Source organism: Bradyrhizobium ingae (assembly GCF_055791185.1).
The window spans coordinates 1-57671 of record NZ_JBVUBB010000014.1 but is presented as its reverse complement, the minus strand read 5'-3'; the positions used below and the strand labels follow the sequence as shown (position 1 = coordinate 57671).

Sequence of the window (57671 nt, the reverse complement as noted above, 5' to 3'; positions counted from 1 at the left end):
GCCAACGGTCGGCATGCGCCGGGTCAACTGCAGACCGAAGTTCCGACCAATCGCATCGATCACGCGATCGATCGGCTCTCCCTCCTGTGTGCCGCTGGTAAAGTAGACGCCACGCAGCATCGGCTCTACTTCGAAGCGGCGTGATCGGAAGACCTCACCAACGAAGCCAGCGATTGCGGTCCGGATACCCCAGAACTCCTTCGGAAACGAATACATGAGTCCCCGCCGGATGAGATCGCGTTCATCGTGCATGCGAAGAGCCAGTCTCGCCTCAAGCCGCTCCGCAAGTTCCTGCATCTCCAGACTCACGGCGTCGCCGATACGATCGCACGGCCCGAGAGGAAAGGTCTTGCCCCAGACTTGGGCACGGCCCTGCTGGTCGAGATCGCCGAAATATTCGGTAAAGCCACGCACCATATCGCATTTGTTCACCAGCAGATAAACCGGAATGCGCATCCGAAACGTCTTCAGCAGCTCCTGTATCCGCGAACGAATGGCCTCGGTGTGCCGCCGCCTCACCGGCTCGTCCGGCGACAAGACATCGGCCAAGCTGACTGCAACCAGGATACCGTTGATGGGCCGCCGCCGCCGATTTGTCAGGAGAAGATCGAGAAAGCCGCGCCAGGCCGCACGGTCCACCTCGGTATCTTTGTCCTGCGTCGTGTAACGGCTTGCCGTGTCGATCAAGACTGCATCTTCTGCGAACCACCAATCGCAGTTTCGTGTGTCGCCGATGCCGGCGACCGGCTCGACGCCCAGCTGCCGGGAGAGCGGAAACTCGAGCCCGGAGTTGCGCAAAATCGTCGTTTTGCCCGCGCCCGGTGGGCCAATGATGATGTACCAGGGCAATTCGAACAGATAATTTGGTCCACGTTTGCCGGCGAAGACCGTATCACGCTGGACCTGCAGTGCGTCCTCGAAACGCCTGCGAATGAGTTCGACTTCCTCCCGGCTGTTGTCGGCATGCCTGATCAGGCCCTCGCTCTCCATCAGTGACTTGATGATGCGTCGGTTGGTGCGACGCGCCAGCACGTAACGGACAACGGTGACGAGCACGACCACGAAGAAAAGGCTTACGATCGCGGCGGCCCGAGCGGTCATCGGGTCGAGCGGACGTTGCTCGAACACGACGAGATAAGGACCGCCGAACCAGATGAGTAGGCTGATCGCGAGCAAGCAGACCAACGTGACGATGCCTCGAACCGAGAACAGGACCGCCAATTGTGCGCCGAACACGTAGCTCCTCCCCCTAAAGCGGTCCCGAGCGGCCGATCGACTCGATCAACTGCTCGACAGCCGCCAATTGGCTTCCGAGGCCCCAACGGAAAAAGGTGTAGCCGATGAGCATTACAGAGGCGGCGACGGCGAAGACAATCCACAAGGGCCCGTAATGCCGCACACCTGTGCGCGCTCTGATGCCACGCCATTCGCCCGACAGTTGAGCAGGCGGCGCGGTCGTGTGTTCTCCCAAAAGGCGACGGACCTCCGCGCGCAGGTCTTCAAGCTGCTCGCGGCCGCCTTGCATGACGCGATATTTACCTTCAAAGCCCATCAGCAAGCAGAGATTGACGAGCCTTAGCAGTGCGAGGTATTTGACCGGCTCGGCCTGGATACGCTCGACGATTTGGAAGACCTTTTCGCCGCCCCACGTCTCGTTGTGGAACTGGTTGAGCAGACTATTGTCGCTCCAGGCGCTTTGACTGCCCCATGGCGTGGTCATCACAGCTTCGTCGACCAGCGCGCATATGAGGTAACGCGCGGCGCTCACATCGCCGCGGCGCGCCTGATTTTTGACGGCACGCTCTTCGAAGCGACGAATTTGCTCGACAGTTCCACGGCGCATCGCCCCTACATCGGCGTTCTCGACCATGCGAAGCTGCGCGACGATCAATAGGATCGGTGTTGCGGCCGCAACCAAAGTGTCTTCCAGTGCGGCTGGATCAAACAGCCCCTGCGCGACAATTTCGGCATGATTGGCGATCCCAACTTCGCCGGGTTCAGCTGCTGGTGATGGCGCAACGGGAAACCTCACTGCGGCGCCCCCGGACGGAACGCGAAGGGAAGATTGGCCGCGTTGAATATTAGGGATCGGAGCGAGCGGTCTGCGTCCAATGACTGTCGGCTCATCCATGTGTTTCAGCCTGGTTAGCTAAACGTTCTCCGCGGATGGCCCAGAATTCGAGATGCAGATCCGGGTAGTCACCGCTGACGTGGAAAGCGAAGGCCGCCGAACGCGGCAGGGTGCGCCATAGCTCCACCGACTGATCGAGCTCGAAATAGACGGCGCTCTGGATGTAGGGTATCTGACGCGGTGCCACGGGCAGCGCGCGAATAGGAACACCGGGGAGCTGAAGATTGACGAGATCTCGGATCTGCTCGACCGAGCCTACCTTCATTTGCGCCGGAAGCTGGATGCGCAGCGTCTCGGTCGCCACACTCGCCACCGCTACAAGAACGAAGCGAGCATCCTGAAACAAGGCGCGGTCGGCAATGAGAGCGATCAGGATGCCATAACCGCGATCCTGCAGCGGCAGCGATATCGCGGCGCCCTGGATCACGACGGACAAGAGCTCGCGCAGGATGCGTACCAGAGCTGTGAAGCCGGTTTCGAGATCCTCATGACAATAGGCAGGCATATCTGCGGGTGTGCGGCGGTCGCCGACGAAACTCGACAGCTGTCCTGCAAGGCCAAGCAGTGCGCGGAAAAGCGTTTCGGGGTGATGACCGCGCGTCGCTGCGAAATGGTCGAAAACGGCTTCGGCGCCGTTCACGATGGATAACGTGACGAGATCGATCAGTCCCGCGCCATCTGCCCTCGAGCGTGACGGGTCGGCGCGCGCGGCAAGAGCCTCAGCGCGGGTCCGAAGCAACGACCTGACCTCGTTCAATAGCGCAATCAGCGGTTGGACCGCGTGGATATCGAGGGCCGGCGGGAGGTAGGTGTCGATCAGCGTAATGGCGCCGGCCGAGTCGATCTCGTGGATCCGACCGATAGGCATCGTGATCAGCTCGTCCTGCTCCTCACTGTCGAACACAAGATGCGTTGTCAGCGCTGCAACATTGATATCGACGGGAGGCTTTTCAGGCGCAGTCGCATTTCGGACCTGCAGGACCTCCTGACGATGGCGGCTCAAAGGTGAATCCCCGGGAGAGAGATCGTTGCCGGCTTTCCGGCGCCGCGCCACAGCGATCTTCACCGACAGGTTCTTCGCCGCAGCTGGAGGTGTTCGTCCAGGTGGAAGCTGACCGTACTCAGGTAATCGAAGCGCCGTGCCGTCAGGCATAATGGCTTCGAGCTCGGTAAGGACGACCTGCCCGAGCGCGAGGCAGCTGCGATCAAAGGCAATCTTCCGAACGCCCCAACCGTGGGCGATCAGACAGCCGACGCGATTCTCGAGCAGTTGCTCGACCCAGCGGTCGTATTGCTGCAGGTGCTGCGGCCGCACCAACATCCCTTCCGACCAGATCGGTCTACTCGTCACAGACATCGCCAAGTCGCTTTGCCAAGTCGCTTTGTGAACTCTAAAAAGCGGGATCTGCTCAGGACCTCGCCATGACGGCGACAGAGGCAATCAGAAGATCTTCCACCAGTTTTGGCTGGCTTCAACGCTGATCGCATGCGCCGTCAATTTCACCAAAATCGTGTTGTCTCGGTCGGGTTTGATTTCGGCCGTCGATCGCCATTGCGCATCGTTACCCAGTCGGAAACCGGCGATCACGCCGATATAGCGAGTGTCAATGGGCGTGTTGCGTTCGAAATCGTATTTCTCGCCAGGCTTGAGTTCAGTCTCGCGCTTAGCCACCAGGTCGGGCCCGAGGCGTTTGGCGTCGTTGTCGAACAGCTCGAAGAACTGCGCCCGGTCGAAATTGGTCGTCGACTTCAGCTCGTAAATGCGTACGACAACAGGCGACGGCTCACCGCGCGCGTTCTGATTGACGAGCGGATCGGTCTGGATCACGAATTTGATCGGCGTTGTCTTCAGGCTCTTATCGATCGAACAGCTGGCTCCTACGGCGGCTATCAGCAATGCTCCGCTCACGAGAGATAACCTCTGAAGCTTGTACGGCGACACCATCATGGAGCTTTCCGCTCGCTTGGGCCAAGTGCCGAGAGCCGCGAGTCGTAGACTCTCGCAAACTCTTCTGCGGTATAGGTGCGCACAGCCCGATCAACGTCATTGACCATCGATGCATGCAGCTCGACAAACCGGTCCCACAGCTTGGCCTTGTTGATGCGGGTACCAAAGAGCCCTTTCCGGGCGCCATCACTCTCGATCCGTTGCGGGCTCATATGTGTCAGGACATTGGTAACTCCCGCGCGCATGGCCGCTATGGCGGCGACCTCATGCGCCTTGATGTCGTAGAACCCTTCACGGACTGATTGGGAAAGCGGGAGAAAAGCGTGATGCTTCGCAAGCGCCTCGCGCAGCGCGCTATGACCGCTTTTCATGAACTTGAATGCATTGTTGTCGCCAGCGCGTGCCCGTGCTGGCTCAATCTGGAGTTCGCCTTTGACTATGGTCCAAGCAGCCAGAATCGATTGCAGGCCGTTGGCCATTTCCACGATCGCGCGCCCGACTTCAGCGAGGACCTCCCGGCGCTGCGCCGACGGCAGACACCCCGGATCGACCCCCAGTGCGTTCCAGAATTCCTGGAGTTCACCTGATTCTGCCGACACCCCTGCGGGGGAAAGCGAGGCTGCAATGGGCATCGCGTCGTGAACCTGCAAAGCGTCGATCGGCCTCCGCGCAGCCCGCTCATTCTTGACCGCCGCCCCGTCAAGCCTGCGCTCTCCGCGACGAACGTCCGATGCACCGGGAGCGCTCAATGGCCCGCAATCGGCGGAAGCGCGACTGATCGGATTGGGCGCCACCTGAAACGGGGCGCTTGGTGCGTCGAGGCGCCAATTCGTCGCTCGTGACGATGCGGGTGGCGCCACTCCGAACGAGCTAACCCCCGGCAACAGATCGCCAATTTCAAGGCCCTCTGGAACGATCGGTGCAGGACGGCCGGTCGATTGTGCGGCCGAGCTTTCCTTGAATAGTGTAGGCGGCCCACGCAATGGCTCGTCAAATGAGGTCTCAGCCTGCGGCAACGGAAGAGGAGGTTCGCGCAGTCGCACATGCGAGGGCGGCATCTTCGTGTCAACCGCGCTTGAGCATCGGGCCATCTGAGACAAGTCCGCCAGCAGATCCAGCTCGGCTGATCCCTCGTCCTTGCCGGGAACCTCGTCTTCAAGAAGACACAAGAGATCACGCACCTGTGGTGAAACGACCGCCTGTCGCGTCTCTTGCGCAGCTGAAGGGTAGGACGACTGGCACCCGTCGATCGCGGTTAACGGATCGAGTGGAAGATCTGCATGCCTGCCCAACAGCCCGGCAGCCGTAGGGGGCACATCAGGCAACTCCTCACCGAGCGAAGGCGACGGCACGGCCGGCGTTGCGCCACTGATGCGCACGGCGTTCGAGCTCGTTAAGCCGAGCTGCTTGCGTTTCTCGTCAGGATCGTACTCGATCATGACCGCGATGATGTAGCTGGCCATGTATAGTGTATCGCCATCGGCCAAAGGCGCCGTATTGCCACGCCCCAACGGCGCGTCGATCGTGTTGATGTAGACGCCGTTGGTGCTGGTGTCGGTGACGGAGAATCCGATACCGTTGAATGCGATCTGCGCATGGCGTGCCGATAGAGTATTGGTTGGATCCGGAAGCTGCCAGTTGCAGCCAAGTCCACGCCCGATAACGCCACCTTCCGGTCCGAACGTCTGTATTGCGTTTCGGCCCAGGGCTTGCGCGTTCTCTCCGATGATTCCGAGTATGAGATGCATCCCAGCCTTGTTCGACTTTGCTTTTCAGCGCGCCTTTCGTATGCGCCCACCAGACCGGACTTGTGCGAGGTGCCAACCGTAGCTACCTCCCTTGCACCTGTTCCTTGCACCACGTTGAGAGATCGATCGACCGATTCGCGCGCCCTGTCGCTTTTCGTGGACTCTCAGGCCGGTGAAGGAAGCAGTGATTTTTCCCTCTCAGGAGCGCGGCACATCGGTGCGAGAGAAGAAGAGCATCGCTCGTCCTGCGTGTCCGCCTGCATTCAAACCCCTCTCTCTTAGCGGCATCCTGCTAGCAACCGCCGTGCCAACGCTTCTCACTCTTCAAGCTACTGATTGGCATTTGAAAAATGGGGCGCTGCAAACAACGGCCGGTGTTCTGGACGTGACAGGGCGCTACGACTGTCAGATACTGGACAAGCGTCAACGTGGGGCTGAGCTCCGACACGACCCCTTCACTTGAACTTGCCGGTGTAGCCGATCCGTGCAGGCTCGGCAGAGGGCACTTGGGCAGTCGCTGGATGCCTGCGCATCTACCATCTGGCTTCGTCCTTTCAATCCATCAAAGACGAGGGCCTGAGAGAGGCGTGCGCGTCGGACCTCAATACGTCGAACCTGACGAATCAAGCGAAGACGATCACAAGAGAACTAAGCTCTCGGTCGCCGCGAAAGGGTCGACCAACGTCGTCCAGCCCAATTCTCCTCTACCCAGAACCCATTCCGGCATCTCTCCGGGCGCCAGTTCTAGCTTGAGGTCCCAGGCCAGCGGCTCGCGCAAGATGGCACTCATAAGACGGCAAAGGATGGCGTGGGTCTCGCGAGCCGGCAGCAGCGACAAAAACTGCTGCTTGCTGAGCGGACCGAGGCAAAGCCGAAATTTGCCCATTAGGTCCGGCATTGTTTCGCCAGCAAGAGTATCAAAGCCGAGCTGAACACCAGGGCTACCCAGACGCCACTGCGCTTCTGGCGGAATCTCGATTTCGCGCCAAATGAATTCTTCAACCCGGGCCGGAATGTCCAGATGGTTGGAAATGACGCCGGCTACGAGCGGTGCCGATCGGCTGGACAAGGCAAGCTGACCTGCATGAGGCAGCAACCGGGCCCGCCATTCCCGTTCATCGACTGTGTTTTCCGCGGGCATGAGCCCAAAAAGCGCACCGACCAACACCGATATCGCATCGGTTGCTCCCTCCTCGAACCGCAAATGGTGGCGATAGTACTTCCAAATTCGCAGCAGCAGGCTAATCAGACGGTGATTGAAAAAGTCAAAAAATTGGCCGAGCGCTCCAGTGCCGTCCCCGTGAATCACCCGTTCGGTGAACAAGGGGGGCAGCGGCGACGATGGGCCGTGCAGCCCCAGGAAATTGACAAACACTTCCAGCCGCTCGCCGACGGCCTTGACTTGCCTGATCTCCTCGATCTCATCGGCGGGAAAGCCGAGCATCGGCGCCGCGCGGAAGCGCACCGCCTCACGCGCAGGATCGTCGGTTGATCCGATTGGAGGAGCATCGCTGAAGCGCCGTTCAAGAAGAGCTGCGAGCGAGAAAAATCCGTAAGCCGCAAGCTCCTTGACATCGTCAGACGCAATCAGAACGGCGTGATCGTCCCGCTTCTCGCTGGCCATGTGTAGTGCGCGTTGCTCTCCGTGCCGCGGACCGAAAACCGGTGCAGAATGTTGATACCGGCGAAGGTCGCGAGGAAGGCGTCGAGTACCGAGCCGAACAGGAACAATTCGCCTTCACTGCCGATCTTGCTGTCAGCCACGGAGAGTTCGATGTTGCGCATCCGGATCGGGGCGCCGCGCACCACATGATCCGTATCGGTGGTCACGAACCGGTCGAGCCCCTCGAGCAGCAGCTCCAGGCGACGGCGCGCCTGAAGATCGTACACCGCACGGAAATCGTAACTGGAAATAACGGTCCGCAGCGTATCGATATTGACCATGGAGCCGTAATTGCGCGCCAAATTGGCCGTCAAGCGCCGCAACAGGCCGTCATTGATCGGTGGCGGCACCTCTGCAACGACCCCGGTAATGTTGGAGAAGGTGACGGAGCGAGGCGTGTCGGAAGAAGGCTGATCCACCGCACCAACCGGCAGCCGCTCGGCGATGGGGCCGTTGGAACAGGTCAATCGAAGCGAGGCGACATCGATCGGAGGATGTTGGGTGATGTCGAGTCGATCAACGAAACTCACGTAGTGATCGATGCCCCGGCCGATCACTGCGGGGCGAATGCGCTGGCGAAAGTAAGCTCGGTTGCGATCGGCCCCGGGCAGATCGTGGCGCAGCAGACCGAATGGCTCGAACTCGATACGTTCGGGATGTCCTTGCATATGGCCGGTCACGCGATCGACAGAACGGATGCTGAAGTTCGGTCCCCCCGACGAAAGCACACGGTATTCGGTTTTCTTCTGCTCCAGGCGGATCGGCGAAGCCTCGTGAGCGAAGACATTAATGGCTGGTGTGCAATTCAAGCGAATCTGATCCTTACTTAAGCGCAATTGCGCGGGGAACGGACGATGAAACTCGATGCTGAGCTTGCACTCGCTCTCCGTCTTGGTTCCGACCGGATCGAGACCGGACAATTCGACATAGAGGAACTTCGAGGGATAAGTCAGATATTCTTGAATGATCCGAAATCCTGAGAACCCGTTCGATGGCCAAGGCAAAACCGTCTCGTCATCGCCAAAACCGACTGGCGCGATTTGTGTTGGCCCAATTGCGGCAACGACCTGTTGATCCCCCACGGTGACCGTCGCTGCCGTGACGTGACGGCACAGCCAGGTCAATAGATAGCGACCTACCTGCGGCTCGCGCTCAGTCGAAAAGAAGAACCGGAGCCGGCCTTTCCGAAGACATGACAGGTTTTGCCGACCGGTTGCCTTGATAGCCAGGGTAAGGCGAGCCGAACTCGTCCGGTTCTCGAGCTCGATGTCATTGATCTCCAGCGGCAGAACGTCAATGGGATAGCAGGTGACAAACGCGCAACTGGTTCCCTCAATCGGACGCGAGCGGATGCTTGTGCCAGCAGGAACGTTCACGCTCACGGCGCTCGCCGACGGCTTCACGGCAAACGCCAGCGTCGTGATGGGCGGCAGGGGTTGGAGATATTGTGGCCACACCATCCGCAACAGGTCATGGACGATTTCTGGGAACTCGTCGTCGAGCTTCTGGCGTAGCCGCGCCACGAGGAAAGCGAAGCCTTCCAAGAGCCGCTCTACGTCCGGATCGGTCGCATCACGTCCGAGAAAGGGAGCGAGCTCGGGACTAGCCTGGGCGAAGTCGCGGCCAAGCTCGCGCAAGTAGGACAGTTCATCTTCGAAATACGGGTTGATGGCCACCGCTTCAGCCTCTCACGAGGACGCGCCTGTCGTCGCTCACGATCGTGTCGAACGAAACGAGCTCGACCTGGTCGTTATCGTGCACCATTGCCGTTACGTGGAACGTCAGCTGTAACGGCTTGTCAGGATCAGCATGAAAGCGGATCGAAACATTTTTCAATCGAGGTTCAAACGCCTCGATCTCCTGCTTGAGCATGCGAGCGACCGCGCGAACCGCGTCAACTCCCTGGCCGATCGCGTCGTTTAGATCTGGCAAGCCGTAGTCGGGTCGCGTCTCGCAGCAGCCCTGGCGCGAGTTAAAGATCCGACGCAGATTTTCCAGAATACTCGCTCGGAGACGGTCGAACGAAAAATGATGCTGCGACGACCGAACCATGGTCACGGTTGCTTCTTCCAAGCGCTCAATAAGGCTGCGGTCGAGCATCGACTGGCCACCCCTTTATTGCTTGTCGAGCCTGCCCTTTAGCGTCAAAGCAAAATCCGCGCCCATGTACTTCAGGTGCGGGACGACGGATATGCCGACGCGATACCAGCCCGGCTCACCTTCGACATCTTCGACGTCGATCTCAGCCTTACGCAAGGGACGGCGCGAGCGGACATCTGCCGACGGATTCTGCTGATCGGAAACATACTGGCGGATCCAGTTGTTGAGCTCGCTCTGCAGCTCTTCCCTGCTCTTCCACGAGCCGATGTTTTCACGCTGCAGCACCTTGATATAGTGTGCGAACCGGTTGATTATGAACATATAGGGCAGCTGGGTACCAAGCTTGTAGTTGAGCTCGGCTGCCTTCCCTTCCTGAGTATTGCCGAAATACTTCGGCTTCTGCACGGAATTGGCCGAGAAGAAAGCTGCGTTGTCCGAGCCCTTGCGCATGGTCAGGGCAATGAAGCCCTGTTCGGCAAGCTCGAACTCGCGCCGGTCCGAGATGAGCACCTCCGTAGGTACTTTACTTTGCAACTGCCCCATCGATTCAAATGTGTGCAGATTGAGGTCCTCCACCGCCCCACCTGACTGTGGGCCGATAATGTTTGGACACCAGCGGTACTTGGCGAAGCTTTCGGTCAGGCGGGTTGCGAAAGCAAAGGCGCCGTTGCCCCACAGATAGTTGTTTGTCTCGCCATCCGAAGCTTCCTGATAGTTGAAACTCTTTACTGGAACCGTCTCCGGTCCATAGGGCAAGCGCAGAAGGAACCGCGGTAGCGTCAAGCCGAAATAGCGAGCGTCCTCGCTTTCGCGGAACGAATTCCACTTGGCATATTTCGGCCCCTCGAATATCGATTGCAGGTCCTTGAGATTGGCGATCTCCTCATGTCTTTCGACGCCGAACATCTCAGGCTCGGCTGAGGCGACGACAGGCGAATGCGACATGGCCCCTACCGCGCTCATGTACCGCATGAGCTTAACGTCTTGGCTCGAACTGCCAAACTCGTAGGCCGATATCATGGCTGCGACGGGCTGGCCGCCAAACTGGCCAAACTCGGCTGTGTAGACGAGCTTATACAGACCGGACTTGACGATCTCCGGGCTGTCTTCGAAATCGGTCAGGAGATCGTCCTTGCTGACGCTAAGAAGTTCTATCCTAATGTTCTGACGGAAATCGGTTCGGTCGACCAAGAACTTGAGCCCGCGCCAGGCCGCCTCGAGCTTTTGGAACTCATCGGCATGCAGCACAGCGTCGAGCTGAGCCGACATCTTGCGATCGATCTCCGCGATCATCTGATCGATGAGCGCATTGTTGACCTTCCCATCGGCCCGCCCCGGTTTGATGAGCTCGGCAAGGAAAGCCGCGACACCCCGGCGGGCGAGGTCGTACCCCTCGTCGCGTGGTGTGATTTTGGTCTCGACGAGAACCTGATCAAGTAGCGAAAGCTCAGTCGTCATAGTGGTGACTTCGGCGGTTTGCTGCGCGTTTGAATCAGCCATGGTAGCGTCGCTCATGCTGCTTACTCCGGTTTGCTGGTGAGCTCGCCAAGTAGCCGCGGCCTAGCGCCGTCATCTTCGAGCAAGTTCTGGATGGCTTTACGGAAGTTCGGTACATTGCCGAGTGGGCTTTTTAGAGCGATCAGGGCCGCGCGCAATTCGGTCAACGCTCGAACTTCGGAGATTTGTTGCGCGACACGCTCGGGCTCAAAATCCTTCAGGCTCTCAAACTTCAGCGTTACTGACAGCTTGGCGGCCTCAGGCGATTCGTCGAGCTTGTTCTCAGCCAAAATGTCAAGGCTCAGTTCCTTACCTTTGACGACCTCGTTAAAGTTGTCCTTGTTGATATCGACGAGTTCTCTGTCCTCAATGGGACAATCATCGACCCGTCCGGTGAAGTCGCCCAAAACCATCAGCTTGAGCGGCAACTCGACATCCTCCTTGAGGTTGCCGGTTGCCGGCTTGAAGCGGATATTGACGCGCTCCTTCGGAGCGACCGAGCTTTCCTGTGACATACGAGCTCCCATTAATCCCTTGGGTTTGACGAACTCAGCCGCGACCGAGGCGGCTCGCCCGCGCGATGTCGATCCGTGCTGCTCGGGTACGGATCTGCTCCAGCGCGAGGCGACGGCGAGGCTCGTCGATCATCTGTTGCGACTCAGAATGGGTCATTGCGCGGAAGCGCAGTTCAGCAGCCTCAAGCGCAAGCGCGGGCTCCCAACTTTCCAGTTCGCGCTTAGCGACAACCCCTTCAATGTGTTCTAGCAGCGGGACGGCGGTCGTGACGAATCCTGTCTCGATGCAGAAACGTGCTTGCGCAAGCTGGCCGACGAAACGCGCTCGCTCGCAGATCGCGCCATCCAGCGCACGCGACAGCCTCTCCAGCGCCGCCTGCGGCTGCCCGCCGCCGATGAGCTTGTATGCATCGGCGACCGCTTCCTCAACGGGATCAGGGCCCGCCGTCGCGTCTATCACTGCTGCGGCCCAGGCACGCGTTTCGTCATCTGCAAACGGCCTGCCGTTGTTGAAATGACACTCCAAGATCCGCGGATAGCGTGTAACCAGCATGGTCACCGCTCCGCGTACCACCGTGGCCGCCGTCTCAAATGACAGCCCCATTTGCTCCAGCGCCTCGGCTGCATGCCGGTGAGCGTCGAGCCAGAACGGTCCCGTCCAGGCGATCTCTTCGGCCAAATTCACGACATCGGCGTGCTGACCGGCCACCACCTTTGCCTCTAACGCGACGATGCTATCGGCGGGCGGAAATATCTCGGTGCGCCCCCCCGAATCGGGCGGGAGCACGTCAAAACGCATCCACGAGCCGACGCGATTGAGCAGATAGGCCTTCGAGTTTGCCGGCGAGGCGAGGCGCATGGCGGCGGCTGCCTGCCGGAGCATATCCGGCAAACGCTCCGCAAAGTTGGCCCAGTCGCCATCGACGCCGCCCAGGACCGCCAGAGGTGGTAGCGCAGGTTGAGGCCCATCAGCCGGGGGCCCAGTTTTCGCCGGCGCGGCCGAGGTCTCCTCGGCAGCACCCACCGCGTCGGCCATGCGATCCGCGGCCTCGGCGGCCGTGCGTTTGGCTTCCTCGTAATGCGGCTTCAGCGCCCGGAAAAGCTCGCCCAAGGCAACGTGCTGGTTGGCCAATTTCTCGCCGAACTGGCGATCGAGATCTTCAAGCGCTTCATAGGCGGCAAGCACCGCCGGATAATCGGCTTCAGTCGCCGCAGTTTCGGCCACAGCCGGCCCAAGGCGACCAACGAGCCAATCGACCGCTCCAACCCGAGCACGTTCCCGCTTGATCGGGGGATAGAGTCCCTCCCAATGTACGTCCACCATGCCGCGCAAGATTTCTAATCCCACGGCAAGACCCTGATATCCCTCGATGCGAAAGAGACTATAGACAGCCCAACAGGCAATCAGAATGTCTTTTGACTTGTTCGCCAGAATATGAAGCGACAGCTTACAGACTTTCCGCCAATCGACCGCGGCTGGTCCGTCAGCATCCATACGCCGCACCTCGGCTTCGAGCTGCTCAAAGTCGGCCGCATCACGGACGTCAGCGCCAGCAGGCACGGCGCCCGGCACAGGCGCGGCGCCGTAGAGCGCGCGCGCATCGGAGGCGGCACGAACCGCTATGTCCGTGAGTTCGGTCACGGTGAAAAACTCGTGCGCGGACGCGCATCGAGGCGCATAGCGACTTTGGAGCGGTCGAATTCATACCCGCGGCGTCCGGTGAACTGAGAAGCGCTAATCTTGTAAGTCATCACTCCGACTCGGTATGGAGGCGATACTGGATGACATCCGTCCTTCAAGGCTCGTGCCAATTGCTGAGTGCTTGATTTGTAAGAATATCTGCTCAAGCTGACGTGTCGGGCCCGATAGCCTGTCGCAACTTCGACAGCCCGCAACAGAAACGCGTGATCTCTCCGGTCCTTGCCCAGAGGGGCTATTGAGCTCACTCGAGAATCCCTGCCTTCTGGTTTGCTACTGAAGCACTGATTCACGGCACCCATTGTGCAACTTAACGCGCATCGTGATCCAGGTCGACGGCGACAGCCATCGCGTTAACTTGACCAGCCGATCGGCTCGAGCAACCCGAAGGGTCCTACAATGCGAGGAACCTAAGGGCTTAGCGCCCGGGCCGACGCTCCAACGACTCGAGGGCTACCACGATCGGACATTAGAACAGCGACGACAGACCCGGCGGACAAATTGACAACCGATCGATACGTTTCTTTCGAATTCTGCCACTAACGATCCAGGCTTCATGATTGTCAGGACCATTCGCGACGACCTGCATCAACTCGACCGCGACATAACATTTTTGCGCCTCAGTCAACTACCAACGCTAGCAATTGATCTACATGACAGAAGCGTGTCACCTGTCGTTTGATGAACGTCGGTAGGTCCAACGTGACCTGCAAGGATTTCGACATGCAACATCAACCACAATATGTATTCGATAATGGACCTCGCCGATCGGCTGCTTCGTCGTCCGTAGAATTGCTGCGCGCTCTGGTCTGCTCCAATAGCGAGCTCTCGTTCCTCATGGAAGCGCATGACGGACTCTCCGGCGCGATCGCCAAGCGCGCAGGATTCAAAGGTCTCTGGGCGTCGGGCCTGTCGATTGCCACCTCTCTCGGCTACCGCGATGCCAACGAAGCTTCATGGAGCCAGTTCGTCGACGTAGTCGAGCGGATCGTGGACTCGACCGAGCTTCCTGTGCTCGTTGACGGCGACGGCGGCTTTGGGAACTTCAATAACGCCCGCCTCTTGGCGCGCAAGCTCCGTCAGCGTGGCGCAGCCGGCGTCGCGCTCGAAGACAGCTGTTTTCCGAAGATGAACTCATTTGTCGGCGAGCGGCATCCCCTCGCCGATGTCAATGAATTCTCCGGCCGTCTTCGGGCAGTGAAGGATACAGTTGGGAAAGACCTTGTCCTCGTGGCTCGAGTCGAGGCGTTGATCGCTGGCTTTGGAATGGACGAAGCGCTTTTGAGAGCTCACGCTTACGCCGCTGCTGGAGCAGACGCGATCCTCATTCACTCGCGAAAGAGCACCGCCGACGAAGTCCTCTCATTTGTAAGTGCCTGGCAGGACCGGCTGCCCGTCGTGATCGTTCCGACGAAATACTATCGAACACCGGTCTCTGCATATCGTGATGCTGGCATCTCAACCGTGATATGGGCCAATCACTCCATGCGAGCTGCGATAACGGCAATGCGGCATGTCTGCGGTCGCGTTAGCGCGGAGGAATGTACTGAAGCCATTGAGCCACACATCGCGACGCTCGACGAGGTGTTCGATTTGTTGAAGTACGACGAGCTCGCCCGCGCCGAAGCGCGATATCTTCGCCTCCCCTGACGCAAGGTTGTGCCGGATAAGTTCGCTCTTTGGAAGGAAGCTCGCGGGGCTGCCCGCCAAATCGGCAGGTGTTGTCATTGTTTCGACCGTAAAGTTCTAGATCTCAACCCGACGAAGCTCCAGAAACCGCCCCAATTAGCATTGGCCGTCCAGTGCGTCGACATACAGTAGGAAGCCTCGTCACTCGTGGCAGCGACCTTTTTTAATAATAGCATCTCCTCCAACGAGCGCCTGGCAGACTGAGAGAGAGAAATCGATGTTGGTCGCTGTTATCGGAGCCGGGATTATGGGCGCATCGCTCGTGCTTCATTTCGTCGAAAACGAAACGACGGTACTGTTATTTGATGGGGCCGTCCCCGGCACTGGAGCGACCAGATCAAGTTTTGCGTGCCTAAACTTCTTAGTCGGGGCGACATCAGAATACATGCAGTTCAGCTCAGAAGCCGTTGACTACCACGTGGAACTTGCACGCCACATTGGTCTGTCAGACGCCATTAGGGCAACTGGCACATTGCGTTGGTCAACCAAATCCGCACAAAACAAGAAGCTACTTCGTGCAGCCAGTATAGCCGAGGGACTAGAGGCTGTTAGGGACTGATTAACCATAGGTGTTGAGGTTTGCGGAATGTCGATTCCCCGCGAGCCTTATCCTTCTGACGTTTCCGATGACGAGTGGGCGCTTGTTGCGCCGTATCTGACACTTTTGCCCGAGGACGCCTCGCAGCGGACGCACGCGCTTCGCGAGGTGTTCAACGGCCTGCGCTATATCGTGAAGACCGGCGCGCCGTGGCGCTGGATGCCGAACGATTTGCCGCCGTGGGAGATCGTTTATCAACAGGCGCAGCGGTGGTTGCGCGCGGGTTGCTTTGAAGCCCTGGCCGAGGATCTGCGCGTCATCCTGCGCCTTGCGGCTGGACGACCCGCGCAGCCGACCGCCGCCATCATCGACAGTCGAACTCTGCGCTCGACGCCCGAGAGTGGAGCCCGCGGCGCCTACGACGGAGCCAAGCGCAAGAAAGGTTCGAAGCTGCATCTGGCGGTCGATACGCTCGGCCATCTTCTGGCGCTGCATGTCACGCCCGCCAACACCGACGATCGCGCCGAGATTGGCCGGATCGCCAAGACGATTCAGGCAGAGACTGGTCAGAGCGTTGAAGTCGCCTTCGTTCACCAGGGCTACACAGGCAACAAGCCTGCAACGGCGGCTGCAGAACACGGCATTGCCCTCGAGGTCATAAAGCTGTCGGAGGCCAAACGAGGCTTCGTGCTGCTCCCCAGGCGATGGGTCGTCGAACGATCCTTCGCGTGGGCCACACGCTTCCGAAGACTTGTCAAAGACTACGAGCGATGCGCTCAGACCCTCGCCGACCTCCACCTCATCGCCTTCGCATGCATCATGCTCAAAAAACGTCGCTAAACTCGCTGCTGGTTCCTAACAACCTCTAGGAAGGAGCATAGAGTACCTATCACGAAATGATGCATTGAGCCTTGAACCTAATCTGAACATCGTGGGGCCTCCCGAAGTTATTGTCCGGGTTCCTGAAGAGGGATGGCTCGATTCTGTTCGTTTCACAAAGCGCATGATAGACGCTGCCGTCGCTACCGGGCTCGCCCACTCGATCTTCGAAAGATGCACAAAGATAGAGCCCCTCAACCAAGGCGTCGTGGTCTGGACCAATCGTACTTGCTATCTTGTCGACGCAGTCGTGCTGGCCAGCGGCATCGGAATCAACTCCCTGCTTGAAGATCTCGAGTGCGCGCCATTGGTTCATGAGTCCCCCGAGTCGCTTACGCAGATACAGTATTTCGGCCCCCCGATCCAGCACGTCGTCTTTGCCAATCATGTTCACTTCCGGACAAATGGGCCTTCTTCTCTCATCATCGGCAATGCCGACGATCCCACAGGTGCCCGCGACTCCGGTGCAGAGGTCAAGGCTGCCGGACAAAATATCTCCTTAGTAGCGGGCGAGCTCAAAGAGCCCTCCTTTGGGAAATCCATTACCGCGCGGAGAGGAACCCGTCCCGTTCCCAAAGATGGCTACCCCATCGTCGGGCGCCTATCTGGTCAGGAGCAGATATTCATTGCGGTTAAGCACGCAGGCGTCACCATCGCTCCATATGTCGCACTACTGCTCACCAGGGAAATTGTAAGGGAAGCGTCATGTGAGCCGCTTGGCGCCTTTCGACCCGAGCGCTTCAATCCGCCCCCAGATCAAAACAGAATGTCAAGTATCCACTAGTTCCTGCCCATAGTCATTAAATCTATGTAAATGGGACTCTTGGGCGTATTCTGGCGCGGCGCGCGCCGCGCGCTAAGTCTTGCCACCTCATAGAAGCCTGATTGAAGAAACTGGTGTAGTTGTGGGCGCTAACGGGCGAGACGATATTCCTTCTCCGGCAGCGCATTGGCGGATAAACTCACGCCGCTGGCCAGAATGCCCCATTACCCATTCTCCAGGTTGACCATATCCGATGTCACCGCATGGCGCTCCAATTGCTGGTGAGTCGGCGGCGGCGCTGTCGACAACGGGTTGCGGCATGCCCTGCGCACCGACATACATACAAATAACAAGTCGAGACGTCCGTCGACCGCGAGCATCGTAAAAGCCGCACCCCCCACCCTCAATCCTGTAACGACTTACAAACCGTCTGGCTCGGGTCAACTACCAACGTTAGTAATTGATCTAATGACGGAAGCACGTCAAGCATATGACGGATGAGTATCGGGCTGGGCACCGACGTCAGCTGCAAGGAGGTCAGCATGCTACCTCACTCACAACTTCTTACCGACGGTCGTGATCGATGCGCGGGCTGCTCCTCGGTTCCAAGATATTGCATTCTCAGGCCTGCTCGAACCGCGTCCTCTCCTTACGCATGCAAGCGCATGAGTGGCTCCTCAGCGCGACGCAGATGAAGAGGTCGCCGATCTCGATGCATAGCTTAAGTGCTATCTAGCTACGACGCGCTAATCGAACGAAAGAGTGACATCCGCAGAAGCAGGTCGTGCACCGCCGCCGAAGCGATTGGGATCGCCCTAACAAACTCAACAATTGGCTCAGGAGAAGCGCACATGTTGGCGCAACGGATGTCCTTGCTTTCAGGTTCGGGCACGGCAGCCGCCCGTGAGGCAACTATGATAGCTGCCGCAACCGGCCGTAAAATCATCGATCTGGCGGCCGGCGAAGTCATTATCGAACCACCATCATCCGTACGCGTAGGAGCGATTGCCGCGATCAATGCCGGAACGAACCGCTACACCGATTCCATCGGTCTGACGCCACTTCGCAGGGCTGTCGCCAAAAAGCTATCGGCGGAGACAGGCATCGACTGGAGTACGGATAACATCGTTATCACTGCCGGTGCAAAACAAGGACTACTCGATGCGGCCTTAGCCATCCTCGATCCGGGTGACGAGGTCATCGTCATTCGTCCCTTCTGGCCGACATTCCCGTCTCAAGTTCTTCTCGCCGGCGCAAAGCCCGTGTTCGTTGATGCGCGCCCCCCGACATATATTCCAGATATCGTTGCAATTCGCGCCGCTGTCACACCGCTCACGAAAGCCATTATCATCAACTCGCCGAACAATCCGACCGGCGCAGTCTATGATCGAACGACTCTACAAGCTATTGGTGATCTTGCAATCAACTATCAGCTCTGGATCGTTTCCGACGAATCTTACTCCCGTTTCGTATTCACGGGTGAGCGCCATGAGTCGATTGTTATGGCGCACCCGCGCGTGCATTCACGGACGATCCTGGTCAACGCCTTCTCCAAGGAGCTGGCGGTCACCGGTTGGCGTCTGGGTTATTTCGCAGCCCCCTCGGAGATCGTTTCCGCAGCCAAGAAGCTGCAGAGCCATACGACCTCGAATGCCAGTGTAATCGCCCAACACGCGATCCTGCACCATCTTCAAGTCGGTGACGGCAGCTTTGAACGAAGGATGCACCATCGCCTATCCTCCGCTCGTAACGCGGGCCTTCTCATTCTGACTGGGCTGCATAACGTGGCCACGCCGGAGGCGAAAGGCTCATTCTTCTTTTATCTTGATCTGAGTAGGCTGATCTCCGCTCTGCCGGCTAGCGGCTCCCTTCGATCGACCGACGACGTTGCACGATTGCTCCTGGAGGAAAACGGCGTGGGATCCGTTGCCGGGAGAACCTTTGGCGACGTGAACGGGCTGCGGCTCTCGTTTGGCGCTCCCCCAGATCTATTGGAAGCGGGACTGAAACGCCTGGTCCAGTCCCTCAACAACTTGAAGGCCGGGCATGCGGCCTGAACCTCACCGGAGATTCTTAAATGCTCAATGGTACACGGGCCGTGATCCTTGCCGCAGGAATGGGCTCAAGGCTGCGCCCCCACACGGAATTCGTTCCGAAACCGCTTGTGGAGGTTAACGGCATCCCCATGCTGCACAACGCGCTTCATCAGTTGTCCGAGCTCGGAGTTCGCGAAGCAACGATCGTTGTGGGTTATCGCGAGGAAGCTATAGAACAGTCCTGCGGCCTTCGATTTGAAAATGTCGACATCGAGTATGTGCACAATCCCATCTTTGATCGGACCGGCAGCGCCTATTCCCTATGGCTAGCACGAGATACAATGCTTGCTGGCGACACTGTCTTCCTCGAAGGCGACGTATTTTTCGAGCGAGAAGTCCTCGAAAGAACACTTCGAACGGTCTCATCTACCAAGCAGAGCGTGGCGGCTGTAGCGGCATTCAAGGCAGCCATGAGTGGTTCCGCCGTCGAGCTTGCTGACGACGGTTCCGTCGTCACGTTCATCATGAACCAAGCGCCCGATGAGGCTCAGGCCAGGGGGCTCTTCAAGACCGTTAACCTGATGCGCGTTTCTGCAGAGACCTCGCGCGAACAGCTGGTGCCTGCGCTGCACCGGGCTGTGGAAAGCGGTCATCCTACAGCCTATGTTGAGCAGATCCTCGCGCTTCTTGTCGAGAAGCGCAAGCTACAGCTTTCAGCGGCGGATTGCAGCGATACCCGCTGGTTCGAGATCGATAGCGAAGATGATCTGCGCCTGGCGGAGCAGATCTTCGCACTGCCAATCGGCCGTTCACTTCCCCCGGCAAGTTCCATCTCGCTGACGGGAGCAAGCCGGTGATCGGGTATCTGCGTGACTATGCAAATTCCATCACCGCTCTCGCCTATCTGTTTGCTGTCATCGGGCTGTTCTTGGCCTTAAACCGCAAGATAGAGCTCGGCGTTGCGGCAATGCTCTGGACGTGGTCTCTGGATCATTGGGACGGGCACGTTGCGCGCAAAACGGGCCACCGTCGCCCTCGAGGCGTGCCCGAGTTCGGAAAGAGCTTCGATGGTTTCGCCGACTTCCTTCACGGTGTCATTTTCCCGGCTGCGGTGATTATGCTGATCAGTGACGGAACTGCCTTGTCGCTGATCGCGAGCTTGATTCTCATTTTAGCAGGCGCCATCAGGCTCAGCTATTTCGAAAATGTGGGGCTTACGCCGGACGCGCGATTTTACGGCATTCCGGTTTCGTACGACACACCACTTCTAGCTATTCTACTGCTTGCGCGCCCGCCACTACCAGCCGATCTCTTTCCAACGATTGTTGCGGCAGCCTTCATCATACTCGCACTGTTGCACGTAACCACAGCCATCCGCGTCCCTGCCATTCGTGGAAGAGCGGTGCCGATCGCGACTGCCATTGCAATAGCCGGTTCGTTCGCGCTTGCGCGCGCCGCGGGAATATCCGGCTAAGCAATCGTTGTAGATGGAGCGGACAATGCACGATCTCCCGAACGTTACAGAAGTTTCCCAGGACACAGCACCACTCATCGACTTCAGCCGGAATTTTCCCCCTCCGATTCCGGTTGTCCAAAATGCAATACAGGAGTCCTTTTCATACCTTACGAACACAAATGTTGCAGACGCCATTCGATTTCCCCGCTTTACCGGCACGGCTGAAGATCGAAAGGCCGCTGCCAACTGGCTTGCACGGCGAGTTAGGGGAACGCCGGATCCCGACCGAATAGTGCTCGCTAACGGCACGCAGAGCATCCTCGCTATGTTGGTAGCGTATTTTGTTAAACCGGGCGGCGTCCTCCTTACGGAGGCACTTACCTATCCAGCGATCAAACCGCTCTCGCGCCTGTTTGGAGTGACGTTGTTTGGCGTCTCGATTGACGCGGAGGGGATGGAGCCTGAAAGTCTTGATGAAGCGTGCACGGAGTTCAAAGGGAACGCACGTGCGCTATACTGCATGCCTACCCTTCACAATCCAACGTCGGCGATCATGAGCGAGGCGAGGCGGGACAAAATAGCAAAGATAGCGCGCCGTCATGATCTTTCGATTTTCGAAGACGACATTTATGGCGTTCTGCCGCAAAACGCCCCTCCCCCCCTCTCCACATTCGCACCTGAACGCAGTTGGTACATCTCGGGTCTCAGTAAATCCTTGGCCTGTCAGCTTCGGGCTGCCTACGTTGCGGGTCCAAGTCCATCGACGATACAGAAGGTGTTTTGGCCCGGGGTTAGAACGACGAATTGGATGATCGCACCTCTGGTAGCGGAAATTGCTACCCATTGGCTGTCGACCGGCTTAGCTGCTGAGATTCTAAATTCGGTGCGCGCCGAAACCCAAACCCGACGCAGTATCGCCGAGCAGGCGCTCCGCAGCGCATTCGAAATCGATCCAGCAAGTTACCACATTTGGATCAAACTGCCCGCCGGCCTCAAGCTCGCTGATTTCGTCCAAGCTTTGAAGCAACAAGGTGTTGTCGTCGGAGCCGGCGATTCCTTCGCTGTTGACTCCTCTCTGGGTGATACAAGATTTCGAATAGGTCTCGGGGTAGCCGCCAATGAGGACGAACTCCGTAAGGGTCTCACGATCGTAAGCGACGTTATCAACGCATAGCTTACGGAGATTCGGGAGCATTTCGATGAAAACCACCTTTCCGAATTTTGAAACCGCTTGGTCCGAATTCGCTGGCAAGGGCACAAACTACGACCGTTATAAGCCCAGCCATTCCACTGATGTCGCAAGCGTCATCATTGATCACGTCACCAGCAAGTCCCTCGACGGCGAGCCCAATATTGGTGATCTGAACACCGACATGACCGACGTTGCTTTCAAGTCGGCACACCTCGCGCCTGCAAATCACCCTCCGTATTGCGCCTGCTGAGCAGTTGCCAATGCCGGAAAGGTCTGCGTCTGCCATCGCGACCGCTGAGCGGCCCATCGGTATGATAGGCCCGCGCCTTACAACAAGGTTGCGCGCACGTCGCTTTCAGGCGGACTCTCGGTGCTCATTCACAATCGACACCGCTACTGGGACAGTCCCGCACTTTCCGAATGTCATGAGTAAGTCGAACAGTGCATTCCAGCGTGCCACCGGGGCCGATGCACTTTCACCACCTGAGCTAGAAACGTATCCAACGATCGATCTTGACAACGAACTCCGTGCCGACCCCAGGTTCGAAAACGTGAACATTCGGCATCGGATTTTGGATTTTGATATGAACGTTTCCGACTTCGTGGCGCCGTGCTTCTCTTCCCAGCCTCGCTCAACGATCCGCATCGACGATTGGCAAGCAAGCCGTTACCGAAAGGCTGACTGCACTAGTTGGGCGATATTCGTAGGACGGCCTACTGCGTCAGCCTCACGTGACCAAAGTGACATTTGCGACAAAACAATAATCGGAGTTCTCCAAAGATGAACACCGCGGTCTTAACGACAGATCTCGTCACGGATGGCTATCACTCCGGGCTTATCCGCGTTCCCATCTCAACAAACCGAAGTGCTTTCGGCTGGACTGCAATACCCGTGATCTCGATCAAGAATGGAAAGGGTCCTTGCGCATTATTGCTTGGCGGCTGCCATGGCGACGAGTACGAGGGCCAGATCGCACTTCGAGTGCTATCGCAGGAGCTAAAGAGCCGAGCGGTAAGTGGTCAAGTCATCGTTGTCCCCGGCTTGAACGGTCCCGCAGTCCGTGCGGGATCGCGCGTTTCCCCATTTGATGATGGGAATCTAAATATCGCTTTCCCTGGGTCACCAACCGGAAAGCCTACACAAATCCTCGCCCATTTTATCGAAACCGCCTTGCTACCCAGAGCTTCACTCGTTGTCGATACACACTCAGGAGGACACAACACCGAATATGCGTGCTGCGCGATGCTTCCACGCGTGCGCGAGACAACGCAGCGGGAAACGTTCGTTAAACTCGCCCGGATATTTGGAATGCCAATTACCTTCGTTCAAGACGAACAAGATCACAAGGCGGGAAGTCTCTTTGCCGCATGTGAACGTGCCGGAATTTCAGTCATAGCCGCAGAGCTTGGCGGAGGCTCGACCATCAACATTGATGCGCTGCGCATTCTAACGGACGGGATCTTACGAGTACTCGCCTATCTAGATATTCTACGAGAGCCGCCTCCGGAATGCGACAGGGAAACGATCTTTGTTCGACGTCTGCCGATCTCTGAAACTGTTTGTGCGCCGGAGTCCGGATTCTTCCAACCCGCGGTCAAACCAGGAGACGAGGTCTTGGCCGATCAACTTGCAGGGTGGATTCACAATATCGAGGCACCCTGGCGCTCACCAACCGAGATCCGGTTTTCTCGATCGGGCAAAATATTGTGCAGGCGTCTTCCTGTGCCGACGATGCAAGGTGATGGCCTGTTTAAGCTCGGAGTCGACTGGGCATAGACAGAGAAACTGGGTGAACCCGTCTGCTGTGTGGACCTTTGCCCGCTTGGAGCGGAAAGATCATCATCGGAGATCAAAGGATGTCAGTTGGAGCTATTAAGCAAACGGATTTCTCACCGTGCGCACGTCACTATAGCGCTCGGGTACCGTACTCTGGCCGGGTTGTCGAGAGCATCCGGCATATGACCGCGAAAGACAAAGAGCACCCTGTGGTTGTCGAACTTGCTGCCGGGACAGGGATACTTACCAAAGCGCTCGCTGACGCGGGCTCGTCGGGCTACGCAATCGAGCCGAACGCAGCAATGCGCGATGAAGCAATCCGGCTGGGGAACGGCACCGGGAGTTTCGATTTTCTGCTCAAACGAGCGGAAGCCACGGGCTTGCCGCAAGACTCGGTCGATTGGATCGTTATCGGAAATGGCTATCATCTTGTCGACACGGAGCAGACACTAAAGGAAGCCCTGCGATTGCTTCGTCGGCAGGGCCATTTTTCTGCGATCTGCCTGATGAACGACGTAACGACTGAAGGCATTCAAAGATCAACGCTTGAACTGTTTAGACGCTCGGTCCCGACACTACCAAATCTCGATGAAGTGGTCGAAGGCTTGATGATCGATCTCATCAACGATCCGCGCTTTGATAACAACTCTTATATGGAAAGTATCGACGCGATTGAAATGACGGCTCTTCGATACATTGAATTCTGGCGGTCCTCAAATTACGTCTCTGCTTTAGCCGGTAGTGATTTATGGGATAGATTGCTTTCTGAGCTAGTTGAGCTCGTTGGCCCCTGTTCCGTGACTACACGCTGGAGAACTCGAGCCTGGACGGTTCGGCTACGTGGGTAGTTCAAGACTTACGACATGGAACGTCTTTGCTCGTGTGCCATTACTGATGGGTCGACGAGTTCAGATATCGCTTTCTTTAAGCGCGAGGACGCTTGAACGAGTCGAAAGATGGACTGCGCGGTCTGCCGAGCACCGCTTTCGCCGACAAAGAAGAAATGATTTCCCGGAACATGTTCTGTCAGGGTATTGCCGACGCCAAGTACAATTTCGCAGAGTCTCTGCCAGTTCTCCGGATGCAACGCGCTAAAGTCGAATGACGGAGTCAGCCAATCAGCAAGAATTTTCTGCGTATTAAAGAACGTCCACCGCGCCTTATCGGCTAAGACATGCACGGCATCTCGAGGAGAATTTGGAACGATTGCGCCTACAATAGGCCACTCAGGGAAATTGAATGTGCCCATATCAGATGCCGCGTCAACCAAGGACTTATATAAGCGACCATCGGCGAACCTGTCACTTTCTCCGCGGATGGACACAGGTGTTTCCGTCAAAAACTCCTCTCTATACACTGACGCGGGAATAATTACCCTGCCTTCTTGAGCGTCTTGGAATCTCAAATCTTCTTCCCACAAATCCGCGTAGGTTCTAGCTCCGCTCTTCACAGGAGCGCCAAAATCTAAGTAGCCCGAACATCGAACATTGACAGTTGCGGGATCGAGAGGAGCCAAGCCAGGGATCGGCGGCGTTGCGGCAAGCGAAATAAAGGCCTCGAGTTGAAGCGATTTGGCGGAAAGCGCCATATTTAGAGATCTGGCAATTCGTCCACCCATGCTCCAGGCGCAGGCTATAACGTTTCGTCTCAACGCATAAGTCTCGATTACACGGTTTGCAGCGATCGCGGTTAGTTCGCCCCACTCCCTGATGGTCAAGTCGCCGGAGTCGCCCTGGCGATTTCCTTCATCTCTTGGATAGGAAACCGCGAGCATCCCATATCCCAAGGCTTCCAACCAATGCGCCAAAAAATCTGATGGCGTGGCTTGCGGGTAACCATGGGAAATTCGACCCAGATGCCCCGCACCGGGAACGAATATCACAAGCGGCTGGTGAGAAACTCGAGGGGCACGAAAATAGGTCAGAAGCCTGTGACGGCCAATTGCGATGAGTTCTTCACCTGGATAGAGACGAAATCTCGTTCCTTTTGCTCCCGAATAACTCACATCTTCCTCCAACGAATGTAAGCGAATAGCCCGCGCCGAAAGATGCTCGATCTGCGAGTGGCAGCTCGAGGTCGGCAAGATAAGAGATATCGATGCGGGAAGACTGATTTACGCGCAGCTAAGCCTCTTAGGTTGAGGCTCATATTCAAACGACGCCTCAATTCCATGCCGCTGAGCAAGCGTCTTTATCCCGGACTTAAGTTGATCTCGGATGCGCAACAAATCATCGTCGGATGGTTGTATGCTCTCCACAATTTTGCGATCAATGCTCCAGATGGCATCTTCAGGCAATGGGTCCGTGCCGTATCGCGGTATGATATTCCAATGTACGTGCGGAAAGTTATTCCCGAAGAACGCAACGTTCATTTTTCTCGCATTGAACGAAGTTTGTACCGCCTCCGTTACAATGGACATTTCGACCAGATGGCGCGCGGCAAAATGATGGGGTAGTTCGTGTAGTTCTTTCGCTAGATACTTGCTTGAAAAGAAAGAGTACCCACGAAAGTACTGGCGATCCTTGGCGAGACTTACGTATCCAGTACCGAGTTCTGCAACGAAACAACGCTCGTCAGCTCCATCGATATGCTTCATCGCCTCTTTGGCTGAGATCAGTGTCCCGGGCATTGCTATTTCCCTTTTTAGGTTGCAACTCTTGATCTGGCGTTCAGTTACTTCTTCGGTAGGAGATTCGTTACGTCGCGCACCATGTCAGGCATCACCATTTCAGGTGAGCGCTTAAGCGTGACGATGCTCTGAAGGTTATCTCTTATGATCGTCGCAATCCTCGGCCCATTTTCGCCCGGATAAACGTTGACGCTCTTTATTCTTGGCAGCTGCTCGATCGCAACTAAGTAATTTGGTCTCGCTTTATAGAATTCGCCGAGAAACTCATGCGAGCTTATGGCTTTCGTATTTACCGGAGTCAAACCAGTATTGGTCGCCATTATAGTTTGCGCCTCCGGTCCAACGGCGAATTTCATGTATTCCCACGCTGCTTTTTGCTTTACCGCATCTTTGGTAGTCATCACGAGGCCACCGCCCCCCGACTGAAGTTTTCCATCGAGCGCCGATTGAGGAAACGGACCGGTACGGACGTCAAACTTATCCTGTGCGATGGCAGTGAGACGGTTCAATAGTGAATTCGAAGCCACGTAGATTGCGATATTGCCAGAGGCAAATGCCTGGCGCGCTTGCTCGGTGCTGATGTCAACCATTCCGGCCTTGCCGATGCGTTGCAAAACGTTGAGAGCACGCATACCGGCAGGGCTATCAAATGCGATATTGCCTTTTTCGTCGAAGACATCGCCGCCGAAGCTGTAGACTAGGCCGTTAAAAGACCAGTTGTAGTTGTCAGGGTAATATTCGAAGAATATCGGCATTGAATGTTTGTATTTTTCGCTGACGTCGTGCGCCAGAGCTAAAATGTCGTCCCAGCTCTCAGGCAGATCTTTGAGATCTGGGCGGGCTTTCCGGATGATAGACATATTGTAGTATACGATTTGGGTTGATATGCTCTCTGGAAGGGCGATCGTGTTGCCGTCTGACTGCACTGTGCCTAACGTGGCAGGGGCCAAGCCCACATCGTTCCACGACTTGTCCTTAGAAATGAAATCGTTAAGGGGCGACACGATCCCCCGCCTGGCGAGGACACGCATATCCGGATAGCAAACCGACGCGACAACGTCCGGCAAGTCGTTTGTCATCGAGGAGAGCAAGGTCTGCTGCAGCAATGCCGGACAATCAACGGCGTTGGATTCCAGCTTAATCCGGACATCCGAATGGCGACGCATGAACTCATTAGCGATCTTCTCTCGGTAGACGGCATCTCGAGACGGGAAGGCGTATCCTACTCGAAGAGAAATCTGCTCCGAGCTCGCACTGTTGATAGTGCAAAGAATCGATAGAGCGCTGGCAAGCGTCATGGCGGTCGTGCGCAACTTTGACTCCTGTTCGTTGAATAAGCAGGCTTATTATTTGCTAGTGCCGCGCCCCAGTCGTCTCGGGGGTGCCAGGCAGCTCGGAAGGCGAGGAGAAGTGGCAGGACAACGAGATCTGTGGCGCTTGTAGGGAGGCGTAGTCGCCGCTGCTATCTTCTTGTTCTTCAAAGCCGCACCAGCGACGAAGTGCGGTATAAGGTTGTGTACGTCCGTTAGGAGATGTTGTTTCCGCAGAAACGAACGGAGTAGATCGAAGTGGCGATAGCCGCGATTGTCACCATGCCCTCCCGCATGGTGACCGCCTTGAAGAACTGCTGAAGCAAAGGATGCCAAAGGGTGAGACCACGAAGGAGAGGCCGATCGTCGCATAGCTATTTAAGAGGCCGGTCTGCTAGCCGAAAATGCGTGGGTGTGTAGCGGCATCATCCATGGCGAGAGCACCTGCGACTGGAACGTCATCGCCACGCGGCGCTGCTTCGGCCTCATAAGGTCCACCGGCCACCGAGCCGATCGAAGCCGCATCGTCAGCCCAGCCAACGCTGCCAGCCACATACCTCCCGAGCTTGATGGGCCTAGCAGAGTGACGAGCTTGTCATTACCTACGTTAAGTGAAACGCCCTCGAGCTCCGAGATCGAAACCGACTGATTTGCTAAGATTTTCAACGGGCGCACCACTTATCACCTCGGCAGCATTTAAATCAGGCTCTCGCGTTTCGGAAAGGCGAGATTGTGAAGTTCGCGTGTATTAAATGCATTCTTTCGAGTGACAGGATGGTGTCGCCACGATGGCAGAACGTTGACATAAACGGTACAAGCGGGAAATTGGTGCGGAAGGCTGTACCGCTAACGCGCTCTTAGAAGGAGCCGAGTGATTGCGCCTAGGGGCGCTTCACGCGCGTTAGCTTGCTTGCTCCGCTTAGGAACAGCTCATTATCGATCTGTCATCGATGAAGCCTAACCGTAACCGATGATCGCAGCGATAGGTCTAACGCGAAACGCCAAGATTGGCCGTCATCGTTGTTAGACACCACCAATCCAAATGCCAATGTTACGGAAGAGCCCTCGAAGAATTGGTCTCTGGCAAGGAGAGCTCGCCGGGATTATCGATTGTCAACACGTCGTCGAGATCGACGTCGATGTTACCGTTTCTCGGCAGGCGCGCTTTTCGGGGCTCGTTTCCCCGCGTCCGCGTCTCTGTAGGCGTTCCCACCAGGACGGTTGGTGATGCCTCAATCTACGGTTGGTGATGCCTCAATCTAATGACCCGAAGAGTGGGATAGCGGGAACGTGCCTGAGACACCAGCCGTTGGCTACCACCAGATGGCCCTTGCGCAGGCCAGTCATTGATGATGCTGGGAAGACCATGGTGGAGCCCGTAGGCCCTCCAATGGAGAGCGAATGCACCGCTCTCGGCCCACTTCCGGAATATGCTGACGTCGACAGGTTCGTGGTCATCCCCGACCGACGCTTTGCAGGTCACGACGCGATGGGTGAGGTGAATCCGATAGACATGCCGAGACGATCTTTCGCGTAGACGATCAGCGTATCTTTGCGGGCACCGCCCGACGACCAGGACCAGCTGGCCGCTGAAGCCAGGGGCTACGCTCTTCTCCTCATTGGAAAGCGCGAGCGGACAATGAAATCGGCACCGGGCCGTTCCTGCTCGAAAAGTGTCAGAGCATCGATTGCATAATCTTCGATCGTCAACGCCTCGAAAAGTTTCTCGAGCCGGCTCCGCACGCTCGATTGCGCCACAGGCAAGAGCTTGTCGGTCAGAGTCATATAGAAGCGAAAACGGTCGAACACGTAAGGATATCCCCAGCGCACCAGGTGCGTTACCTCGATATCGTCGAGACGATGGTTCAAGTGTCGCTGCAACTCCTCTTCGTTCAAGGGCGCACGGAACTGATCGAACGCCTCTACAATGGTCGAGGCAAACGCTCTATGCATGGGTAGCGGTTGTGCCGGAACGAGCGCGAAAAAGCCATTGATTAAGTCGATCTGGAGCGGACCGAGTGGACACGGCCAATATCCTGCAACAAAACTTGATAGGGCCTCCTCGACCTCGTCGATTTGTCGGCCGGCCGCGAGACGAAACGGCGCCTTGAGCGTCGCGTGGAAGCCGTAACGACGGGGCTCCGCCGTAACCGATTGTGCCTCGTCGTCGATATCCTGGACAACGCACCCATAGGCACCTCGAAACGCGTCTCGTCCCATCCAATGAACGGCCGCTCTGGTCAGGGGATGCCCTGGCGGCGGGCTGTAGTAGATCGCGTAGCGTGGCTCGTCAGACATCAGACGACAGCCTCAGGCACGGCTGGAGCCGGTACCAAAGAGCGCTTTATCTCGCTCGTTTTCCTGACCTCGAACAGCCTGTCAGCGACGGTATTTCTCATCTCCTCGTCATGGAAGATGCCGACGATCGCGGTACCGCGTGACTTGGCCTCATTGATGAGAGCGGTGACAATCTTGCGGTTGGAAGCGTCAAGGGATGCGCTGGGTTCGTCGAGAAGGAGAACCGGGTAGTCGATCATGAAGCCGCGAGCGATGTTGACTCGCTGCTGCTCGCCTCCCGAGAAAGTGGCGGGCGCGAGCAACCACAGTCGGGGGGGGATGTTGAGGCGGGCAAGCAGTGCCTTCGCCTTCGCATGTGCTTCATCTGCCGGAACGCCAAGCGTGATCGCCGGTTCCGTCACGAGATCGATGGTGGGGACGCGCGGGATGACGCGTAAGAACTGGCTGACATAGCCGATCGTGCGGCGTCGCACCTCCAGCACTTCCCAGGGTTGGGCGCTGACGAGGTCGATCGATTCGGTGCCGTGTTGGACGACAATGCGGCCGGCGCCGGGCTTGTAGTTGGCGTAGAGCGAGCGCAGCAACGTCGACTTACCGGCCCCGGAGGGGCCGTGCAGACAAACGCACTCGCCCGCGCGCACATCGAGCGAGATGTTGCCGAAGACGTCGATTTCCGCGCCGCCCTGAGTGTGAAGCCTAAACGTCTTGGAGAGGCCGGCGACGCTGACGAGGATGCTCATGACGTTGCCTTTCCCTAGACCTGGAGCACAGAGGAGACGAGCAGTTGCGTATAGGGATGGTGAGGATCGTCGAGCACCTGATCGGTGAGCCCCTCCTCAATCACCCGCCCATGTTGCATCACCATCAGCCGGTCCGCGAGCAGACGTGCCACGCCAATATCGTGGGTCACAACAACAACCGCGATGCCAAGTTCGCGAACGAGGCTGCGCAGCAGGTCAAGAAGCTTTGCCTGGACCGAGACATCGAGACCGCCGGTCGGCTCGTCCATCAGCACGAGGCGGGGATGGGTGGCCAGTCCCCGGGCGATCTGCAGCCTTTGCTGCATACCGCCGGAGAAGACCTCGGGTAGGTCGTCGATGCGTCGCGCCTCGATGTCAACCTTCTCGAGCCATTTTAGTGCTGTCGCGCGTAAGCAGCCGTAGTGGCGGCCGCCGGCGGCCATGAGAGGCTCGGCAATATTGCCGCCGGCGCTGATATCGAGTCGCAATCCGTCGCGCGGGTTCTGGTGGATGAGTGAAACTGTCGTGGGCACGAACTGCTCGCGCGAGGCTTCGTCCATCGCCCAGAGATCGACGACGTGATCATCTGAGGCGATCAGGACAGTGCCGTCATCTGGTTGGATGCGGCCAGCAAGGCAGCGGAGCAGCGTCGACTTGCCCGAGCCGCTCTCTCCGACAATGCCGAGAACCTCACCCTGACGTAGCAAGAACGAGACAGCCCTGCAGGCTGATACCGCTCCGAAGGTCTTGGAGAGACGCTTGACGCGCAGAACTTCTCTCGCTCTTGGTTTCATGCAACGGTCCTTTCGCCGCGCTGCTCGGCGCAATAGGCGGTGTCCGAGCAGACAAATTCCCGGGTGCCGCGATCGTCGAGGAGAATCTCGTCGAGATAGCTGTCCTGGGCGCCGCAAAGTGAACAGCAGGTCTCAAAACGCTGGACGGTGAAGGGATGGTCGACGAAATCGAGACTGTTAACGTCCGTGAAGGGCGGTATGGCGTGGATGCGTCGCTCGCGTCCGGCGCCGAAGATGGCAAGTGCCGGACTTCGGTGAAGCTTCGGATTGTCGAATTTCGGTATCGGGGACGGTGAAGCGAGGTAGCGCCCATTGACGAAGACCGGATAATCGGTCGACATCGCGACGTAACCGAGCCGGGAAATATCCTCGTAGAGACGCACATACATCACGCCGTAGCGACCAAAGGCATGGATCTTCCGGGCAACTGCTTCCTCCGGAATGAAACGGCGCAAAGGCTCTGGATTTGGCACCTGGAAGACGATGATCTGATCTTCCGTGAGTGCCCGCTCCGGAATGCGATGGCGGGTCTGGATGACCGTCGCTTCTCCGGTGCGCTCGGTGGTGGCGACGTCGGCGACCTTGGCAAAGAAGTTGCGAATGGAGATGGCATTGGTGGTATCATCGGCGCCTTGGTCGATCACCTTCAGAACGTCGTTCCGACCGAGAATGCTCGCTGTGACCTGGAGACCACCAGTGCCCCAGCCGGGCGGGAGGGGCATTTCGCGGCTGCCGAACGGCACCTGGTAGCCAGGCACGGCGACCGCCTTCAATATTGCTCGCCGGATCATCCGCTTCGTCATCTCGTCGAGATATGCGAAGCTGTAGCCAATGGCGTCGTCAAATGTGAGTTCAGTCTCCACAATGCGCCTCCGTTATCGCGACCGGTCCGGGTATAGTCTCGGGACCAGGCTTTGCATGCCGTTGCGCGTATTCCGCCCGCATCTGCGCCAGCAGCTGCATCTCAGCTTGGAAATCGACGTAGTGCGGGAGCTTGAGGTGCTGCACCAAACCAGAAGCCGCGACGCTATCGGAATGTGAGAGGACAAATTCATCGTTCTGGGCTGGGTAGGCGACCCTCTCGCCAAGTTCGGCCGATCGCAAGGAACGGTCGAGGATCGCCATGGAGAGCGCCTTGCGTTCGCCATGGCCGAAGACGAGCCCGTAGCCCCGCGTGTAGTGCGGCGGGAGTGCCCCATCACCGGTAGTTAAATGAACTGTTTGGCACTCGGTTAGACGGATCGTGCCGATGCCAACCGGTATGTCGAGTTCTGGGATGGTTAGGACGACGGTGGTGTCGCCGTAACGCAGTTCAGCGACGAACGGATGGTTGCGCCCGTAGCCGCGCATGGTCGAATAGCAGAGCCCCATCAGAAAGCCCTCGTCGCCGCGAGCCAAAGCTTGCAGGCGCTCGTCACGTCGCGACGGAAATGCTATCGGGTCTCGGGTGACATCTGCGATGTGCCCTTCCCCGTCCGGCTGAGCGCTTTCGACAATGTCCATCTGCGCCAGCACGCCACACTCTTTCGTAAAGGCGTACGCCGCCGTATCAACCTCAGGATCTCCGGTCCCGCCCTGGCTTGTTCCTCCGCCCATGTCATCGATATCGGAGAGGTCGTCACTCCCGGTCTCTCCCATAAGGGCGACATCGAGGATGCGTTGGGTATAGTCGTAGGTCGGCCCAAGTAGCTGGCCACCCGGTACGTCCTTATGGGTCGTCGCGATCCGTCGGCGCACTAACATAGCCGCCGTATTGACCGGTTCGGTATAGCCGAAGCGGGTGAGTGTGGTCCGGAAGGCGCGCAAAAGGTAAATCGCCTCGATGAGGTCCCCCTCGGCCTGCTTGATCGCCAGCGCCGCCAGCGCCGGGTCGTAAAGCGAGCCCTCGCTCATCACTCTGTCGACAGCGAGCGACAATTGCTCGTGGACCTGATCAACGCCGAGATTGGCGATCGCTGGGTCGCCGCGCCGGCGCTTGGCGAGGAGACGGTGCGAGGCGGCAATAGCGGCTTCGCCGCCCTTGATGGAGGTGATCATGAATATATGGCCTTCGTGGAGCGTGGGAGGCCGATGACGGCGCGGCCGTCGGTGAAAAAGATGTCGACGCCGAGCGGGTAGCGTGCGGCATTCTCGCGCCAGGCCGGCCAAAACCAGTCCGGCAGGCCTCGGGGGGCGACGCTTGTGGTAGTCTCGATGCCCGGCCCAGAGAGGCGGACGGCGGCCCCGCCCACGAGTGCTGGCACTTGTACGACAAGTGTCGTCGATCGGTCGGGGTAGGCGGCCTCGCCAGGATGAAAGTCGCCGATCGCCGGCAGGGAACTGGCATTGCCTATCAGGGCAACCATCGCAGTTCTCGGATCGGCAACCTGCGGTGCGTTGGTGTGGAAATGAAGGTAGCGCCTGACCGGCTCCGTTGATAGCGCCGAGTCCAGCCAGATCGGGCAATCGGCGTCGGCGAGCGTCAGAGCGATCGCGGCGAGCGATCTACTCATCGGTGGGGGCGAGCGGGCAGGACCGGCAAGCGAAACGGGCTTGCCTGGCCGCGACAGAGCCTTCAGGAGCCGCCGGAAGGCCGACTGGGCATCGTGAACGGGATCGGGGAAAGCGGGCGGGATGAGATCTACCGTCATTTGCCGCTAACCTCCCGCCCCAGCATGAAGAAATCCACCTTGCTCTCTTGGGCCTCGCGCCGGACCGAATGCTCCGCTTCGAGCGCGCATTGATCGAGTGCAGCGATAATCGGAGCGATTGCGCCCGCCTTGGTGACTTGATCGCGCTGCATTAGGCCATCAAAGAGCGCGGCAAGTGCCGCGCGGCGTTTGTTGCGACCGAGCACATAGGCGATGCCAATCTCGCCCGTCTCTATCTGTACCGTGCAGCGAGTCACGGTCGCTTCACCAAGATTGAAAACAGTGCCGGTGCGCCCGACCGCCCCCCGCAGCATGGCCGCGCCGTATTCTGGACGACGGATCCATTGGAATTTCGGACGGTCGATCGCCGACCAATGCCGCTCCAGTTCAGCGAGCGGCGCCTTGGCGAGCAACGTCATCCAATCTTGACGGGCACGCTGATCGCCGCAAGCAATTTGCCTCGAAGACATTCCCACTTCTCGCCGCTTCAGAGCACCTGCCTGCCGGCAGTCCATACCGCGCGCACAATCGGACCAGCCCGATCGGCTACGCGTATAAGATCGGCACGCTTTCCTGCCGCGATCTCGCCGCGATCGCCAAGCCCGAAGGTCTCAGCGGGGCGCAAGCTTCCGAGCGCCACCGCCTCGGCGAGAGTGGGGCCATCGGACTGACCCGCCAGGTGCCAGATGGCGCGCAGAATACTCGCTGGAATGTAGTCGGAGCTGATGATGTCTATGAGACCATCCCGCGCGAGCTCTCGCACCGAGACGTTTCCGATATGCGAGTGCCCAGCAACCAGATTGGGCCCACCGACGATGATTGTCATTCTGGCGGCGCGCGCCGCCTTCGCGGATTCCAAGGTAATCGGAAACTCAGAAATAGAAAGGCCGAATGCGACCGCCTCTGCGACGTGGGCGGCAGTAGTGTCGTCATGGCTGGCTAAGGGCAATCGCCGGGCACGGCAATGCGCGACGAGGCGGCGCCGGTTGTCTTGCGTGCAGTCGTCCGTGGTGGAGACGGCGATAATCGCCGCCTCGATCTCAGCTTCTGGCGTTTTCTTGCGCCGCTCGAGACGGCGGAAGCGCTCCGGGTCGCGCCGCGGCCCGTCATCCATGATCGTCACGAACCGAAGTTCGGAGCGGTCGGCATGGGCGAGAAAGAGGTCGAGGAGATCGGGATCGCGGGCGTCACAGCGCAGGTGGAGCAAGTGATCGGTCCTAAGCAATCGGTGCTGGCGCGCGTGGTCAAGGCCACCCAGCACAAGCGGCAGCAGGCGCCCCCTTTCCAGATCGCCCAGCGCCCCGACCACAAGGGAATCGAAAACCGTCGTGGTACCCGCCGCGCAAACTTGCACATCGTGCGCGATCGCGGCGCCGAGCGGATCCCAAGTCATGCTGGCACGGGGAAGAATCTGCTTTTCGAGGTGGTCGGTATGAACGTCAATCAAGCCTGGCAGCAGGTGATCACCTTCAAAATCGAGCGCGCCTGACGCAGTCGACTTACTGGTTGAGATGTCGGCGATCATCCCGTCGACAATCTGAACCGTTCCATTGACGCACGCCGACCGAGTCACGATCTTGGCATTGGTCAAGACAATTTCGGTGGATTGGAGAGCATCTTTTCGTCGTTGAATTGCAAAATTTGCCGTTTTGCTCATCGAAACCGCCTCTTTCCTGCCTTTTAAACCGGCTCGTCGTTGTATCAGTTCTTCAGGGGGCGGTGAGAGACTGTGCGATGACAAATAGTGTTACTTCGATGCACTTGTACCAATCTCTTCAATTCGATAGGCCGTGCCTGCCCTAATTTTGCCGGGCCGCGAAGCGCAATGCGAGGCCAACACGCGAGATCCGATGGCATCACCTAACGATGATACGCGAAAACCCACGCTACAACAGCGGCGCGGCGCGACCTCGCTGTGGCGGCTGGTCGAGCGGGCAATCGAACAGGAGATTCGTATTGGGACATGGATACCAGGCGACCGGCTGCCGACGGAATTTGAGCTAGCTGCCCGTTTCGATGTCCACCGCAACACCGTCCGGCATGCGCTTTCCTCTCTGCGTGCACGCAACGTCTTGAGAATCGAGCAGGGACGCGGCACGTTCGTCAAGGAGCGGATGGTGCGGCATCACATCGGGCCGACGTCGCGCTTGACTGCTGTCTTGCGCGATATTCACCGGGTCGGCGAACGGCGCTTCCTTACTTCTAGCCGGGTGCGAGCCGAAAGCGCCCTCGGCCGAGACCTCCAGCTTGACCGCAGCCATTTTACTCGCAAAGTGGACACGCTGACGATGGTGGACGGTCTCGCTATCGCCGTCGCGTCCAGCTATTTCCCGTTGCCACGTTTCGAAGGCATCGAGCACATCATCGTGGAAACCGGGAGCTTCACGGAAGCGTGGCGCCGGTACGGCGTCGATATCTATAAGCGTCAAGAGACCCGTATTTCGGCGATCGCGCTCTCTAAGCCGGATGCGGAATTGCTCGGTTTGCCGCGCCGCCAGCCGATCATTGAAGTGACTAACATCAATGTCGATGCCGATGGCACCCCGATTGTGCTATCGAGGATGCGTGTCGCCCCGCAGCATATGGAGCTGGTGGTCAAATTCGATTAGATCCGCTTACTCTCAAACCGCCGACCGCTTAGTTGGCTGCACTCCGGCGGCAGGGTTAGCACTTCCGGCGCAATTCCCGTGGTGTCAGCACTCCCCGCGCCTAACGTCACTGGTATGACCGGCGGAATTGTACCGATTCTGTCAGGCCGGCTTCATCGAGTCTCAATAGAGAGATCCAATCTACATGAGCGAGACGCCCATCGCGAAAGAGGGCGAGCAGGCCTAGGAACATGCGCAACATCCACCTCAATCACATTATGAAGTCCTTTGGTTCAACGCGAGTCCTTCGCGGGGTTTCGCTTGCGATCGAAGATGGGGAATTCGTGACGCTGCTGGGACCTTCGGGTTGCGGTAAGTCGACGCTTCTCAGGATTCTGGCGGGGTTGGAAGTGCAGGACAGTGGCTCGGTGGCGATCGGCGAGCGCTCGGTCGATGGCGTGCGGCCCAAGTTCCGGGATGTCGCCATGGTGTTCCAATCCTACGCGCTTTATCCCCACATGACGGTTGCGGCCAATCTGGCGCTGCCGCTGCGCATGCGGCGATTGAATGCTTGGCAAAGACTGCCGATCCTGGGGTGGGTCGTCCCGGGGACCCGGCGAGTGTCGTCAGAGATCGAGGAGGAAATCACCCGTATCGCCAAGGCGCTTGGTATCGGACATTTGCTTTCTCGAAAGCCTGGCCAGCTCTCGGGCGGCCAGCGTCAGCGCGTCGCCGTGGGCCGTGCCATGGTCCGCCATCCGGCCGTCTTCTTAATGGACGAGCCGCTCAGCAACCTCGACGCCAAGCTCCGGGTCCAGATGCGCGCTGAGATCAAGGACCTCCATCGTCGCCTCGGCGTCACGTTCGTCTACGTCACCCACGACCAAGCCGAGGCGATGACGCTCTCTGACCGCGTTGCGGTGATGCTCGACGGTGAACTGATCCAGGTCGCCCCACCCCAGGACATTTATGCCGATCCCGACGACCGCCGCGTCGCCGAATTTGTCGGAAGTCCCAAGATCAACCTTCTCGAGGGGGTGGTGCGCAAGCGCGGCTCAGTTGACGCTGCCGGCACTAGCTTCCATGTTCTATCCGATGCGCCGCCTGAGGCGCCGCTAGCGCTCGGAGTCCGTTCCGAAGCCTTCCACTTGTCCGAGTGCGGCGGCGTCAACGCACTGACTGGAACCGTCCGGCACATAGAGCACATGGGCTCCGATCTCTTCGTCCATCTTGCCGTCCCGGGAAGCGAGCATCCGGTCATCGCTCGGCTTCTGGCCGAACGGGCGCCGCATATTACTTCGGGTCAGACACTGCATCTTGGCGTCAAGCCGGAACGGCTTCTGCTGTTTGATGCCAAAGGCAAGCGCATCCGCCCGAACAACCGCAGAACGAAAACCTGCTTTGCATGAAGGAGCATGCCTAGTGGGCATCGTCGCTTCGACACTCGAGACTGAGGCTGATACCGCATCCGTCACACCGGCAGAGCGCAAAACGCTGCGTCACCAGCGGATCGCGGAGACGCTCGCCGCCTGGTCGCTGGCGGGCCCGGCGCTGATTCTGCTGGTCGCGCTATTCTTCTTGCCTGTCTTTGCCGTCTTCCTGATCGCGCTCACCGACTGGCAGTTCGGCGCTACCTCGCTTTCCTTCGTTGGCTTCGGCAATTTCAAGGAAGTCTTCGCCGACCAGGGCTTTCGCGCCTCCTTCCTCAATACCATCCTCTATGTGCTGATCGTCGTGCCCGGCACGATCGTGCTCGGGCTGGCGATCGCATTGCTGATCGAAAGCGGCAAGTCTTGCCGGGCCTTCTACCGCGCGATCCACTTCCTGCCGTTCATGGCGACGCTGACGGCGATGGCGATCGCCTGGGAGGCGCTCTTGCATCCGACCATCGGCCTCGTCAACCAGACGCTTGCCGGCTTAGGGCTGCCGACGGCCAACTGGCTGCGCGACGAGGCGACCGTGTTGCCGGTGCTGGCCGTCATCGGCATCTGGCAGAATCTCGGCTATGCCATGGTGCTGTTTCTCGCCGGGCTGAAGTCCATCCCGCAGGACCTCTACGACGCCGCCGACATCGATGGCGCCGATCGGTGGCTCGATCGTCTACGCACCGTCACGCTCCCGATGCTCGGTCCCGTGACCATGTTCGTCTTTATCGTCGTGGCGCTCAAGGCCTTCGAAACCTTCGACACCGTGCAGATCCTGACCCAAGGCGGGCCGGGACACGCCTCCGAGATGCTGCTCTTCACCCTTTATCGCGAGAGCTTCCAGTATCTGCGCACAGGTTACGGCGCCTCGGTTGCGGTCGTCTTCTTGGTTATCGTCGTCGCGCTGACGCTGATCCAGGCGCGTGTGATGGACAAAAAGGTTCACTACCAATGAGCGCCCATCACTTAGCACCGCCCTCTGCCATTTTGCGCCACGCCGCCCTTCTGATCACCTGCGCGCTGATTCTCGTGCCCTTCGTGTGGATGATCTCGCTGTCGATCAAGCCGCCAGGCGAGATTTTTCGAGCGGCTTTTAGCTTCTGGCCCGAGCAGTTCTACGGCGTCGAGAACTATACCAAGGCGCTGACGGAAGCACCGCTGCCGCGATATATGCTGAACGGCGTTATCGTCTGCGCCACGATTATCGTCCTGCAGATCCTCGTCTGTGCCCCGGCGGCCTATGCGCTCGCCAAGCTTGAGTTTCCGGGTCGCAATCTGCTTTTCGCCATGGTACTGATCGCGCTCATCGTGCCGCACGAGGTCCTGTCCTTGCCGTTGTTCATCCTCGGCTACCAGCTCGGCATCCTCAACACCTATGCGGCGCTGATCTTCCCCTATGTGGTCTCGCCATTCGGCATCTTCCTGTTCCGCCAGTTCTTCAAGACCATTCCCGACGACGTCGTGCATGCCGCCCGTCTCGACGGGCTGTCGGAATTGGCCATCGTTTGGAGGATCATGGTGCCGATGGCGCTTCCTGCCATCATCGCTTTCGGTATCTTCTCGATCGTTTCTCATTGGAATAGCCTGTTTTGGCCGCTAATTGCGGTTCGCGACCAGTCGCTGATGCCGCCGCCACTCGGGATCATGGCCTTCAAGAACAACGAAGCCGGTAACGATTACGGACCGCTCATGGCCGCCTCGACCCTCGTCGTTGCCCCCCTCGTCATCGCCTTCCTTTCCGCTCAACGCTGGTTCGTGGAAGGTCTGACCGGTGGAGCAGTTAAGTAAATTGTCGTCTTGGAAAGGACGGGGGTAACGAGCGGCGCGCAATCGAAATCGGTCGGAAGGCCTAACCTGATTTTTTTGTCACGTGGCCCAGCCATCGCTTGCCAAAGTTAGTTTGCGCGCAAGTTCGATATCTCGATTTTGATCTACGGCATTGGCCTCTTCGGTCGCTCCTAGCTAACTATCCTCGCCGCCCCGCCTTAAGGGCATCGCGGCGATATCCGACAAGCCGACAGCTTCACGAGTCCGGAAAACACTTCGGCGCACCCAAGACGCGGATCTTTGTCGTTCATGTTCGCAAGCGATTCCTGTGGCTCCTCGTATCGTGCCGGTAGCCGATGTTCTTGATCATCAACATCAATGTAGCGGCGAGGGCGTTCTAATCACGGTCTCGATAACCCGAGTGGCCCGCAATTCATAGAACTCGTGGTCCGCTTCGACAGCTGGGGCCGAATGCTTGCGCCGCTAGAAAGGTACATATGCCAAACTTGTCCAGAATCCGACATCGACCCTTCAGATACGGGAGGTACCTCCGCAGCCAGAGGCCCCTGCGATCGAACGATCGGCGCGCGAACATTGAACACGTGGCGGCCCAAATGGAAAACAGAGGGGCTAGTAATGCGAGTTTCAGGTACCGCAGACCGGCGGGGGATCAAGCGCTGCTATATCAATGCCGCGCTTTGGCTGGCTGCGAGCGTTCCGCCGGTGGCAGGGGCGACGGGTGCGCATGCCCAGACGACTGATCTCGGAACTGTCCAGACGTCAGATAGTGCTGTCGATGTCAATTCGGCCGTCTATCAAGCGCCGACGACAACGCCCTTGACCGTGACGCAGCCAACGTCCGTCATCAATCGGCATTACATCGAAAACAATATTCCGGCGACCAGCAACTTTGACAAGGTCATCAGCGTCGCACCCAGCGTCATGACTTCGCCTAGCGGAAGCGGTGGAGATGACGCAAAAATCTCAATCCGTGGCTTTCAAAATGGTCAGTTCAACACCACCCTCGACGGAATCCCGCTTCGGAACTTCGGTCTGATCACGCGCAGCGGAACCTTCATCATGACGAACGATCTCGGGCAGGTCTCCGTCGACCGTGGCCCAGGTACGGCATCGACCGTCGGCGATGCGACGTTCGGTGGCACTGTGGCGCTCCAAACCAAGTCGCCAATGTCCACCTTGGCCACAACGGCGACCACGAGCTACGGCAGCTTCAACACCCAGCTCTATGGCCTCCAACTCGATTCCGGTCAGATCAAGAGTACGAACGGCGCTTCGTTCTTTCTTGACACGCAGTTTACCAAAAGCGACGGCTATTACACCAACGTCGCCAAGGAGCGGGAAAACGCGGCACTGAAGCTCGTGCAGCCGCTCAGCGACAACACGACGATCACCTTCGTATCGATCTACAATAATCAGATGCGAAATTACTTTCAGGGTGCATCGCTCGACCAGATCAAGACCTACGGCCCAAACTATGGGCTGTCCTCCTCCCCGAACCAGCAGAACTACGCGGGCTACAACCGCTGGAATACCTCGACTGATATTAACTACCTCGGCCTGAAGTCCGACTACGGCGAGGGCTGGCATCTCGACGAGAAGCTCTACACGTACGGTTCTAGCACGTCACCCCTCCTTATAGGTAATGATGTCAGTGGCAATTCTAGCAACGGCACGATCTTCGGTGCCAGCAACGTGCCTGGCTTGAATGGGCCGTTCAACTACCGTGCCTATGGCAATGTGATCGCGCTGACTAAGGACACCTTTTTCGGCGACGTGAAGGTCGGTGCATGGGCCGAACACCAGCCCGCCTATCGGGCTTTCTTTAACGTCGATATGACCTTGGCGCAGAAATACATTTCAACCGTTTTCGACCAGCACGTCACGCTGGATACTGTTCAACCTTATATTGAAGCAGACTGGAAGGCGCTGCCCGACCTGACGATTACAACCGGCGCGAAATATGCCTATACCGCGCGCGGCCAATCATCGCTCGTTGATCCTAACACCGGCGGTCCACTGGACTACAATCAGAGTTGGGCAAAGGTCCTTCCCTCACTTGCCGCGAATTACAAGCTGTCGCCCAACTGGTCGGTCTACGCGCAGGCCGCGGAAGGCTTTTTATCCCCACCTATTGTGACCCCCGGATCCACTGTTCAACCTCAAACGACCTGGAACTATCAGGTCGGTACGTCCTACCAGAGCAAGGCCTTCACGCTTGCCGGCGATGTCTACTACATCGACTTCAACAATATGATCGCATCGCGGACGATCGGCGCTATCACCGACTACTTCAACGCCGGCGGCGTGATTTACCAAGGCGTGGAAATCGAGGGAACGGTCCACGTTGGCAACGGCTTCAGCCTGTTTGCCAACGGCAGCCTCAACAGCGCGAAGAACAAGCAGACCGGGCAATGGATCGCCCAGGCGCCGAACGCAACAGCTGCGGCCGGCCTGGTCTACGAAGGGGGCAACTGGTACGCCTCGCTAACTGATAAATGGATCGGCCAGCGCTTTGGCGATGTCGGCGAAACGCAGCCGCTATCACCATTCAATCAGCTCGACATGGCCATCACCTACAAAGTCAAGAATCCGCTGCCCAATGTGACCGCAGTGACAGCAAAGTTTGGGATCGACAACATCCTCGACAGTCATGCGATCGTAGACTTTGGTGGCTATTCCGGCGGGTTAGCGACGCCGTTGTTCTACACGCAGATCGGCCGGAACATCTATAGCAGCCTGTCTGTGCAGTTCTGACTGTAAATCATCCCCGAAGGAACAAACATGAACATGACCCTGGATCGTCTCACCGAGCTCGCGGCGCAGTCCGATGGCATTCTCTACGTTATGGCCGTCCTGCTGTTAATCGCGCTCACCGTGATTATCGATCGCTTCTGGTACCTTGGTCGGACCATCCGTCGCGGAAAGCACGTCACCAGTACCGTCGCGCAATTTGCGCATCTCGACCGAAAGACGCTTGCAGATCTCGTCGAGAAATCGCCGCGGCTGCCGCATCGCGCCTTACTGGAAGTGCCGCTGCACCATTCCGAGCTGAAGGATGCGCATCGAATGTCCGAACTGCTGGAGGAAGCCATCCTGTGGCAAGTCCCCAAGCTGGATAGCCGCTTGTGGCTGCTTGACACCATCGTGACGCTTGCGCCTTTGCTCGGCCTTCTCGGCACGATCGCTGGCATGGTCAAGGCGTTCGCAGTTCTTGGCGATGCCGGAAACGCGGCGACGCAGATCACCGGGGGCGTCGGCGAGGCTCTGATCGCGACCGCATGCGGCCTGCTTATCGCCATTGTCGGTCTCGTTTGTTTCAACAGTCTGAACAACTGGACGAGGCTCATCGTTCATCAACTTGAGACCTTGAAGATCTCCATGGTCAACCGTCTCGATGCCCCTCGGGTCGCTTCAGCAGAAAAGCGTTCTCACGGTCCCGCAATCCACCCGGTCGCGAATACGGGGACCTGACCGATGCGATATCTCGAGGTGCGGAAGGGCCGCATAGAAATCATCCCGATGATCGACATCATGCTATTCCTGCTGGTGTTTTTCATCATGATCACGTTGCGAATGATCCCGGCGACCGGCATCGCCTCGCAGATTCCGCAAAGCAGCACCGCGCAGGATCTGCCCCGCCCCAAGATCGTCGTTACCCTGTTTGCCGACGGCGCTATCGAGACGGACGGGCAAAAACTAACGATTGACGATCTGACGACAAAACTCGCCAGCGAGCCAGACCGCGAGCACGCTGCCGTGACCATTGCCGGAGCCGGCACCGCCACGCTGCAGAATCTTCTCGCGGTGATGGATGCGTGCCGCAAAGCCGGCATTGTCCAGGTGGGACTCGCCGCGAAGGAAGCCAAGTAGGAGTGCAATCGTTGTGAGCATCGCGACAGCCGATCATTTCAGCCCACCGCAGGAGCGCTCCGCACTGCCCGCTTCGTTTGCCACTGCGCTCTTGCTGGAGGGCCTCTGTTTTCTTGCCGTCGTCGGCTGGCTCACACAACGCCCGGCCAGGACCGAGTCATCGGCGCCGACCATGCAGATCTCGCTGGTGGCCGCTCCACCTGCGCCGGCCGAAGCTCCGGCGGATCCGCCTCCTACGGTCGCGGAAACTCCGCCGGTCCCCGAAGAGACTCCCCCGGTTCCTGAGGAGCCTCAGGTTACTCCACCGCCCCCGGAGGTCCCTCCACCGCCGGCAGAGGTTGCTCCACCTGAACCTGCTCCGCCACCTCCCAAGGCGGAGGCGCCGGTCGTACGCCCCAAGCCGGCAAAACCACCGCAGCAGGTCCAGCGGAAGCCGGCCGCGCGCCCCGCACAGCAACAAGCGGCGACTAGCGCGGCGCCGAGCGCTGCCGCGATGTCGAGCTTTCAAGGGGCACTACGGCAAGCCGTCGAAAGTGCACTGATCTATCCGGCATCTGCGCGTGCCAGCGGCCAGCATGGTCGTGCTCGTGTGACGTTCGATTATCTCGACGGACACGTATCGGGGGTCAGCTTGTCCCAATCGAGCGGGTCTTCGGTTCTCGATCAGGCGGCACTCGCTACAGTCAGGAGCGCGCATTATCCGCCTCCGCCGCCTGAGATGAGCCATCGAACGCTTCACCTCAGTATCTTCGTCGACTTCAAGGCAGGCCAGTGATCGCAGGAGACGCCATGATTGAGCGAAGGTGTGGGCGGGCGATCTTTGTGAGCGCAAAGAAAAATTTAAGCGGACGTGGAGTCTATCAAGAGGCCATTTAATGGGACGCACGCGAAATCTTGCCATCTCCCTTCTATCCCTGACAATGTTGGCGTCCGGTGCGATGGCTGCCGACATCACTTCAGCCCGGTCCCGTGCCAATTCGGAAGTCGTGAGCATGAGACGGCTGACGCAGGCAGAGTACCGCAACTCGATTGCTGATATCTTCGGCACTGAGATTGAAGTGCGCGGCTTCTTCGAGCCGACGATCCGCATTGGCGGCTTGCAGGCGGCCAGCACTTCGGTGCTTTCGGTAACGCCCGTGGGCTTTGAATCCTTCACCAAACTGGCGGACAGCATCGCTACCCAGGTGACGGGTGAGAAATACCGCGCCAAGCTTCCCTGCGTGCCCAAGTCGGCCAAAGAGCCCGATGATGCCTGCACAGCGCAGGTGCTGAGACACTATGGACGGATGCTTTACCGCCGGCCATTGACCGAGGACGAGACCAAGAGCGCCGTCAATCTGAGCCACGGACTCGCCGAGTCGCAGAACGACTTCTATACCGGCCTGCGCTATGGCGTGGCCAGTTTGCTCCAGGCGCCGGATTTCGTGTTCCGCATGGAAACTGCTGTCCCGGCCGGCGACAAGCAATGGGCGCTGGAGCCTTACAGCCGGGCGACGCGCCTCAGCTACCTGATGTGGAATTCAACGCCGGACGCCGAGTTGCTCCAAGCGGCCGAGACGGGCGACCTGAACACGCCCGACGGGCTTGAAAAGCAGGTCGACCGCCTTATGGCCTCGCCGCGGCTAGACCTGGGCATGCGGGCCTTCTTCAACGACATGTTGGAGCTCGACAACTTCGATACGGTCTCCAAGGACAGCATCTTTTATCCCAAGTGGACTTCAGGCATTGTCGCTTCAGCGAAGGAAGAGACGCTGCGCACCGTCACCGATCTGGCATTGCATACCAATGGTGACATGCGCGACCTGATGACCACGCGAAAGACCTTCCTCAACCGCAACCTGGCGGCGGACTATCAGTTGCCGTTTCAGTTCGACGGTGAATGGATGCCGTATGAGTTCGGGCCCGATTCCGAACGCAGCGGCGTTCTTACTCAGGCCAGCATGCTGGCCATGTTTTCCCATCCCGGCCGTAGCTCGCCCACGAAACGCGGCGTGGCGGTGATGGATATCTTCCTGTGCGAGCCGACGCCCGCGCCGCCAGCCAATGTGGATTTCTCAGTGGTCAATGACACCAGCGGCCCGCTGAAGACGGTGCGCGAGCGTTTGATGGCGCATGCCACTAACCCGACCTGCGCCTCCTGTCACAATCACAGCGATCCCATCGGGTTGAGTCTTGAGGGCTTTGACACGATCGGTCAGCACCGCACCGTGGAGAATGGCAAGCTCATCGATCTATCGGCCACGATAAAGGGCAAGCATTTTGTCGGCGCCGCGGGGCTTGGCCAGTTCCTGCACGACGATCCTAAATATACAGCCTGTCTTGCGCGCAAGGTTTATGCGTACTCCCGCGGCTTGAACAGCCAGGATGTCCCCGCTCCAGACTTCAAGGTTGCCTATCAGGCCTTCGCGAATTCTGGTTTTCGCATGCGTTCCTTGCTGAAGAGTATGGTCGAGGACAAAGACTACTTCAGCGCGCCTGCGCCTTCCCCCGAAACAGCCGGCTCTGCGCCCAACGACGCGGCCAAGTAGATAGGAGTCAGTCATGAAGATCGATCGCAGATTTTTGCTCCGTGGCACATGCCAGGGTGCTCTGGCCGTCATGGGCCTCCCATTCCTTGACTGTTTCTTGGACAGCAAGGGCGAGGCCCTGGCCGCGACGGGAAGGCCACTTCCCACCCGTTTCAACACCTTCTTCTTCGGCTGCGGGTTGACCAAGCAGTTGTGGGTCCCCAAGACGGGCGGCAGGGACTATGAGATGACGCCTCAGCTAAAGCCGCTGGAGGCCCATCGCGCCAAGCTGAATGTATTCAGCGGCTTGCGCGTCCCGCTCGACGACAATCCTAACTATCAGCATTGGTCGGGTTTGGCGGCAGCCGCCACCGGCATTTCGCCTACCAAGGTGAACGAGTTCGATTCCAAGACCATCGACCAGCAAATTGCCGACGTCATTTCCCGCGGCGCCCGCTTCAAGTCGATTTCCGCGTCCGCCCAGGGCGATCCCAAGCAAAGTATGTCCAGTCTAGGCGGTGCCAATACCATTCCGGCGGAGGTTTCGCCCTTGCAGCTTTATACGCGGCTCTTCGGGCCGGGTTTCCAGGATCCGACCAAGGAGGATTGGAAACCGGATCCACAGGATCTGATCCAGCAAAGCGTGTTGTCGGTCGTAGCCGACAATCGCAAGCGCGTGATGCAGAATCTGGGTGCCGCCGACCGCGCTCGCATGGATCAGTACTTCACCTCGGTGCGCGAAGCCGAATTGCAGATGGCCGCGCAACTTCAGCGTCCAGAAATCCAGGCCAACGTCGCTATTCCCGTCGCGCCCGCCGAGATGATCTGCAACAGTGCCCTGCCCAACCTACGCACCGTCACACCCTTGATGGCACGGCTTGGGGCGCTGGCGCTCGCCACCGACCAGACGCGGGTGTTCAATCTCAGCATCTCAGAGCCCTTCTCCCAGATCTTCGAACCCGGCGATCCGCTGGGCTACCACAACACCACCCATGAAGAGCCCATCGATCCGGTTCTCGGATATCAGCCACGGGTGGCGCAGTATAATGTCGACGTCATGGAACTGTTTGCCATGCTCCTGAAGGAACTGGACGGAGTCCCCGAAGGCGACGGCACGGTTCTCGACCACAGCTTGGTGTTCGCCTTTACCGACCAGAGTTATGCCAAAATCCACGCGGTGGACGGCCTTCCGATCTTCACGGCTGGTGGCGCAAGCGGCCGTATGAAGACGGGTTTTCATGTCGCTGACGACGGCAGTCCGGTATCACGCGTCGGCCTGACAATCCAGAGGGCCATGGGCGTGTCGCTCGATGTCTGGGGCAAAGGCTCCATGGAAATCAGGCAGCCCTATACGGATTTGCTGGCGTAAGGGCGTCTGCCAAATCCATGACGATTAGGTCGCCACGTCTGTCGGGAGTTGTTGTTCGTATGTCTGCGTTGGGCTTTCGCTATGTTGCTGCAGCAGTGTGTGTAGCATTTGGTCTTGCCGTCTTGGAGAGCGTCGCCGGTCCGGCAGAGGTTGCTCAAATCAAACCACGCCAAGACAAGTTGCGTGACATGGGCGGTGCCCTGAAGGCGATCCATGATGAGCTCAAGAAGCGAACGATCGATTGGGACAATACGGTCCTGCCTAACGCTCAGACGATTAAGGAACGCAGCGGCTACCTCCTGAACTGGTTTCCCAAGGGCAGCGGCCCTGAATCCGGAGCCAAGACATATGCGCTGTCGGTAATCTGGCAGAACAATGATGATTTCGTAGCGTTGGGCAAAGTAGCGCAGGTCGAGGCAGCGAAGCTGAATCAGGTCGCGATCAGCAAGGATGCGAATGCACTGAGGGCGCAGGTCGAAGCAATGGGCAAGGCCTGCAAGGCCTGTCACGACCGCTATCGTTCACCTGACTACGCAACAGAAAATGACGACTAGAGCATTCCATGACTTCCCATGAGGTGAGCTCCATCAAATCGGCCTTCGCCGCTCCAACGAACCTGAGAGTCTGGGACCTTCCGGTCCGCGCCATGCACTGGCTCCTAGTGATTGGGATCGGCGTTTGCTGGTGGACTGGCGTTCACAATGAACTCGAATATCATCTCTACAGCGGTTATGCGATTTTGTGGATCGTGCTGATGCGCCTCTATTGGGGGCTGGTCGGCTCCTCGACCGCGCGCTTTGTCAATTTCGTGCGCGGCCCGAAGGCCATCCTCGACTATGCAAGCACGCTGCATCGCCGCGACACCCCTTACAGCCAGGGGCACAATGCGCTGGGAGCAATCAGCATTATTGTGATGCTCGGTTTGACCCTGGCGGCGGTCATCCTTGGCCTGTTTGCGGTCGATGTGGACGGACTCTATTCGGGGCCCTTGTCGAGCTACGTGACCTTCAAGAAAGGCCGCCATCTCGCACACCTGCACTATTTTTGGTTCACCATTCTTCTGTGGGTGATCGCGCTGCATCTCGCGGCGGTGATCTTCTACTTCATCTACAAACGCCAAAATCTCATTGGGTCCATGGTCCACGGCAAGCGCCCAGTTGATGCGGGCGATATTGGCTATGCTGCCGAAGCAGAAATGGAGGGCGCGCCCCTCTGGCGATTCGTAATCGGAGCGGTCGTCGCTACAGCCATCGTGTACGCGGTGTCGATCAGTTTCTATTTCTAGGATCCAAGAAGAGAAGAAGGCAGAGAAGAATGAAACGCAGTATTGCTACCGGATTGCCCCTCGCTGCGCTTTGCGCCTCGGCCGGAATCAGTTTGGCAGCCGATCCGACGGCCACCCCGGCTTTGACACCAGCGCCGGCCAAGCCTGCCCAGGCTTCCACCGACAGTCTCCCGATGGTGCCGCCCGCCAAGCCAGGCGTGTTCACAGCGACGAAAAAGGACGCCGACGGGTTTCACCTGGTCGCCGCCGGTCACAAGTTCACCACCCAAAGCGATATTGAGAAATATCTCGCCTATCGCGCCGCGGAACTGACCATGGAGAAGAAGGCGAACTGGTTCACTTTTGTTGAATCCCGCTCCAAAGGTGATACGGCGCCTGTGCCCAAACGAGATCCCGCCGGTCTGCGCTACAGCTTCCGCATGGAATACTTCCGGCCCGTCTGGCGCTACAGGTCCAGCGGCTCCTCGGCTTGGAAGACTTGGAGTCCCTTCGCGGGCGCGGCGTTTATTTCCGATGAAGCCAAGAGCATCACCGATTTCGAGGTGAGCGCCGACATCATGCTTCACAAGGGACAGATGGATGACGCCGACCCCCTGTCTTTTGAAGCCGGAGCGGTATCTGACCTCTTGATCAACCAAGTATCTCCGCCGGAATAACCTCAAGGACCTTTCAATGAAGATTCATCGTCGTGCCTGTCTTGAGATGTTCGCCAGTCTCGGTGTCGTCGTCGCCTCGCCCGCGCTGGCCGAAGGCAAGACCGTCGAGGTCGTCATGAAGAACAGCCCCAAGGGCGTGTTCGTGCCTGCGACCGTCAAGATCAGTGTCGGCGACACTGTGAAGTGGACCAATCCCGGCATCATCAGCCACTCCGTGACCTTCGATCCCGCCCAGGCGACCGTGGCTTCCGATGCCGCGCTGCCGGATGGCGTGGCGCCTTTCGACTCTGGCAACGTGGAGGAGGACGCCACCTTCAGCCACACTTTCACGGTGAAAGGGACTTACAAATATTTCTGCAAGTTTCACGAAGCGATGGGGATGGTTGGAACAGTCGTCGTTTCCTAGACCCAACTATCGAGAGGAGAAAGTGATGATCTTGGAGAGGCGCCTCATGGTTTGTTCAGCGGTTGTGGCCCTTACCGGCTACACGGCGTCGCCCGCCCAGGCCGCTCCCTGGACTCGTGGCTTTGTGGTGGGCGGCTACGAATATGCTTTCCGTTATGGCGGTCGCCCAGGTTTCACGCGCGGCGCGGAAATTGAGCCGGGCGTTGACTGCCCGCATGGAAGCACCAACAATTTCGCGAATCAGAATCCTGACCTGACCAGAATCGCGCTGGCACGCCAAAAGTGGCGTTCGCAGAAGGAGATCGAATGGATCGCCAACCCTCCGGGGCTTGACCAGGTCAGGTTACCGGGCCAAGTACGCCAATATATCTTACGGCGCGTCTTGGCCTATCGCGGTTACAAGCACGGCATTGAAACCTACACCAATCCCTGGGCCGCGGAGGATCCCGGCCAGCCGGAAGTGACTGGCCGAATCGCTGAGGGGTTCAATCTGGATGGCAAGGTGGGGCCAAATGACTTCGTCAGTCCCGATGGCGAGAAAGGGATCGACAACGCTCTGTACCGCGCCTGGGGGTGCGATGCGCCGTGGCGCGGCAATGGCAACGCAACAAGTGCTGCCAGCGTCAAAGATGCTATGGAGTTCGGCGTCTTTACGATGGTTCTCCGCATCTCCGGAAACGAGGACCCAATGAATGACAGTGATGCCACGGTCGAGATCGGCTACTCGCCGGATAAGATTGTGAAGGATTCCCGTGGTGGAATTGCTGCCGACTATTCATATCGGATCCAGAAATCGACGCAGTACACCAAGCTGAGGGCCAGGATCAAAAACGGTGTGGTAGAAACTGCACAAGTGGAGCATCTTCACATGCCGCGGATAGCCTATATCTATCAACAGCTCGGTGATGCAGACCTTGTGAAAGGCCAGATCCGCTTGAATTTCGCACTCGATGGCTTGAGCGGCGTCGGTCTAATCGGCGGCTACAAGAACTGGCGCAATCTCTATGCCGAATCGAGCTTCGAATACGATGCCGGCGCCAACGACATCACAAACCATGAGGATCATGTAGCGCTTTACTATGCACTCCGCCGCAATGCCGACGGCATGTTGAATCCCAAGACCGGCAAGTATGACGGCATTTCTACCGTCTATCGCATCAAGTTTGCGTCGGCCTATGTGGTGGACCTGACCAAACCAATGGAAATTCCGATAGTGGCAGCGGAGGAATGGCGAAGGAATGGCACCGAGGCCAACATGGCAGCCTTCATCAAAGGCGTCGAGACTCGGATTCCCCAAGATCCCCCTCCTGGCGTAACACAAACCGCCGCCTTCCCTTCGCTTGAACGAGTGATGCAGAAGCTTCCCAGCAGGGATTTCTTCCTCACGCTTGATCGCCCCCATTGGCCGGACGGCGTGGGTGTGGACCAGTTCGGCCATCCGATCGATGATCAGGGTAACTGCATCGACAAGACCGTGGTGTGCGAGCGATAGCTTCGGCGCAGTGAAAATAATGCTCCTAAAGCTTTCTCAACCTCAACGTCAGGTCAGTAATGGCGTGCCCGCCACGGTGGCTCCGGGGCGAGGGCAATGACGGTCGGATTAGCCCCGGTGATGCTGCCAATGGCCTGTTACCCCAATAGCCCAACTCCGGTGAATCCGGGATCGATCTGCTCGGTCGCCACCGAGTCGGGATGGCGGGTCGGCCCCTCACGTCTGAGATCGCAATCAGAGATTTGTACCGGATCGGTCAGATCTTGTTCGTCAAGCGCTGCGCAAGAGCACGTTTGACTCTCGAAGTAACACCAATCCGCCTCATCTTGGAGACCTTTGCCCATGGCCCTCGGTAGTCGCCTGCATCGTCTTGCCTTCACTTCTCTAGCAACCGGCTTCGCCGCAATTGCGGCAATGTCGCTGTGGCCCGCTTCGCTGGCTTGGGCTGGCGTAGAAGTCGCGACAAACACCGATATGCCGGGCATCGATCCTTCTCAAATTGGCCGAGACGTTGTGCTCCATACCCTCTCTAGTCGAGCGGACTCCATAAGTGGTGGCGATGTGCTGATAGAATTGCGCTCTCCGAGTTCTTCTGCGTGGATTGCGCACCTGAATGGGGGTGATGTCTCGTCATCGTTCCGCCCGACTGAAGCGCCTCACATCTATGTGGCCCTTTTGCACGGACTCAGGAATGGGAAAAACAGACTAGAGATTCTAATCGATGGGACAGTTAGGTCGACTCTCGAGATTGTAAACCATCCTTTGGCTGGTCCGATTTTTTCAGGTCCTCACCAGCAGCCTTTCGTCTGCGAGACCGAAGCGAACGGTCTAGGTCCAGCGATCGACGCGGACTGCAATGCGACGACCATTGTCCAGTACTATTATAAATCGACGGAGCCAGCGCCCGAGGAGGCCAATAATCGATTAATTGAAGCCGCGAGCGATTGGACAATCCCGAGAGGTCTTCCGCCAGGATTCAAACCATACGATACGTCCGCTCCACCTCCAGAGGACATGGCCAAAACTGTCACGTCCGATGGGCTCAGGGTGAATTACGTTATTCGTCGAGAGTTGGGTGTGATCAATCGGGCGGTTTATGAAATTCAATTTCTCCATCAACCGGGTGAACCTCTTCCGACCCCTCGGACGCGCACGAAAAGTGGATGGAATGGCAGGCTTGCTTATCAATTCGCGGGAGGATGCGGAGCTGGGTATCGTCAAGGAAAACTGACCTGGATTGGGAATACACCTCAGCAACCAATCCTTGCTCAAGGATACGCAATTGCGACTTCCACGCTCAACTTCTTCGTCAATGGCTGCAATGACAGGGTCTCGGCAGAGACTACGTCGATGGTAAAGGAACATTTCATAAAATCATATGGAGTCCCGATACACACCATTGGGTTCGGTGGGTCGGGAGGTTCGATGCAACAATATTTGATTGCCCAAAATTACCCTGGCTTGCTCGATGGAATAATCGTGAATTTTAGTTTTCCGGATGCTTTAACTAGCGCGGTACCCTGGAGTGATTGCTTACTACTCGAGCACGCTTTCCGGAACTCTAATGTACCGTGGTCCGAACAGCAGAAGACCGCTGTAGCCGGGTTTGCAACATGGCGCACGTGTGTTGACCTCGCCAAAAGTCCTTTGGTTGACCCTCAGAGCTGCGATCCGTCTATTCCCCGGAAGCTAGCCTATGACCGCGTCGCAAATCCAAAGGGTGCGCGTTGCGACTTGTTTGCCAATGAGCAAAATGTTTATGGCATCGATCGCGAGACCGGCTGGGTCCGTCGTCCGCTTGACAATATCGGTGTTCAGTATGGCCTGAGTGCATTCAACAATGGACAGATCAGCGCCGAGCAGTTCCTCGACTTGAATGCACAAATCGGGGGATTTGATAGCGAAGGGCGTCCTATAGCGACGAGAATGCGGGCCGATGCCGAGGCGCTCAAAGTTGCCTTCACACAAGGGCTCGTCACTACGGGAGGCGGCGGTCTAGGTCAGATTCCGATCATTGATTGGCGTTCTTACCTCGATGACCTCGCGAATGGGCACGATTACTTGCGAACCTTCGCCATGCGAGCTCGCCTAGAGGCTGCCAACGGGGATGCTGAGAATCAGGCCATCTTGGTTGATCCTAGATTGGATTACAAATCAAGGATTGGAGAGATCGAGCCCGACGGTTTGTTTTCCCATCGAGTAGGCGAGCTAATGCGGCAGATGGACCATTGGCTCGATAATGTCTCGACGGACACAAGTTCGCGGACGGCGCATGAAAAGGTTGTGGCCAACAAACCTTCGGACTTGGCTGATGGCTGCTGGGCAATAGACGGGCAAAGAATTGTTGAGCGCGCGTCCTACTACGGCAACGGAAAGTGCAATAGAATCTACCGTCCGTATGCGGACCCGCGTATTGTGGCGGGTGGTCCAGTCTCTGATGACGTGTTGAAGTGCCAACTCAAGCCCATCGACTCGGCTGACTATTGGCATCCGCTGAATGCCGATCAACTCGCGCGACTCAGGGTCGTCTTTCCGTCAGGTGTCTGCGACCACAGTCGGCCGGGCGTGGGGCAGGAAATCACAAAGGCTACCTGGCAGTTCTACTGAAACGTTCCGTCTTGGTCCGTCAGAGATCCGATTGAGGAATAGCCACGTTGACAGTTCCGAGAAAAAGAACATCTGATTTGTTTGGCAGCGACTCTGCTAACGCCTCCGGAAAGACCTAAAGGCTGCCTGCGAGGATCACAGCTTTCACGATGGGCTCCATTTCTGGCCATCTTGTCGTTGTCGCGTGGCTTCACGGCAAGATTGCTCCGCCAGCGCGGCGGGCCGTACGGGCTTGAGCAAGAACTGTCTATGAACATTTGGATACTTCCCGGTCATCGACGGGGGTTCGAGCTTAGCGACGGCGACGTAGTCGGCCTGCCCGGCTCCATAGGAGGCCATGACACTGGCTTCATCAAGATGACGTGGGCCCTCCGGCTCGATCAATAACCACGCTTTGGCCAGATCGGCACAGTTCTCAAGTCCGAGCGCTGCCACCGCGGCTGTGTTACCGCCGGGCACTCCCCCCCCGTTCACCCATTGTAAACCAAACCCTTCCACGGCTGTGTTACTGCCGGGATATGGCCCGATCAGCCATGGTAGACCAAGCGCTCGTGTCTCGAGGACATACAGCAGGAATGGCGAGCGACCAGAGAGATCGATCACGGGGCTATCGACTTCAAGGCCGGCTGCACGAGCTTGGTTTCTGGCCGTGGTTAGGTAGTCGTGGAGCGGTTGCGAGAGCACCAATTTTCCACCACCGGGCAGGCGCGTGACAGCGGCATAAGTGCGCAGATCTTTCACCTGACGGTGCGGCTTGAGGATGGCAGTATTGACCACTGATGCAGTGAGCAATTGTGCTAACACCGTCAGGGGCAGTAGGGTAGCGACGCTGCGTCCCTCTTGCGCAAGTGGGCTCAGGAAGGCAACGACCGCGAGCATCCAGAAAAAGGCGGCAAACGAACCGATCCACCAGTAGTTGCCAGCGGAGCCCAGTGCGGACAGGTGCGGCAGAACCAAAAAGACTAGCGCTAGCGCGATGCTGGTAGGAGCCTGGGTGCGCAGAACCATTCCCTCACGATAAAACATCGCGCCAAGGCATGTGCAGGCCGCCACCAGGAAGAGGGTTGAGGGGGTGATGCCGATCGGATCGATCCCCAGCAGCGCAATCGCTATTGTTAAGACTAACACCGCAGCGAGAGCCAGTGATCGGAGCGAGTTGTGCGTAGACCCCATCAGCATGCCGAGCAGAAGGGCTGTCGCCATTAGCGCAGCGATAGCGAGTTGCGAACGACCGATGTCGAGCCAGTCGATCCGAAACATGAGAGACACCTCCTCTCCGCTACCCAGCAGGGTTGTCAACTTAACGCTGTTGATCATACGGGTCACCAGCCCGGTGACGCCGCCACCGATCAAGTAGGCTGTAACGATTAGTAGAACTAGAGCGATCAGCGCCGCGCCAACCATGGGCAGCAGCGACTTTCGGCGCAAAACTATGACATAGAGCATAACGACGAGGGCAATGGCCGCAGCGGTGGTCGGCTTGGCCATGAAGCAGCACCAGCCACCCACGCCGACGAGGGTCCACGCCAAGACCTGGCGCATGCTTCCTGGCCGATCAGCTAGCAGCAGGCCTATCATCACCATCAAGACCGATTGAATGTTCAGTGTGTAGTAGTTGGGGGTGAGCAGCCAGAGGTGAAAGGCGAATAATGCCAGGCAGGCGATCCCTGCCGATATCACCGCCGCATGTGGCCAGCCCACGGTCCAGAGGCGCCGGATCACCAGGAAGCTGAGAATCCAGCCCAGCGCCATGGTGAGAGTGACATTCGCCATGCGAAGCACTGCGATATCGCCACCCACCCACTGATATGGCCAGTGATAGACGAAGCCGAAAAAGGACGGTGGAATATTGATTGCGTAGGCGAATGGATTCGCGATGGAATTGAGGTAGAGCCCATCGGCCATGAGTTCGAGACCGTAACTGCTATAGTATAGCAGCCGAGCAAAAAGGATCGCTGTGGTTACGGCGGACAGAGATAGCAAAGTCCGATCTAGTAAGACTGACAGCTTCCACCCGTTGGCAAAATGGTTATCTCTTGGCATAGGCCCCTTCACGTCAGCCTCGCAGAGGAGGCCGATTCCGATGGATATCAGCTTCGACGAGCTTCTAACTGACCTGAGCCCCGCTATCTCCTCCAAGAATTGGTAGAGTCACTCGTGGCATGCAGCGAGACCGAAGTTTGGACCACCCAGAACTAGAGTTTTGCGCTCTGTGCAGCGAGACCGAACTTTGGACCACCCGGAACTAGAGTTTTGCGCTCTGATGCAGCGAGACCGAACTTTGGACCACCCGGAACTAGAGTTTTGCGCTCTGATCACGTTGGCGGGCTGGATGCGCCGACGTGGTTTTGCAGCAAAATCGGCGGCCGATTGCCGATCGCCCCGTGAGGCCTTTCCTCATTATAATATCTGCGCCAAGACTCCACTTTTTCCTGGGCATCCGCAAGGGACAGGAACCAATGGGCGTTGAGGCATTCGGCCCGGAAGCGCCCATTGAAGGCTTCGATGAAGGCGTTGTCGGTTGGCTTGCCGGGCCGTGAGAAGTCCAGCGTGACGCCGCGTTGATAGGCCCACAGATCAAGATCGCGCGACACGAACTCGCTGCCTTGATCGACGCGGATCGTCGCCGGGAATCCCACTTCATTGCAAACCCTTTCCAGTACCGCCACGACGTCGGTGCCGCGGAAGGTGAACCGCGGCACCAGCGCCGGCGAGAAGCGGGAGAAGGTGTCAATGACCGTGAGCACACGGAGCTTGCCACCGGTCGCCAGTTGATCATGAACAAAGTCCATCGCCCAGGTCTCGTTCGAACGCGTCGCTGGCCTGCGATCGTCGCGCAGCTTGGCCTTGACCCGGCGCTTGGGTGATTTGTTGCGCAATTGCAGGCCCAATTCGCGATAGATGCGACGGGTCTTGTTCTGACCATGCCGCCATCCTTCGCGGCGCAGCAGCACGTGAACGCGGCGATAGCCGTAGCGAACGCGAACATGACAGATCTCCTTGATCCGATTTTCGAGGGCAGCCTGGCCGGAACGACGCGACTTGTAATGGTAGGTCGATCGGTCGAACTCGAGGGCGTCACAAGCCTTACGGATCGAGACCTGCCACTCACCGCAAACCTCGTCGACCAGCGTGCGCTTCCGGCCAGGCCTCATAGCTTTCGGCGGATCACGTCCTGCAGCATCTCCCTGTCGAGCGACAGATCCGCCACCAGCTTCTTCAGCTTGGCGTTCTCATCCTCGAGCTGTTTCAACCGTCGCATCTCAGTCGGCAGCAGCCCGTCATACTTCTTTTTCCAGTTGAAATAGGTCGCTTGGCTGATCCCGGCCTTGCGGCAGAGCTCCGCCACCGCAACCCCGTCACGGCCCTGCTTCAGGATGAACGCCTTCTGGGCGTCCGAAAATTGTGAGGCCTTCATCGTCGTTACGCTCCTCCCAGCCGAGGGGATTCGGCAAGCGCAAACTCTAGCCAAAAATGGTCCAATTTGCCGGCCTCAGATCATCTGTGGGCCGGACTCTAATCTGACTGAGTCACAAAACCGCAGGCTTTGTCCGGCCGGAATCAGCGATGGTTGAAGCATGGACCATCAGCCGAGGAGGCTACATGAGCGGGCGTGGCACCAAGACCAGTGAGATGCGATTTGCGGC

Annotated in this window: 51 protein-coding genes (1 of these 51 running past the window's edge); 27 read left to right on the top strand and 24 right to left on the bottom strand. The window is 58.1% G+C overall.

Features of this window, described 5'->3' with window-relative positions; translation table 11 throughout:
* The 11 genes from tssM to tssA form a co-directional block, all read right to left on the bottom strand.
* Positions 1-1236, bottom strand: the 5' portion of a protein-coding gene (gene tssM, locus ACV1FX_RS21050) for a type VI secretion system membrane subunit TssM (RefSeq protein WP_473119468.1). 2370 nt of this gene lie to the left of the window's left edge; 1236 of the gene's 3606 nt are visible here — the first part of the coding sequence; its start codon is at positions 1234-1236; the stop codon falls past the left edge of the window.
* Between the two features lie 13 nt (positions 1237-1249).
* Entirely contained in the window at positions 1250-2131 is an 882-nt protein-coding gene (gene icmH / locus ACV1FX_RS21045; protein WP_473119467.1) for a type IVB secretion system protein IcmH/DotU, read from the bottom strand.
* Complete coding sequence (gene tssK / locus ACV1FX_RS21040) at positions 2124-3488, bottom strand: type VI secretion system baseplate subunit TssK (RefSeq protein ID WP_473119546.1); 1365 nt, start codon at positions 3486-3488, stop codon at positions 2124-2126. Before tssK ends, icmH begins: the two co-directional genes overlap by 8 nt.
* A gap of 84 nt (positions 3489-3572) precedes the next feature.
* Complete coding sequence (gene tssJ, locus ACV1FX_RS21035; RefSeq protein ID WP_473119466.1) at positions 3573-4079, bottom strand: type VI secretion system lipoprotein TssJ; 507 nt, start codon at positions 4077-4079, stop codon at positions 3573-3575.
* The gene (locus tag ACV1FX_RS21030; protein WP_473119465.1) at positions 4076-5827 is read right to left on the bottom strand and encodes a type VI secretion system-associated FHA domain protein; all 1752 of its coding nucleotides are present in this window, start codon (positions 5825-5827) and stop codon (positions 4076-4078) included. Before ACV1FX_RS21030 ends, tssJ begins: the two co-directional genes overlap by 4 nt.
* Positions 5828-6464: 637 nt before the next feature.
* Complete coding sequence (gene tssG / locus ACV1FX_RS21025) at positions 6465-7451, bottom strand: type VI secretion system baseplate subunit TssG (protein ID WP_473119464.1); 987 nt, start codon at positions 7449-7451, stop codon at positions 6465-6467.
* Positions 7415-9166, bottom strand: a complete 1752-nt coding sequence (gene tssF, locus ACV1FX_RS21020; protein ID WP_473119463.1) for a type VI secretion system baseplate subunit TssF — start codon at positions 9164-9166, stop codon at positions 7415-7417. Before tssF ends, tssG begins: the two co-directional genes overlap by 37 nt.
* A gap of 4 nt (positions 9167-9170) precedes the next feature.
* A complete protein-coding gene (tssE, locus tag ACV1FX_RS21015) occupies positions 9171-9590 on the bottom strand; it encodes a type VI secretion system baseplate subunit TssE (RefSeq protein ID WP_473119462.1) in 420 nt (139 codons plus the stop codon).
* A gap of 15 nt (positions 9591-9605) precedes the next feature.
* Positions 9606-11105: a type VI secretion system contractile sheath large subunit gene (gene tssC, locus ACV1FX_RS21010; protein WP_473119461.1), complete on the bottom strand. Its 1500-nt coding sequence runs from the start codon at positions 11103-11105 to the stop codon at positions 9606-9608.
* A 5-nt stretch (positions 11106-11110) separates the two neighbouring features.
* Positions 11111-11602: a type VI secretion system contractile sheath small subunit gene (gene tssB / locus ACV1FX_RS21005; protein WP_473119460.1), complete on the bottom strand. Its 492-nt coding sequence runs from the start codon at positions 11600-11602 to the stop codon at positions 11111-11113.
* Positions 11603-11636: 34 nt separating this feature from the next.
* Entirely contained in the window at positions 11637-13244 is a 1608-nt protein-coding gene (gene tssA, locus ACV1FX_RS21000) for a type VI secretion system protein TssA (RefSeq protein ID WP_473119459.1), read from the bottom strand.
* 849 nt (positions 13245-14093) lie between these two features.
* On the opposite strand from tssA, the gene aepX reads away from it, so the two are divergent.
* From aepX to ACV1FX_RS20945, 11 genes are all read left to right on the top strand, one after another.
* Entirely contained in the window at positions 14094-14951 is an 858-nt protein-coding gene (gene aepX, locus ACV1FX_RS20995) for a phosphoenolpyruvate mutase (protein ID WP_473119545.1), read from the top strand.
* Between the two features lie 256 nt (positions 14952-15207).
* Positions 15208-15549 (top strand): FAD-dependent oxidoreductase, encoded by a 342-nt coding sequence (locus ACV1FX_RS20990; protein ID WP_473119458.1) that lies wholly within the window; start codon positions 15208-15210, stop codon positions 15547-15549.
* Positions 15550-15576: 27 nt separating this feature from the next.
* Positions 15577-16368: an IS5 family transposase gene (locus ACV1FX_RS20985; RefSeq protein WP_473119457.1), complete on the top strand. Its 792-nt coding sequence runs from the start codon at positions 15577-15579 to the stop codon at positions 16366-16368.
* A gap of 37 nt (positions 16369-16405) precedes the next feature.
* Positions 16406-17191, top strand: coding sequence for an NAD(P)/FAD-dependent oxidoreductase (locus ACV1FX_RS20980; RefSeq protein ID WP_473119544.1), 786 nt, complete (start codon positions 16406-16408; stop codon positions 17189-17191).
* A gap of 830 nt (positions 17192-18021) precedes the next feature.
* Entirely contained in the window at positions 18022-19227 is a 1206-nt protein-coding gene (locus tag ACV1FX_RS20975; RefSeq protein ID WP_473119456.1) for a pyridoxal phosphate-dependent aminotransferase, read from the top strand.
* A gap of 20 nt (positions 19228-19247) precedes the next feature.
* On the top strand, positions 19248-20063 hold the full coding sequence (locus tag ACV1FX_RS20970; protein ID WP_473119455.1) for a phosphocholine cytidylyltransferase family protein: 816 nt from the start codon (positions 19248-19250) through the stop codon (positions 20061-20063).
* The gene (locus ACV1FX_RS20965; RefSeq protein ID WP_473119454.1) at positions 20060-20680 is read left to right on the top strand and encodes a CDP-alcohol phosphatidyltransferase family protein; all 621 of its coding nucleotides are present in this window, start codon (positions 20060-20062) and stop codon (positions 20678-20680) included. Before ACV1FX_RS20970 ends, ACV1FX_RS20965 begins: the two co-directional genes overlap by 4 nt.
* A 25-nt stretch (positions 20681-20705) precedes the next feature.
* Positions 20706-21836, top strand: a complete 1131-nt coding sequence (locus ACV1FX_RS20960) for an aminotransferase-like domain-containing protein (RefSeq protein ID WP_473119453.1) — start codon at positions 20706-20708, stop codon at positions 21834-21836.
* 25 nt (positions 21837-21861) lie between these two features.
* A complete protein-coding gene (locus tag ACV1FX_RS20955; protein WP_473119452.1) occupies positions 21862-22104 on the top strand; it encodes a hypothetical protein in 243 nt (80 codons plus the stop codon).
* A gap of 531 nt (positions 22105-22635) precedes the next feature.
* Entirely contained in the window at positions 22636-23631 is a 996-nt protein-coding gene (locus ACV1FX_RS20950; protein ID WP_473119451.1) for a succinylglutamate desuccinylase/aspartoacylase family protein, read from the top strand.
* 182 nt (positions 23632-23813) lie between these two features.
* A complete protein-coding gene (locus ACV1FX_RS20945; protein WP_473119450.1) occupies positions 23814-24479 on the top strand; it encodes a class I SAM-dependent methyltransferase in 666 nt (221 codons plus the stop codon).
* 8 nt (positions 24480-24487) lie between these two features.
* On the opposite strand, the gene ACV1FX_RS20940 is transcribed toward ACV1FX_RS20945, so the two are convergent.
* The 11 genes from ACV1FX_RS20940 to ACV1FX_RS20890 all read right to left on the bottom strand — a co-directional run bounded on the left by ACV1FX_RS20940 (position 24488) and on the right by ACV1FX_RS20890 (position 35689).
* Complete coding sequence (locus ACV1FX_RS20940; protein WP_473119449.1) at positions 24488-25636, bottom strand: lipase family protein; 1149 nt, start codon at positions 25634-25636, stop codon at positions 24488-24490.
* 108 nt (positions 25637-25744) lie between these two features.
* A complete protein-coding gene (locus ACV1FX_RS20935) occupies positions 25745-26260 on the bottom strand; it encodes an HIT family protein (protein WP_473119448.1) in 516 nt (171 codons plus the stop codon).
* 44 nt (positions 26261-26304) lie between these two features.
* Positions 26305-27573, bottom strand: a complete 1269-nt coding sequence (locus tag ACV1FX_RS20930; RefSeq protein ID WP_473119447.1) for an extracellular solute-binding protein — start codon at positions 27571-27573, stop codon at positions 26305-26307.
* A 1599-nt stretch (positions 27574-29172) separates the two neighbouring features.
* Positions 29173-29868 carry a DUF1045 domain-containing protein gene (locus ACV1FX_RS20925; RefSeq protein WP_473119446.1) on the bottom strand — a complete coding sequence of 232 codons (696 nt, stop codon included), beginning with the start codon at positions 29866-29868 and terminating at the stop codon, positions 29173-29175.
* Entirely contained in the window at positions 29868-30608 is a 741-nt protein-coding gene (phnL, locus tag ACV1FX_RS20920; protein ID WP_473119445.1) for a phosphonate C-P lyase system protein PhnL, read from the bottom strand. The genes ACV1FX_RS20925 and phnL overlap by 1 nt, the downstream gene beginning before the upstream one ends.
* A gap of 14 nt (positions 30609-30622) precedes the next feature.
* A complete protein-coding gene (gene phnK, locus ACV1FX_RS20915) occupies positions 30623-31402 on the bottom strand; it encodes a phosphonate C-P lyase system protein PhnK (protein WP_473119444.1) in 780 nt (259 codons plus the stop codon).
* Positions 31399-32265, bottom strand: coding sequence for an alpha-D-ribose 1-methylphosphonate 5-phosphate C-P-lyase PhnJ (locus ACV1FX_RS20910; protein WP_473119443.1), 867 nt, complete (start codon positions 32263-32265; stop codon positions 31399-31401). Before ACV1FX_RS20910 ends, phnK begins: the two co-directional genes overlap by 4 nt.
* Positions 32255-33439, bottom strand: a complete 1185-nt coding sequence (locus tag ACV1FX_RS20905) for a carbon-phosphorus lyase complex subunit (protein ID WP_473119442.1) — start codon at positions 33437-33439, stop codon at positions 32255-32257. Before ACV1FX_RS20905 ends, ACV1FX_RS20910 begins: the two co-directional genes overlap by 11 nt.
* The gene (gene phnH, locus ACV1FX_RS20900; protein WP_473119441.1) at positions 33436-34032 is read right to left on the bottom strand and encodes a phosphonate C-P lyase system protein PhnH; all 597 of its coding nucleotides are present in this window, start codon (positions 34030-34032) and stop codon (positions 33436-33438) included. The genes ACV1FX_RS20905 and phnH overlap by 4 nt, the downstream gene beginning before the upstream one ends.
* On the bottom strand, positions 34029-34502 hold the full coding sequence (gene phnG / locus ACV1FX_RS20895) for a phosphonate C-P lyase system protein PhnG (protein ID WP_473119440.1): 474 nt from the start codon (positions 34500-34502) through the stop codon (positions 34029-34031). The genes phnH and phnG overlap by 4 nt, the downstream gene beginning before the upstream one ends.
* A gap of 17 nt (positions 34503-34519) precedes the next feature.
* Complete coding sequence (locus tag ACV1FX_RS20890) at positions 34520-35689, bottom strand: alpha-D-ribose 1-methylphosphonate 5-triphosphate diphosphatase (protein ID WP_473119439.1); 1170 nt, start codon at positions 35687-35689, stop codon at positions 34520-34522.
* 193 nt (positions 35690-35882) lie between these two features.
* Between ACV1FX_RS20890 and phnF the strand changes: the two genes are divergently transcribed.
* The 16 genes from phnF (at position 35883) to ACV1FX_RS20810 (ending at position 54024) form a co-directional block, all read left to right on the top strand.
* Positions 35883-36641, top strand: coding sequence for a phosphonate metabolism transcriptional regulator PhnF (phnF, locus tag ACV1FX_RS20885; RefSeq protein WP_473119438.1), 759 nt, complete (start codon positions 35883-35885; stop codon positions 36639-36641).
* A gap of 230 nt (positions 36642-36871) precedes the next feature.
* On the top strand, positions 36872-38029 hold the full coding sequence (locus tag ACV1FX_RS20880; RefSeq protein WP_473119437.1) for an ABC transporter ATP-binding protein: 1158 nt from the start codon (positions 36872-36874) through the stop codon (positions 38027-38029).
* Positions 38030-38114: 85 nt separating this feature from the next.
* Positions 38115-38999 carry a carbohydrate ABC transporter permease gene (locus tag ACV1FX_RS20875; RefSeq protein WP_473119543.1) on the top strand — a complete coding sequence of 295 codons (885 nt, stop codon included), beginning with the start codon at positions 38115-38117 and terminating at the stop codon, positions 38997-38999.
* Complete coding sequence (locus ACV1FX_RS20870; protein ID WP_473119436.1) at positions 38996-39832, top strand: carbohydrate ABC transporter permease; 837 nt, start codon at positions 38996-38998, stop codon at positions 39830-39832. The genes ACV1FX_RS20875 and ACV1FX_RS20870 overlap by 4 nt, the downstream gene beginning before the upstream one ends.
* Before the next feature lie 615 nt (positions 39833-40447).
* Positions 40448-42586, top strand: coding sequence for a TonB-dependent receptor (locus tag ACV1FX_RS20865; protein ID WP_473119435.1), 2139 nt, complete (start codon positions 40448-40450; stop codon positions 42584-42586).
* Positions 42587-42613: 27 nt separating this feature from the next.
* Entirely contained in the window at positions 42614-43303 is a 690-nt protein-coding gene (locus ACV1FX_RS20860) for a MotA/TolQ/ExbB proton channel family protein (RefSeq protein ID WP_473119434.1), read from the top strand.
* A gap of 3 nt (positions 43304-43306) precedes the next feature.
* Positions 43307-43702 carry an ExbD/TolR family protein gene (locus tag ACV1FX_RS20855; RefSeq protein ID WP_473119433.1) on the top strand — a complete coding sequence of 132 codons (396 nt, stop codon included), beginning with the start codon at positions 43307-43309 and terminating at the stop codon, positions 43700-43702.
* Positions 43644-44477, top strand: a complete 834-nt coding sequence (locus ACV1FX_RS20850) for a TonB family protein (protein ID WP_473119432.1) — start codon at positions 43644-43646, stop codon at positions 44475-44477. Before ACV1FX_RS20855 ends, ACV1FX_RS20850 begins: the two co-directional genes overlap by 59 nt.
* Positions 44478-44640: 163 nt before the next feature.
* Complete coding sequence (locus ACV1FX_RS20845) at positions 44641-46230, top strand: DUF1592 domain-containing protein (RefSeq protein ID WP_473119431.1); 1590 nt, start codon at positions 44641-44643, stop codon at positions 46228-46230.
* Positions 46231-46243: 13 nt separating this feature from the next.
* Positions 46244-47578 (top strand): DUF1552 domain-containing protein, encoded by a 1335-nt coding sequence (locus tag ACV1FX_RS20840; protein WP_473119430.1) that lies wholly within the window; start codon positions 46244-46246, stop codon positions 47576-47578.
* Between the two features lie 59 nt (positions 47579-47637).
* A complete protein-coding gene (locus ACV1FX_RS20835) occupies positions 47638-48132 on the top strand; it encodes a c-type cytochrome (protein WP_473119429.1) in 495 nt (164 codons plus the stop codon).
* An 8-nt stretch (positions 48133-48140) separates the two neighbouring features.
* Positions 48141-48863: a cytochrome b/b6 domain-containing protein gene (locus ACV1FX_RS20830; protein ID WP_473119428.1), complete on the top strand. Its 723-nt coding sequence runs from the start codon at positions 48141-48143 to the stop codon at positions 48861-48863.
* 29 nt (positions 48864-48892) lie between these two features.
* Positions 48893-49519, top strand: coding sequence for a CC0125/CC1285 family lipoprotein (locus ACV1FX_RS20825; protein WP_473119427.1), 627 nt, complete (start codon positions 48893-48895; stop codon positions 49517-49519).
* A 16-nt stretch (positions 49520-49535) separates the two neighbouring features.
* Positions 49536-49925, top strand: a complete 390-nt coding sequence (locus tag ACV1FX_RS20820) for a cupredoxin domain-containing protein (protein ID WP_473119426.1) — start codon at positions 49536-49538, stop codon at positions 49923-49925.
* A gap of 25 nt (positions 49926-49950) precedes the next feature.
* Positions 49951-51417, top strand: coding sequence for a hypothetical protein (locus tag ACV1FX_RS20815; RefSeq protein WP_473119425.1), 1467 nt, complete (start codon positions 49951-49953; stop codon positions 51415-51417).
* Between the two features lie 342 nt (positions 51418-51759).
* A complete protein-coding gene (locus ACV1FX_RS20810; RefSeq protein ID WP_473119424.1) occupies positions 51760-54024 on the top strand; it encodes a DUF6351 family protein in 2265 nt (754 codons plus the stop codon).
* A gap of 144 nt (positions 54025-54168) precedes the next feature.
* Here ACV1FX_RS20810 and ACV1FX_RS20805 read toward each other — a convergent pair whose 3' ends face one another.
* Entirely contained in the window at positions 54169-55929 is a 1761-nt protein-coding gene (locus tag ACV1FX_RS20805) for a hypothetical protein (RefSeq protein WP_473119423.1), read from the bottom strand.
* Between the two features lie 410 nt (positions 55930-56339).
* Positions 56340-57442, bottom strand: a protein-coding gene (locus ACV1FX_RS20800) for an IS3 family transposase (protein WP_473119422.1) whose coding sequence is annotated in 2 segments (ribosomal slippage) — positions 56340-57181 and positions 57181-57442 — 1104 coding nt in all. Because the reading frame shifts where the segments join, the coding sequence is not laid out codon by codon here.
* Between the last annotated feature and the right edge of the window lie 229 nt (positions 57443-57671).

Bases quoted from the DNA above. Each gene is read 5' to 3' on its own strand.
- icmH (WP_473119467.1), bottom strand. From the start codon at position 2,131: ATGGATGAGCCGACAGTCATTGGACGCAGACCGCTCGCTCCGATCCCT.
- tssK (WP_473119546.1), bottom strand. From the start codon at position 3,488: ATGTCTGTGACGAGTAGACCGATCTGGTCGGAAGGGATGTTGGTGCGG.
- tssJ (WP_473119466.1), bottom strand. From the start codon at position 4,079: ATGATGGTGTCGCCGTACAAGCTTCAGAGGTTATCTCTCGTGAGCGGA.
- ACV1FX_RS21030 (WP_473119465.1), bottom strand. From the start codon at position 5,827: ATGCATCTCATACTCGGAATCATCGGAGAGAACGCGCAAGCCCTGGGC.
- tssG (WP_473119464.1), bottom strand. From the start codon at position 7,451: ATGGCCAGCGAGAAGCGGGACGATCACGCCGTTCTGATTGCGTCTGAC.
- tssE (WP_473119462.1), bottom strand. From the start codon at position 9,590: ATGCTCGACCGCAGCCTTATTGAGCGCTTGGAAGAAGCAACCGTGACC.
- tssC (WP_473119461.1), bottom strand. From the start codon at position 11,105: ATGAGCGACGCTACCATGGCTGATTCAAACGCGCAGCAAACCGCCGAA.
- tssB (WP_473119460.1), bottom strand. From the start codon at position 11,602: ATGTCACAGGAAAGCTCGGTCGCTCCGAAGGAGCGCGTCAATATCCGC.
- ACV1FX_RS20990 (WP_473119458.1), top strand. From the start codon at position 15,208: ATGTTGGTCGCTGTTATCGGAGCCGGGATTATGGGCGCATCGCTCGTG.
- ACV1FX_RS20985 (WP_473119457.1), top strand. From the start codon at position 15,577: ATGTCGATTCCCCGCGAGCCTTATCCTTCTGACGTTTCCGATGACGAG.
- ACV1FX_RS20975 (WP_473119456.1), top strand. From the start codon at position 18,022: ATGTTGGCGCAACGGATGTCCTTGCTTTCAGGTTCGGGCACGGCAGCC.
- ACV1FX_RS20970 (WP_473119455.1), top strand. From the start codon at position 19,248: ATGCTCAATGGTACACGGGCCGTGATCCTTGCCGCAGGAATGGGCTCA.
- ACV1FX_RS20960 (WP_473119453.1), top strand. From the start codon at position 20,706: ATGCACGATCTCCCGAACGTTACAGAAGTTTCCCAGGACACAGCACCA.
- ACV1FX_RS20955 (WP_473119452.1), top strand. From the start codon at position 21,862: ATGAAAACCACCTTTCCGAATTTTGAAACCGCTTGGTCCGAATTCGCT.
- ACV1FX_RS20950 (WP_473119451.1), top strand. From the start codon at position 22,636: ATGAACACCGCGGTCTTAACGACAGATCTCGTCACGGATGGCTATCAC.
- ACV1FX_RS20945 (WP_473119450.1), top strand. From the start codon at position 23,814: ATGACCGCGAAAGACAAAGAGCACCCTGTGGTTGTCGAACTTGCTGCC.
- ACV1FX_RS20935 (WP_473119448.1), bottom strand. From the start codon at position 26,260: ATGCCCGGGACACTGATCTCAGCCAAAGAGGCGATGAAGCATATCGAT.
- ACV1FX_RS20925 (WP_473119446.1), bottom strand. From the start codon at position 29,868: ATGTCTGACGAGCCACGCTACGCGATCTACTACAGCCCGCCGCCAGGG.
- phnL (WP_473119445.1), bottom strand. From the start codon at position 30,608: ATGAGCATCCTCGTCAGCGTCGCCGGCCTCTCCAAGACGTTTAGGCTT.
- phnK (WP_473119444.1), bottom strand. From the start codon at position 31,402: ATGAAACCAAGAGCGAGAGAAGTTCTGCGCGTCAAGCGTCTCTCCAAG.
- ACV1FX_RS20905 (WP_473119442.1), bottom strand. From the start codon at position 33,439: ATGATCACCTCCATCAAGGGCGGCGAAGCCGCTATTGCCGCCTCGCAC.
- phnH (WP_473119441.1), bottom strand. From the start codon at position 34,032: ATGACGGTAGATCTCATCCCGCCCGCTTTCCCCGATCCCGTTCACGAT.
- phnG (WP_473119440.1), bottom strand. From the start codon at position 34,502: ATGTCTTCGAGGCAAATTGCTTGCGGCGATCAGCGTGCCCGTCAAGAT.
- ACV1FX_RS20890 (WP_473119439.1), bottom strand. From the start codon at position 35,689: ATGAGCAAAACGGCAAATTTTGCAATTCAACGACGAAAAGATGCTCTC.
- phnF (WP_473119438.1), top strand. From the start codon at position 35,883: ATGGCATCACCTAACGATGATACGCGAAAACCCACGCTACAACAGCGG.
- ACV1FX_RS20880 (WP_473119437.1), top strand. From the start codon at position 36,872: ATGCGCAACATCCACCTCAATCACATTATGAAGTCCTTTGGTTCAACG.
- ACV1FX_RS20870 (WP_473119436.1), top strand. From the start codon at position 38,996: ATGAGCGCCCATCACTTAGCACCGCCCTCTGCCATTTTGCGCCACGCC.
- ACV1FX_RS20865 (WP_473119435.1), top strand. From the start codon at position 40,448: ATGCGAGTTTCAGGTACCGCAGACCGGCGGGGGATCAAGCGCTGCTAT.
- ACV1FX_RS20860 (WP_473119434.1), top strand. From the start codon at position 42,614: ATGAACATGACCCTGGATCGTCTCACCGAGCTCGCGGCGCAGTCCGAT.
- ACV1FX_RS20855 (WP_473119433.1), top strand. From the start codon at position 43,307: ATGCGATATCTCGAGGTGCGGAAGGGCCGCATAGAAATCATCCCGATG.
- ACV1FX_RS20850 (WP_473119432.1), top strand. From the start codon at position 43,644: ATGCGTGCCGCAAAGCCGGCATTGTCCAGGTGGGACTCGCCGCGAAGG.
- ACV1FX_RS20845 (WP_473119431.1), top strand. From the start codon at position 44,641: ATGGCTGCCGACATCACTTCAGCCCGGTCCCGTGCCAATTCGGAAGTC.
- ACV1FX_RS20840 (WP_473119430.1), top strand. From the start codon at position 46,244: ATGAAGATCGATCGCAGATTTTTGCTCCGTGGCACATGCCAGGGTGCT.
- ACV1FX_RS20835 (WP_473119429.1), top strand. From the start codon at position 47,638: ATGTCTGCGTTGGGCTTTCGCTATGTTGCTGCAGCAGTGTGTGTAGCA.
- ACV1FX_RS20830 (WP_473119428.1), top strand. From the start codon at position 48,141: ATGACTTCCCATGAGGTGAGCTCCATCAAATCGGCCTTCGCCGCTCCA.
- ACV1FX_RS20825 (WP_473119427.1), top strand. From the start codon at position 48,893: ATGAAACGCAGTATTGCTACCGGATTGCCCCTCGCTGCGCTTTGCGCC.
- ACV1FX_RS20820 (WP_473119426.1), top strand. From the start codon at position 49,536: ATGAAGATTCATCGTCGTGCCTGTCTTGAGATGTTCGCCAGTCTCGGT.
- ACV1FX_RS20815 (WP_473119425.1), top strand. From the start codon at position 49,951: ATGATCTTGGAGAGGCGCCTCATGGTTTGTTCAGCGGTTGTGGCCCTT.
- ACV1FX_RS20810 (WP_473119424.1), top strand. From the start codon at position 51,760: ATGGCCCTCGGTAGTCGCCTGCATCGTCTTGCCTTCACTTCTCTAGCA.
- ACV1FX_RS20805 (WP_473119423.1), bottom strand. From the start codon at position 55,929: ATGGCCGATGGGCTCTACCTCAATTCCATCGCGAATCCATTCGCCTAC.